Here is a 54,118-nt window from a genome sequence, read left to right as displayed (position 1 = left end):
TCATGGCCCAGGATGTGCTGCCGGTCCAGCGGCACGTCGTACTGCTCGGCGAGGTACTTCACCAGCTCGGCGGTCTGCCGGTAGGTGGCGTCGGTGTACCACTGCGCGCCCTGCGCGGTGAAGCCCGCGTGCTCGATCGAGACCGAGTGCAGGTTGTAGTGGTAGTTGCCGACGGCGTACGCGATGTCCTCGACCGGCATCAGCTGCGTGGTGCTGCCGTCCGTGTCCATCAGGTAGTGGGCGGACGCGACCGCGCCGGGGGCCGACAGGGTCGCCAGCGCACTGGCGAAGGTGCCCTCGGCGGTGTGGATGACGATCCGGTCGATCTGGATGCCGTTGGCGGGCCGGTCGGACACCTGGCCGTTGCTGCCCGTGACGGAGACCGGCGCGTAGGTGCAGTCCATCGTGGCCGGGCACTCGGCGCCGTCGGTGGCGGTCGCGCTCGTCAGCTTGAGCTCGCCCAGCTGGGACAACTCGGGCCGCGCGTCCTGGTCCGCGGCCAGCCGCAGCGTTCCCTGGGCGGTCTGCTGCTGGGCGCCGGACGCGATGGCCCCGAAGACGTCGTCGACGTACCGGGTGGCGGCCTTCTTGTCCGTGACCTGGCTGTACCGGGCCACTGCGGCGGTCCACTCGGACGGGTTGGCCGACAGGCCGCCGGTGAGGGACTTCTGATAGGACGCCAGCAGAGCGGCCGTGCCCTCCAGGTTGGCCCGGCGGTCGCTCTTCAGCCGGGCCGCGGGTATGCCCGTCAGCTCCGACGCCGTCCGCAGGGTGTGCATGCCGGGCCGGTTCACCAGGGCGGACAGGTCCGAGCGGCCACCGGCACCGGCCGCGCCGTCGACGAGCATGCTCGTCGTCACGTCGGTGAGGTTGCCGAGGCCGTAGCCGCCCTTGTCGCTGTAGCCCGGGTGGGCCTGCCAGCCGGACTCCTCGCGCGTGACCCCCATGAGCACGGACACGGGGACGTCGTACTTCGCCGCGGCGGCCGCGAAGTCGGCCTGCGCGCCGGGCGACTGGGCGGTGCCGGTCTGCGCCTGCGCCGCCGACGGCAGGAGCGCCAGCGCCCCGGCCGCCACGACGCTTCCGGCGACGGCAGATGCCAGCCACCGTGTGGACTTCCGTCTGTAGAAGGTCATGCTGTTCCGTTCTCCGTCGTCCGGCGCCGGGCCGTATCTCAGGGACTGGCCAACTTCCCTGAAACTACAGGACGTTGAGAACGCGTCCGCACGGTGCTCCGTATGGGTGGTTACGGTGGGGTTGTTGGCGAATTCGACGTGCCCTGACCCTGCGCACCGTGACCGACGTCGACTTCCTCCGCTTCGGGTCGATGCCGGGTCCGATCCGCCAGGGATGACAGGTTCTGGTCAATAACTGTCCAAATCCCGGATACTCCCCGCCACCGGTGATCGGGTGCTGTGCGACGGCTGTGCAACTGCCCGTTTGGGAGGATCTGGTGTCAGCATCAACCCGTAAGAGACGGTGGCTCACGATCTGGGCCATCACCGCGTCCGCCGCGCTCGTCGCGATACCCGCGGGCGCCGCGCCCGGGGGGAGCGGCAGCCCCTTCGGAGCCCGTGCGCTCGCCCGGCTCGCCGCCGACCGGGAGCATTCGGTGGGTGCCCTCACCCCCAAGGCGAAGGCGGACGACGACGACGGCAACGAGGCCGACGAGATCGCCGAGGGTGCGGACCAGTACGCCGAGGCCCGCACCTCGCCCGGCATCGTCGCCCCCGGCGCGTACGGCGCCGCCTGGACAAGTCTGACGAACCTGCCTGCCACCGGCGGGAGCTGGCGCAACATCACCGATCTTCCGTACGACTCCGACGACTCCCGCTACCGCGACATCGACTCCAACTCCAGCGGCGGCTCGGGCGATGTCACCGGCCGCATGGCCGCGATCGCCGCGGACGACGACGGGTACGTGTACGCGGGCAGCGCGGGCGGCGGAGTCTGGCGGTCCAAGCGGGGCGGTGGGAACTGGAAACCCATCAGTGACAAGCTGCCCTCGCAGTCCACCGGCGCGCTCGCGCTCGACGGCGCGGGGCGGCTGTGGCTGGGCACCGGCGAGGCGAACACCAACGCGGACGCCTACCTCGGCAGCGGCGTGTACGTGCTCTCCGACCCCCACCACGGCAGCTTCTCCACCCGCAGCAGGGTCGGCGGTGACGAGCTGGAGTCCACCACCATCCGCCAACTCCGGTTCGCCGGCGGCAAGGTGTGGGCGGCGACCAGTGAGGGTGTGTGGAGCCACTCCACCAAGAGGCTCACCGGTGCCTGGAAGCTGGAGTTCGCACCCAACCCCGACTATCTGCCGGGCGGTTCGAAGGCGCACGACGACTCGGCCGCGTACAAGAACATCACCAACGACATCGCCTTCGACCCCAAGGACCCCTCGAAGGTGGTCCTCGCGGTCGGCTGGCGCAGCGGTGACGACTACAACGGCTTCTACACCAAGAGCTCCAAGGGCACCTGGACGCGGATCACCAGCGGCTTCGGCGACCTGCCGACCGACGCGGACAACGTCGGCACGGTGACCTTCGCCCGCGCCGCCGACGGCTCGCGCTACTACGCCATCGACGAGTCGCCCGAGCAGATGGCGTCCAACCCGGACAGCGGTCTGGAGGGCATCTACAGCGCCGCCTCGCCGTTCGGGCCGTGGACGAAGGTCGCCGACTACAAGCAGCTGGCCGCGGACGGCTCGGCGCTGACCTCCAGCGGCTACATGCCCGGCGTGCAGGCCTGGTACAACCAGTTCCTGACCGTCGACCCGGCGAACCCGAAGCACGTGTACGCGGGCCTGGAGGAGGTCTACGAGTCCAGGGACGGCGGCGCCACCTGGTCGACCGTCGGCCCGTACTGGAACTTCGGCTTCTCCTGCTGGAGCATCGACCCGGCCAAGCAGACCGGTGACTGCAACCAGACCACCCACTCCGACCAGCACGGCGTCGCCATCGGCCGCTACCACGGCAAGAGCTTCGTGTACGTCGGCAACGACGGCGGCGTCTACAAGCGGCCGGTCGACGGCGCCCAGGACACCTCCGGCCACGCCACCGACTGGACCTCCCTCAACGACGGCACCATCGACACCCTGCAGTACTACTCGGTGGGCGTCGGCAAGGACCTCGACCACGGCGGGGTCTCCGTCACCGGCGGCCTCCAGGACAACGGCCAGTCCGTCCTGCGCAGCAACGACACCGTCATGGGCTCCGACTTCGGCGGCGACGGCGGTGACACGCTCACCGATCCCGCGAACGGCTGCGACACAGCCGAGGAGTACGTCTACCTGTCCGTCCAGGTGACCCAGAACTGCGCGGTCAACGACGGCAGTTGGGTCACCGACGCGAGCAAGGCGACCTCGTACAACGTCGCCCCGGCCGACAACGCCACCAGCGAGGCCCGCTTCATCGCCCCGCTCGCCACGGACGCGAAGGACAGCAACACCTGGATCGCCGGCGGCCGGCACGTCTGGGTGCAGACCCACGGCTACGCCATCCGCAGCGGCTCCGAGTGGAAGAGCGTGTACGACCTCGGCGCCGGCCGCACCGCGACCGCCGTCGCGGCCTCGGGCGGCAAGGTGTACGCGGCCTGGTGCGGGCCCTGCAACAACCAGGGCTTCGCCCGCGGTATCTCGGTGGGCAACGCGGACGGCACCGGCTGGCACGACATCAGCCTGCCCGCCGACGGGACGGTTCCGAACCGCTACCTCAGCGGCTTCGCCATCGACCCGAAGAACGCCGACCACGTCTTCCTCGCCGTCAACGGCTTCTCCCGGCACTGGACCGAGGGCCCCGGCGCCGGCGTCGGCCACGTCTTCGAGTCCACCGACGGCGGCACCACCTGGAAGGACATCTCGGCGAACCTTCCCGACGTGCCGACCAACGCCGCGCTCGTCCTGTCGAACGGCGGCCTCGCCGTCGCCACCGACCTCGGCGTCGTCTACCGCGCGCCCGGCCGCACGCGGTGGCAGCGCGTCGGCTCGCTCCCGGCCGTCGCCGTGCTCCAGCTGAAGCCGAGCCCCGACGGCCGCACCCTGTACGCCGCCACCCACGGCCGCGGCATCTACACGATCAAGGTGCGCGATCTGCGCTGACACACCCCGCGCGAGAACGCTGAGGGGCGGCCCCGGCACTCCGGGGCCGCCCCTCACGCAGGTCGGCACCACGGTCACCAGCCGTGATCACGGAGGGCCGAGCGGTCCGCCGTAGCGGTGGGCCGTAGCGGTGGGCCGTAGCGGTCCGCCGTTTAGCGGCACGGGCACGGGAAACCCGAGACCAGGCACGTCACCGCGCTGCCGATCGGGCGGACGAAGGCCCGCAGGCCGCGGTCGATCGAGAACCGAGAGGAGTCCGTGTCATGACGACTCCTGATCCTGAGCCGGGCCGAACCCCTGGACTCGAACCAGGTGGCGGGGTGCCGCCTGGCGACACTCCCCCCGCGGAGGGGAGCACCTCCGGCATCTCCCATCCCGAGCCGCCCGAGCTGCGCAAGGGATGGGCGGCGATGCCACTCGTCCTCATCATGGCCGTGGTACTGCTGGTGGCGATCGGCCTCATCGCGATGGTGGTCGCCCTGATCGGTTGACGCACCCCGACCGCCCGCCTCAGCCGCCGTGCGGCAGCGCCACCGCGCCGTCGGCGGAGTCGGTCAGGGCCGAGCCGAACCGTCCGTCGGCGCCGGTCAGTTCGAGGACGCGCTGCACCTGGGGCCGTGCACCGCGCAGGTCCATCGCTCCGCCGCCCGCGACGACGCGCTGTCGCAGCCGCATCAGCATCCCGAGACCGCCGGCGTCCATGAACCACACCTGCGTCAGGTCGGCCGTGAGGTCCCGGCCGCCGAGCGCCAGCGGACCGGTGACCGCCACGGCCCGCGAGCAGGCGGGGAAGTCCAGTTCTCCGCTCAGCGCGAGCACGATTTGGGTGGGAGAGTCGCTGATCCGTACATCGAAAACCGGCATGGAGCAAACCACCGGTCGGGGTCGAAGACCGTCACGGTCGGCTCCCACTGCCGGAAGAAGGCCGTCCAGGGCGCGGCAACAGGGCGCCGCTCACAGCCGAGCGAGACCGCCCGCACCCACCACCGGCCACGTTCTCCCCTATGACCGCTCGGCAGCGCGGGATCTCCCACCGGACCAGGCTGCTTACCTGTCCAGCCTGTCACAGCCACCCGGGCGGGACCAGACCGCCGAGGCGGCCCCGGGGACCCGTCCCGCGTGATCCGCTCGCGGCCCGGTGGCATGAACCCGGGACGGGTCCCCCTGCCCCGGGGAAGCATGCGGTGCGGCACCGCCGCCGCACCGAAAGGCCCTGCTGCGCAGCCGCCCGAGCAGCTGATTCCCGGAGCCTGCCGCCGCCGGATTCCGGCCGCACCCGCAGCCGTCTCCACACCCGCCACGGGTATCCGCTTGCGAGGTGATCGTGAGCCTCGCGTGAAAAGCTGACGACGAGGCTTGTCCGGACGGGACGAGTGACGGAGGACGACGTGGACTGGGATCGGTTCGCGGAGCAGATGGCATCGATGGCGCGGGAACTTCTGGCACAGGACTCGGTGAGCACCACCCTGGCGCGGATCACCGCGTCGGCCACCGAACTGGTCGAAGGCTGTGACGCGGCTGGCATCCTCGTGCTGCACGAGGCGCGGGTGGAGACGCTCGCCCCCACCCACCAGCTGGTCTCGGACAGCGACCGGCTGCAGCAGCGGCTGGGGGAAGGGCCGTGCTTCGACACGGCTCACAGCTCGCGGGACGAGCGGGTGTTCCGGATCGCCGACCTCACCGGCGAGCAGCAGCGCTGGCCCGCCTTCGCTCCCGAGGCCCACCGGCTCGGCATCGGCAGCATGATGGGCTTCCGGCTGTACACCGAGGACGAGGACTTCGGGGCGCTGAACTTCTACTCCCACAAGCCGGGAGCGTTCACCGAGGCCAGCGAGCTGGCCGGATGGCTGCTGGCCTCGCACGCGGCGGTCGCCTTCTCCAGCGCCCGCACCCATGCCCAGCTGGAAGAGGCCCTCTCCACCCGCCACACCATCGGCGAGGCGATGGGCATCATCATGGGCAGCCACCGCGTCACCGAGGAGGAGGCGTTCCACGTGCTGCGCCGCTACTCCCAGGCGAACAACGTCAAACTCCGCGAGGTAGCCCGCCGCGTCTGCAAAGAGGGCACCCTGTCGTGACCCCGGGTGAACGGCAAGGCCGAGGGCTGTGAGTCCGTACGCCTGACGCCTGGCACCCGTCGTGGTGTGATCGGTGCCACAGGGACGAGGGCGACGGACTGCGCCCCTGGCTGTATGGCACCTGGACGCCGCGCTGTACCGGGCGGCCGCGAAGATCCCGGGCGTCTCGGTCGTCGCCCGCACCGAGGACTACACCGGCCGCCCCGGCATCGGCCTGAGTTTCCAGGACCATCCCGGCGAAGAATCACAGCGGCGGGGGGAATGCGGCCCGGCGGCCGGGGTAGGCGCGGCTTGCCGGACGACGACCGGCGCGACGACGAGTGCGAGCGAGTGGGAGGGGCATCGTGCCGATGACGACCGTTCAGACTGCCGGGCAGATGGTGGGCGTTCCGGAGATCGCGGACCCTGCCAAGGTCGCGCCCAAGGACGCGCGTGAGCTGTCGAAGCTGTTCTTCGACCAGCTGACGGTTCTGGAGGAGGGCACGCCCGAGCACCAGTACGCGCGCAACACACTGATCGAGATGAACATGTCCCTGGTCCGGTTCGCGGCCGGCCGGTTCCGCAGCCGCGAACCGGACGAGATGGAGGACATCGTCCAGGTCGGCATGATCGGGCTCATCAAGGCGATCGACCGCTTCGAACTCTCCCGCGAGGTCGAGTTCACCTCCTTCGCCGTGCCCTACATCGTCGGCGAGATCAAGCGGTTCTTCCGCGACACCACCTGGGCCGTGCACGTCCCGCGCCGGCTCCAGGAAGCCCGCGTCCAGCTCGCCCGCGCCACCGACGAACTCCGCAGCCGCCTCGGCCGTACCCCCACGGTCAAGGAACTGTCCGACCTGATGAGCCTGCCCGAGGACGAGGTGCGCGAGGCGCGCCTGGCCGCCAACGGCTACAACTCCTCCTCGCTGGACGCCACGATCAACAGCAGCGAGGACGGCGAGAGCGCCCTTCAGGACTTCATCGGCGCCGAGGACACCGCCCTGGAACTCGTGGAGGACTTCCACACCCTGGCCCCGCTGATCGCCGAACTCCCCGAACGTGACCGGCAGATCATCCACCTGCGGTTCGTGGAGGAGCTCACCCAGGCCCAGATCGGCGAACGCCTGGGGGTCTCCCAGATGCACGTCTCCCGGCTCCTCTCCCGCACCCTCGCCCGCCTGCGCGACGGCATGCTCACCTGACTTCACGGTGGGTGACAGGTCCACGCAGGCGGAGCTGGACGACGACCTGTTTGCCCGTTTCACGTGAAACGGTGCGCAACCGGCCGCACAGCCGCACGACCAGGCGCAGACCGTGTCCGCCGACGCGGCCGGCGTCGGGTGCGAGCAGTTCGGGCGGGCGGGGAGACGTGTCGCTCACGGTGATGCGCAGCAGGTCGGCGTCGGGCGACACCTCCAGCGCCAGGCCGACAGGGCCGGGTGCGTGCCGTACCGCGTTGGTGACCAGTTCACTGACGATGAGTTGGGCGTCCTGGCTGGGCCGGTGGTCGCGGTGGTGGCCGGCCCGGGCCAGCAGGGCGCGTACGGCCCTTCGGGCGTCAGCGATCGATGTGTCCGTGGTGTCCCAGGTGACGCTGTACCGAAGGGGCGCCCCCGGTTCGTGTTCGTCCGAAGCCCGGTTCTTCAGCGGGGTGACCATAGAACTCTTCCCGTTGGTCGACCTGTTCTTTCCGTCGTCGCCGTCGTGCAATTCCGCCTACCCGCCGTCTCCTTTTTCATGAGGACATCCGGCACATCGGCGCGACGAAGACACAAGTGAGAAAGGGCCTTCCCGGATGGTTTCCGGGAAGGCCCTCCGCCTGGAAAGGAGACGTGTCAGCGTTTGAAAGCGTCCTTGGCCTTCTCCTTGGCCTCGCGAGCGTCGCCCTTGGACTTCTTCGCCTGTCCCTCGGCGGCCATTCGGTCGTTGCCGATGGCCTCTCCCAGGGCCTCCTTGGCCTTTCCCTCGGCCTGCTCGGTCTTCGCCTTGGCCTTCTCACCAGCAGTCATGGAACGAGCCTCCTCAATGCTCTCGGGGCCGCTGTCGCGGTAACCCCGCTAGTGCCCACACCTTCCCTTCACAAACAAGGCACCGATCGTGAATGACGATGCAAAGGCTGGGCACACGGAGCGGCAGGAGGTCGATAACTATGGTTCCACTTCTTCTTGTACTGCTTCTCGCGGTGATCCTGTTCGGTGCCGGCTTCGCCGTCAAGATTCTGTGGTGGGTGGCCCTGGCCGTTCTTGTGCTGTGGCTGCTCGGATTCGTGGCGCGCTCCACCAGCGCCGGCGGTGGCCGGGGACGTTGGTATCGATGGTGAGCTGACTTCGTGCATACCACCCGAAGGGACCGGCCGTCGTGACGGCCGGTCCCTTCGGGTGTGCCCGTGTGCGGGCATCTGATGGAGTGGTGAGTGGGGTCTGAAAGGGTGAAGTCATGGATGTCGATCGCAGGAACAACGTCACCGTCCTCGGCAACCCGCAGGGGCCGGCGGTGGTGCTGGCTCACGGGTTCGGCTGCGATCAGAACATGTGGCGGCTGACGGTGCCGGCCCTGGCCGAGGACTACCGGGTGGTGCTCTTCGACTACGTGGGTTCGGGCCGTTCGGATCCGGCCGCGTTCTCGGAGGAGCGTTACGCCTCGCTGGGCGGCTACGCCCGGGACGCGGTCGAGGTCTGTGCGGCGCTCGACCTGCGCGACGCGGTGTTCGTGGGGCACTCGGTCAGCGCGATGATCGGGGTCCTGGCCGCAGGCATGGCTCCGGAGCGCATCGGCGCCCTGGTGATGGTCGCTCCCTCTCCGCGGTACCTCGACGACGACGGCTACCGCGGCGGGTTCCGCGCCGAGGACATCGACGAACTGCTGGAGTCGCTGGATTCGAACTATCTGGGCTGGTCGGCGGCGATGGCCCCGGTGATCATGGGGAACGCGGAACGGCCGGAGCTGGCGGCGGAGCTGACCAACAGCTTCTGCGCCACCCACCCGGACATGGCGCGGGTCTTCGCCCGGACCACGTTCCTGTCGGACTCAAGGGACGACCTGAAGACCGTGACCGTGCCGACGCTGGTGCTGGAGTGCACCCAGGACGCCATCGCCCCCCGCGAGGTCGGCGCCTTCGTCCACCAGGCGATCCCCGGCTCGACGCTGGTCACCCTCGACGCCACCGGGCACTGCCCGCACCTGTCCGCGCCGGAGGCCACCAACCAGGCGATCACCGCCTTCCTGGCGGGCCTGCGATGATGTGCCGCACCGGGCAGCAGCCCGACCCGCAGGACGCGGGCGACGAGGACACCGCGAACGCCGCCTTCGCCGCACTGCTGGAGGACAGCGCCGAGGAACTCTACGAGAACGCGCCGTGCGGGTATCTGTCCACGCTGATGGACGGCACCATCGCCAAGATCAACTCGACGCTGCTGGGCTGGCTCGGCCTGGACCGGGCCTCGGTGGTGGGCCGGATGCGGTTCACCGACCTGCTGACCGTGGGCGGCAAGCTGTACCACGAGACGCACTTCGCGCCGCTGCTGCGGATGCGGGGCGAGATCGGCGGCATCGCCCTGGAGATCAGGCAGGCCGACGGCGCGCGGATGCCGGTGCTGGTCTCCTCTGCGGTCAAACACGGCCGGGGCGGCGAACCGCTGCTGATCCGGACCACCGTCTTCGACGCCCGGGACCGCCGCGCCTACGAAGAGGAGCTCCTGCGCGCCCGCCGGGCAGCGGAGGAGGCACGCGCACAGGCCGAGGCCGACCGCGCCCGGCTGCAGGACGCCCTCGCCGTCCTCCAGCAGTCGCTGCTGCCCGACTCCCTGCCGCCGGTGCCCGGGATGGAGGCGGCCGCCCACTACCGCACCGCCTCCCCGGACCGGCTCGGCGGCGACTTCTACGACCTCTTCCCCGTCGACGGCAAGCGCTTCGCCTTCTTCCTCGGCGACGTGTGCGGCAAAGGCCCGCAGGCCGCGGCCCTCACCTCACTGACCCGCTACACCCTGCGCGCCGCCGCCCTGCACGACCCCGACCCGGTCTCCGCCCTGTCCACCCTCAACAAGGTGCTCCACGAGCGTTACACCGGCGGCGACCCGCGCTACTGCACCACCATCTTCGGGATCGCCGAGCACGACCCCGTCACCGGACAGGCCGGCATCACGCTCGCCGCCGGCGGCCACCCCCCGGCCCTCGTCCTGCGCGCGGACGGCACGGCCGACTTCCTGCACACCCCCGGCGGTCTCCTCGTCGGCATCCTGCCCGCCGCGCCCTTCACCACCGTCGCCACCACCCTCGGTCCCGGCGACACCCTCCTGCTGTACAGCGACGGCGTCACCGAGGCCCGTACCGGTGCCGACCGCACCACCCTGTACGGCGACGACCAGCTCCGCGCCTTCGCCGCCGAGCACGCCGGCCGGCCCCCGCGCGCCGTCATCCAGGCCCTGACCGGCCTGCTGGACAGCTTCGGCGACGGACTCGACGACGACACCGCCCTGCTCGCCCTCGGCGTCCCCGCCGCCGGGTCTACGACGAAGAACACGAAATGAGCCCGCTGCAGATCACCACCCGCTCCGCGACGACCGGCCCCGTTCTGAAGGTCCTCGGCGAACTCGACCACACCACCGCGGCACAGCTGCGCGACGTGGTCACCGCCCTCGCCCTCCAGCCGCGTCAACGCCTCGTGCTGGACCTGGCCGGCATGGAGTTCTGCGACTCCAGTGGCATCACCGCCCTGATCGTCGCCCGCAACCACGCCCACGCGGCCGAGGCCGACATCGCGCTCGCCGCCGTCCCGGCCCACACCCTGCGCGTGCTGCGAATCGTCGGCCTCGACCAGATCTTCCCCATCCTTCCCGACAGCCACGCCGCCACCCAGCTCTGACGCCGCCCACCGGCCGACCCGGCCTCAGCAGCCCGGCTTCTCCGGTTGGGGCGGGACGCGGTCGCTCGGGGCGCCGGCCGCCGTCAGACGTCGCGCCAGCGCGCGCTGGCCCAGGAGAAGGCCCCGAAGGACATGAGGCCGACCGCTATCAGCGCCAGCAGCCAGGGGCCCGCAGGGGTGTCGGCGAACGTGCGCAGGGTGTCGTCCATCCCCTTGGCCTTGCCGGGCCTGTGGCGGACGGCCGCGGCGATGGCGAAGCAGCCCGCGGTGGCGAAGACGACGCCCCGGGCCGTACCGCCGAACATGCCGAAGAAGGACACGACTTTGCGCGTCCTCTGCGACATGGCGGACATCCTGAGGTGCTTCTCGAACCTGCGCAGGAGGGCCCGGACGGCGATCCATATGCCGGCGGCGGCCACCGCGGCGCCCGCCACGCCGACGATCCACTGTCCGCCTGGCCAGGCCAGCGCCTTCGCCGTGACGTCCTGGGAGTTCTTGTCGGAACTGCCACTGCCGCTGCCCTTGTCCCCGGCCGCGTAGGAGAGCACGGAGTACGCGACGAATCCGTAGAAGCAGAAACGGCCCGCGGCCATCGCCCTTCTGCCCGGCTTCCCGCCGTCGGGGCCCGCCTGCCCGAAGACAGCCTCGGACAGCCGCCACAGAGCCATCCCGGCCAGGGCGATGCCGAGCAACCACAGCAGTACGGTCCCGAAGGGCTTCTGAGCGATTTCGGCGACCGCGCCGCCCCGGTCGGCCTGTCTGCCCCCGCCGGTGAACGCGATCCGCAGTGAGAGAACGCCGATCAGTGCGTAGATGACCCCGCGGCCGACGAAGCCCGCACGGGCCGCCGCCGCGACCGCTCTGCCGTTCGCCGCACGGTGAACCTGCCCCAGTCCGCCTGTCGTTGCCGATGCCGATCCAGTAGCCATGTCCTACCGGATGCCCCCGAAGGGCGATGCCATCCTGGCCGCCGGCCGGCGTCTTGCCGGGACGCGCTGCCGGCAGGGAGCGGCGCTCGACCTCCCCAGGTGCCGCGCCGCTCCCCCACCAGCGCGCGTCGACTACCCGCGGAATTCCGCCCTACACCTGTCCGATGCCGGCCGCCGGGCCACCGCGCGTGCCGGCATCGTTCCCTGCCGGCCGCGGCGGCAGCCTTCAACTGCGGCTAGCGGTGGCCGTGGTAGCGATCGTGATCCGCGTGCCGGCCGTCGTACGAGCCGGGGTGCCCGATCCGGTCACGGTCCCAGCCGTGGTGCCCACGCCAGTCGCGGTCACGGTCGCGGTCGCGGTCGCGGTCATGGTCCCAGCCGTGGTGCCAACCCCGGTCGCGGTAGCGGTCGTGGTCACCGAAGCGGCCGTCGTGGTCGTCGCCCCGGTGGCTGTGCGAGTAGCGCCTCCCGTGGTCGCGGTCATGGCCGGGGCCGGCGGCCAGGGCGGGAATGGCGGCCGCGCCGACGAGTGCGCCGGAGGCCACACAGGTGGCGATCAGGCGGGCCATCGTACGAGAAACAGACATGAATCTGTCACCTCACGTTCGTGCGGACCGGCCCTGGTCGGGGCCGGGCGAGCAGTCCGAGATTCCCGGCTCGATGCCGAGGCCCCACACTGTCGCTCTCCACGGCGGCACCGGACCGCGGGAATTATTCACGTTACAAAATGCAGATATATCCGTAACGCTCCCTTGTATGGGCCATGGATGCCGGGAAGGGGCCTGCACCTCGACCTGTCCCCGCCTCGCCTCCTCCGAACGGCCCAACGGCTTCGGTAACGACGGAGGAGCCGCTGTCCGGGGGACCGACCAGCACCTGCCCGTGCGCCGTCACCGGGCTGGGGTCGTGGGCCGCGTCCGCGGAGACCCCCGGGAGAGCCCCTACCTGGTGGTGCCGCGCCGGACGGGGTCAGGTTCCGGTCGGCGGCCCAGGACGCCAGGAGCCGCGGTCCGTCGTGGGACGGGGAGCCGGGCGGGGCGGTCCAGACGATGATGTGCTGGTCGGGGTCGGTGGTGCAGGCCAGGGTGTGCCAGTCGAGGGTGAGGTCGCCGACGACGGGATGGCGCAGCCGCTTGGTCCCAGCCGTCCGCGGGGCGACGTCGTGGGCGGCCCACCACTGCCGGCGCGCGTCGGGACGAACGGGAGGGCCCGGTCCGGGTTTCACCCGTCATGGGTGAGGCGACGGCCACGGCGATGCCGAACTCTCGGCGTGCAGGTCACGGCGGCCACCCTGGGTCTGCCGGCCACGTCTCTCAGGCCCGAGCGGCTCGCCGGCCGGCACGCCCAGCGGACGCTCATCATGACCGGCTTCGCCGTCACCATCGCCGGCGTGAACAGCCACTGATGTTCGCCCGTACCCCTTGGCGTCCGCCCAGCCGGCCCGGCCGCGGGCAGGAAGCACCCAAAAACGGAGAGGCAACGTGCCACAGCAGCCACGAGCGCAGCACACCGCCCGCCTGATGCGCGGCGCCGCCGTCGGCGCGAGCCTGGCGTTCGTCCCGTTGACCACGGCCTGCGGCGGTGGCGGCGACGACGCGGACGCGGAGCGCAAGCGGTCGAAGGTCTCCGTGTCGGACGCCCCCGCGAACGGTGTGGTGGCCCCGGCCAGGGTCGAGGTGATCGCCGCCCTGGTCGGCTGCGAGCCGAAGATCCGCATCAACGCGGCGGAGCTGCGCCAGGGCATCTGTCACACGAAGCAGGCCGACTACCTCGTCACCACCTTCCCCAGCGACGAACTCAAGGAGACGTGGCTGGACTCCGCCTCCGGGTACGGCGGCAAGTACCTGGTCGGCACCCGGTGGATCGTCAGCGCGCAGCCGCAGATGCTCGACGGGTTCCGCGACAAGCTCGGCGGCACCATCCGGCAACTGCGCGGCACGGGCCCGGTGGCGGAGCCCACCGCGTCGTAGCGCCTACCTGCGACGACGGCCGCACGCACAGGCGCCCGGCGACATCAGGTCGCCGGGCGCCTTCGGCAGGCCTGACTCACCGACACGGGCTGGGCTTCCCCTTCGCCGGCGGAGAGCCTCTTCCGAACGAGCGGGCGGGCACGCGCACTCGTGCAGGACCGGTGATCCTGCCGAGGCGGCTGGGCGCCCCGTGTGCGTGCGGAATGGCGTGCTATGACGTCGGTCACAGCGTTCCGCCAATCAACCAGTGCGCTTAGTAGACGCGACGTGGCGGACATCTAGGTATTTGTCCGTCTTGGGTCGGATGCGGACCCCGGCGCGCGTCCCGGAGTTCCGCCGGGCCGGCCCACGCGCCCGCTGCCCTGCGGAGCAAGGTTTCTGACGTCGTGACAGCTTTTTCTCCCGCCGCCGGCCGCGGACCGGAGACTCGCGCGCCGTTCCGGCGCGGTCCTGGGAGCTACGAGGCGGCGTAGTGGAAGGGACCCTTTGCGCTCCCTGTGGAGCCGTTCTAAGAATGTCGACCCACAGGACGTCGCCGCAGTTCGGAACGGGTGTCGCCGCGGAGTCGACCGCGCACCGGGCGCTCGGCGTCACCCAGTGAGTAGGAGCCCCCACATGAAGTCCCCCCGAACGTCCCCGAGACTCCTCGCTCTCGGCCTGGGTCTGGCCTCCGGCCTGCTGGGCACGGCGGTGCCGGCGAGCGCCCAGTCGGCCACCGCCCCGACCGCTTCCGCCGGCGCCTCCGTGGCGCGGTACGACGGGTCGGCCGATGAGGCCGCGAACACCAAGGCGTTCTTCGAGGCCGTGCTCAGGTCGGTCGCCGAGAAGCGCGCCGCCCAGCCCGGCGCGCAGGCGGTGACCGTCTACTACAACGACTCCCAGGCACCGAGCTTCCGCTCGCAGATATCGAGCGCGGCCTCGATCTGGAACAGCTCCGAGTCCAACGTCAAGCTCCAGGAGGCTTCGGGCGGTGGTGCCGACTTCTCCTACTACGAGGGCAACGACGCGCGCGGCTCCTACGCCTCCACCGACGGCCACGGAAGCGGCTACATCTTCCTTGACTACTCCCAGAGCCGGCGGTACGACGCGGTCCGCGTCGTCACCCACGAGACCGGGCACGTGCTGGGCCTGCCGGACGACTACGGCGGGCCGTGCAGTGAGCTGATGTCGGGCGGCACCGCGGGCACGTCCTGCACCAACCGCTACCCGGACGCCGCCGAACGCTCCCGTGTCGACCAGCTGTGGGCCACCGGACTCGCGCAGGCCCCGGGCACGGTGAACCAGCCCTCCGGCCGGCTGAGCACCGTACCGCAGGTACCGACCCTGACACCGGGCCAGACCACGGGGAGTCTGCTCCAGATCACACCCTGGAACTGATCGCGTCACGCCTGGTCCGGGCTCCGGGAGAAGGCCGTGTCGCCGGCCATCGCCACGATCGCGTCCTTGATGAGCAGCACGCTCGGCGGACAGTCCTGCGCCTTGTCACCGGGGTCCGCCAGCGCGGAGGTGCGCCAGACCTCCGCTCCGGTGCGGCTGTCCAGGGCCAGCAGACGGCCGAAGCGGTTGGAGAAGTAGACCCGCCGGTAGGTCGCTGACACCACGGGCGCCGACAGGCTCTCCACGTCCGTCACCTGCTGCCAGAGCTGTCTGCCGCTGTCCGCCGACACCGCGGTGACCGACCCGTCGGACCGGACGAAGTAGACGACGCCGTCCACGAGAGTGGCCGCGCCGCTCAGCGGACGGGCCAGCGGTATCCGTCTGACCTGCCCGGTCTCCGGAACCACCCGCAGCAGCGCGTTGTACGGCCGTTCGTACCCGGATTCGTACACGTCCTTCGCGGTCTGGGGGGCGAGGAAGAGGGGTTGCCCGCCGACAGCGCCGAGCGCTTCCGCCTTCCTCGGCAGCGTGGCGGTCTCGGTCAGGCTGCCGGGTTTGAGCTTCATCAGCTCGACCGGGGCCTGCCCGGGCTCGGTGCCCTTGGAGCACAGGGCGTACGGGGCGCCGCCCAGTGCCGACGGAGTGCAGTACTCGTCCAACGAGGGCGCCCGCCACAGTTCCTTGCCGGACGGGCCGTAGGCCACGAACGACGAGTAGTCGGGAGACAGGGTGAGCAGTCCGCCGTCGTACAGGACCGCCTCCTCCGACGGGTTGATGTCGCGTTGCCACCGCCGGTGCCCGGTACCGGTGTCGAGGGCGACCACGCGCCTGGTCCTGTCGTCCGGTTCCTCGTAGACGTAGACCAGCCCGTCGCGGACACCGATCGGCTGGGCTCCCTGGGGGCGGGTGCCGGTCCGCCACAGGGTGCGGCCGGAGGCCGCGTCGATCCGGGCGGCCGTGAAGCCCGTGCCGCCGCAGAACAGGGCGGTTCCCTCTGCCACGCATCCGGGGCTGTCGTAGTCGAGAGGGACGCCCTTCACGTCGTACCGCAGCTGCTTCCGCCACGGCCGCCAGCCGTCCGGCAGGGACGCGGCACGGGCGGTGGCCCTGGCGGTGGCGCCGGAGGCGGTGGTGTCCGGATCGGACACGAAGGCCGCCACCCCGACACCCAGCCCCGTGACGGCCAGCACAGCGCCGAGGCCGGTGAGCAGCATCCGGGCTCGGCGCCGCCGACCGGTGCCGGTGCCGGTGCCGGTGCCGGTGCCGGTGCCGGTGCCGGTGCCGGTGCCGGTGCCGGGCGGGTCACCCGCGGAGGTCGTGGCCGCGGAGGAGGTGGCCGCGTTCCGGGAAGCGGGGCGGCGCCGCGGTGTCGGTGACTGCCCGGTTTTCGCGGGCTGCCCGGTTTTCAGGGGCTGCCCGGTTTTCAGGGGCCCGGGGGCGTCGGATTCCGGCAGCGCCTGGAGCATGCGCTGTATGTCCGTCAGTTCCGGCCGTGCGGCCGGGTCCTTGTCAAGACAGCGCTCGACGACGCCCAGAAGGGCCTCGGGGACCCCACCGAGGTCCGGGGTCCCGAACACCACCTGATAGCCGGTTATGTACGGGCTGTCGGCGTCGAACGGTCCCGTGCCGACGGCCGCGAACACCAGCAGTGACCCCAGCGAGAAGACGTCCGAGGCCGGGGTGACGTCGCGGGGAGAGGCCAGTTGTTCCGGCGACATGAAGGGCGGAGTGCCGATCATCCGCCCGGTCGTGGTGAGGCTCTGGTGGTCGGATGCGCGCGATATGCCGAAGTCGATGACGCGCGGTCCGTCCTCGGTCATCAGGACGTTGCCCGGTTTGAGGTCCCGGTGCACCAGGCCCGCCCGGTGGATGTCGCGCAGTGCCTCGGTGAGCCCCAGCCCCAGCGCGCGCAGTTCCCGCTGACTCAGCGGACCGTCCTTCTCCACGGCCTCGGCGAGGTTGAGCCCCGGCACGTAGAGCGTCGCCATCCATGGCCGGTCGGCGTCCGGGTCGGCGTCCACGACAGGCGCGGTGAAGGCGCCGCTCACTCTGCGCGCTGCCGCGATCTCCTGCCGGAAGCGCGTCCGGAACTCCTCCTCCTGGGCATACGGCCCGTGCACGAGCTTGACCGCGACCTGCCGTCCCGAGGCGGAGACGCCCAGATAGACGACTCCCATGCCGCCGGTCCCTAGCCGGCCGAGAAGGGTGTACCCACCTATGAACTCCGGGTCCCCGGTGCTCAGGGGAGTCATCGCCGATCACCCTTCCCAGCGCCTGCCTGCCTCACGGGGATCACAGTACGTCCAGCCAGGGGCTCGACTCCCGGCGATCCGAGCCGACCTCGAAGCGCGCCGAGCCCGCCATCCCATCCGGCGTTCCAGGAAGGCCACGTTTCTGCAGCTCAGAGCCGGTGCGAGCATTCCAGCATCCCGAAACTCCCGAGGTGAATGGCGAATGGAACGCCGCCTGGCACAGGCTTGGGTCATCCGAACGCGGCGCTTCGCCGGCCACGGTGATCGGACCCGTTCAACTCCATGTCCACGGCCCGCGTTTCAGCGCGCCCACCACCGGAAGATCACCTTCCGGATAATCAGAAAGCAGTCCGCTCATGCGTATCGCCCCTCGCTTCGCCTCCCGCGCCGCCGCCTCCTCCATGGTCGTCGCCGCCGCCCTCGCGCTCGTCGGCCTCCAGGCCACCGAGCAGACCGCCTCCGCCGCCACCAAGAAGGCCCCCTCGGTCGTCACCTGCACCACGGCGAACGCCAAGCTGACCGTCACCAGGGCGTCCCGCCCGATCAACCACCTGCTGCTCAAGGCCACCAACACCGGCAGCAAGCCCTGCTACGCGTACATCGCCCCCTACCTGAGGGCCGGCGCCGACGCCCAGGCCCCGCTGCCGTGGGCCGAGGAGACCACGCCGCAGGCCGTGGTGACGCTCAGGCCCGGCCGGTCCGCGTACGCGGGCATCACGACCTCCACCCCCGAAGGCGAAGGGGGCGCCAAGGTGAAGACCCTGGGCGTGTTCTTCGCCGACCGGAAGGGCAACGCCACCAACAAGGAGAAGACCCTGAAGCTGCCGAAGGGCGGCATCTTCTTCAACAGCGCCGCCACCGTCACGTACTGGCAGGACAACGCGAAGGACGCCCTCTCCTGGTAGCCGTCCCGCCGAGCACAAGGCGACCGCCGTGCGGGAACTGGAAGACGCCGGCCGCGAGGTCCTGGTCGTCGGCGACGGGGTCGACGACTCCCCGGCGCTCGCCGCCCACACCGGCATCGCCATGGGCCGGGCGGGCTCCGACCTGGCGCTGGAGACCGCCGACGCCGTCATCGTGCGCGACGAACTCCGCACGGTCCCCGCCGTGATCGCGCTGTCCCGGCGCGCCCGCGAGCTGGTCGTGCAGAACTTGGTGATCGCGGGCGTCTTCATCGCCGGCCTGGCCGCCTGGGACCTGGTCGGCACCCTGCCACTGCCACTCGGCGTGGCCGGCCACGGGGGGTCCACGGTCATCGTCGGCCTCAACGGATAGCGCCTGCGGCGCGAGGCGGCCTGGCAGCGGGCCGCCGAACGAGCCACGGAGCAGGAACCGGAGGTCGGCGGCGAAGTCCCTCGGGTACATCGGGACGTCGTCCGGGGTGACCACCCGGCCGGTGTCGACGAGGTGGAGCGGCACCATGCCCACCGGGTGCGGTCCGGTGGGCGGGGGCAGGGTGAGTCGCGCCGGGCCGGAGGCGGCCGGAGCCGCCCACCCGCGGGATGCGACGCCCAGCGGCACAGCACTCCCGAGCCCGGCGATCAGCGCTGCCCCGAGCATGCGACGGCGCGTCATGGGTGTTCGGCTGTTGGACGCCGTGACGGTCATGAAGCCTCCCGAGTCTGGGTTTCTGGGTCGGAACCGGGCTCTCAGCCCGTGCCGCCGGGTGTGGGGCGGCACGGTCATGGCCTCGCGTCAGGTCTTCGACGTGGCTCCTCCTGAACGGGGCGTCCGGGGCCGTGGCGGGGAGTTGACGTGTCAGCCGTTGCGGGCGGCCTCCGGGCCGGTGATGCGTTCGAGGAGGGGGAGAGTGGAGGCGATGATGCCCAGCGAGGCGACGAGGCCGAGGGCGACGAACGCGTAGTAGGCCACGCCCGGCGACACCAGGTCGTAGTGCATCTGCGATTTCAGGAACAGGGCCGAGGCGGCGAAGGCCGTACCGATCGAGATCGCGGCCACTGCCAGCAGCGGCAGTGTGCTCTCCAGGCCGATCACCCGCTGCAGCAACCGCAGGGGCGCGCCCGTGAGCCGCAGCAACGCGAAGGGGCGTCGGCGATCCGACAGGCCGGCGACCACGCTCACCGCCAGGCTGCAGCCTGCTATCGGCAGGGTGGTCAGCAGCACCACGTCGGCCAGCTGCCGCCAGCCGGCCAGCTCCTGCTGCAGGTCGGTGCCCCAGTCGCCCACGGTGCGGGCCTGTTGGTGCGGGTAGGCGGTGGTGAGCAGGGTCCGTACGCGTTCCATGGCGGCTGTCGACCCGTCGGTGGCCACGTAGACCAGTTGTACGGGCAGCTTGGCGACGGCTGCGGTGCTGATCGCGGCGGCGGGCCACGGCAGGTTCGGGTGCGACTGCAGGCTGTCGAAGGCGTAGAAGTCGACGGCCGTGACGCTCGCGCCGGCCGGGCAGTGGCCCACCATGGGAGTCTGCGCCAGGTCGGAGCAGGTCACCAGGGCCGGCGCCGCAGGGGGCGGATCGCCCGGGTGGACTCGCCGGTGCACCACCTCGCCGACGCCGCCGGGGTTGGCGTGGACGACCGCCGCGCCCCGCACGCCCGGGATCGCGCGCACCTCGGCGAGCAGCCGTTTCGGGATGGTTCCGGCCAGCGGCGCTGCGCCGTCGCCGCCGGCCTCCACCACGGTCCGGGTCTGCCGGTCGCCGCCCAGCGTGCCGCGGTGGTCGTTGATGGTGCCGATGATGCTGACTGTCGCGGTGGTCACGAAAAGGGCCAGGACGAGGCCGCTGACCGCGCGGAAGCCGGCCCTCGGGTCGTCGGCGAGCCGCCGCACCGCGATCAGGGCGGCCGGGCGCCGGGTGCGCCGGGCCACCGCCCGGGCGACGATCATGGTCAGCCACGGTCCGGCGATCACCAGGCCCAGCATCACCACCAGGAAGCCGGGAAGGTAGGCCGCCGTCTGGCCGTTCCCGGTCGCCGGGCGGCGGCCGACGAAGACGAAGTACGCCAGTTCGGCCAGGCCCGCCAGCAGTGGGATCAGCCGCCAGGCGCGCGGCGGGCGCGGGGTCACCCGGCGGGTCACGCCGAGCGGGGAGACGGTGACCCGGCGCAGCGCGAGGCGCGCCGCGATCGCCGCCGCCACCGGCACGCCGACGAGGACGCCGAGGATCTGCGGGGCGCTGAGCGTCAGATCCGAGAGGAAGAACCGCTGCTGCCCGGTGAGCGGAATGGTGGCGACCAGCGGGCGCAGCGCGGCGTAGAGCCCGAAGCCGACCGCCGTCCCGAGGGCCGCCGCCAGCGCGGACTCCACCGCCGAGATCACCGACACCTGCCGGGGAGTGGCGCCGACCAGCCGCATCGCCGCGTAGCGCTGTTCGCGCGCGGCGGCGGACAGCCGGGTGGCGGTGGCGATGAAGATCAGCACCGGGAAGATCAGGGCCCCGGCCACCACGGAGGAGATGAGCGTCAGTGCGTCGCCGCGCACGGCGTTGTCCCAGCACTGGTTGTCGCAGGCGGCCGGCCGGGTGCCGGCGATGGTGGTGACCGCTCTCGCCCCTGGTGCGCTCTTGACCTGGGCGGGGGTACGGCCGATGACAGCGATCAGCGAGTCCGGGGAGGCCAGGGCGGCGTCGCCGATCGTGCCGGCGAGCCGCCCGGGGAAGCGGTCGCCCAACTGGTCGGCCGGGGTGTCGCGGATCAGCTCGGCCAGCGCGGGTGAGGCGTAGTACTCGCCCGGCGCGGGCAGGCGCGTGAGGCCGGGCGGGACGGGCGAGTTCGGGCCGGTCGCGGCGACGTCGACCTCGGTGAGGGACCTGCCGTCGTAGTAGTCGCCGTGCGGCCACCACCACAGCGGGGCCGCCGACGCCCGCTCGGTACGGCTCGCGGCGCCGGTGTCGAGCCACACCTGCCGCTGGTTCGTCCGCTCGACGGCGTTCATGCTGGCGAAGGTCGACAGCAGCAGTCCGACCCCGACGGCCACCGCGGCGGCGATCATGAGCAGCCTGGCGACCGCCTCCCGGCCGCCGCTGACCGCGAGGCGGAGCGCGAAGCCGGTCACGAGGCGATCCGTCCGGTGGTGAGCAGGCTGGCCTTGCCGTCCCGCACGATGGCCTCCCGGTCGGCATGCGCGGCGACCCGGGGCTCGTGGGTCACCAGGACGACGGTCGTGCCCGCCTCCTGGGCCGCGTCCACCATCAGGTCCATCACCTGCTCGCCGGTCAGCGAGTCCAGCGCCCCGGTCGGCTCGTCGGCGAACAGCACCTTGGGCCGGGCCACCAGACCCCGGGCCAGCGCCACCCGCTGCGCCTGCCCACCCGACAACTCCCCGGAGCGGCGCCGCTCCAGGCCGTCCAGGCCCAGCCGGGCGAACCAGGGACGGGCCTCGGCGAGCGCGGCCGCCCGGCGCACGCCGGAGAACAGCAGCGGCAGGGCCACGTTCTCCTCGGCGGTCAACTCCGGGACGAGCTGGCCGAACTGGAAGACAAAGCCGAAGGTGTCGCGGCGCAGGGCACTGCGCTCGGCCTCGTTCAGGGTGTCGATGCGGCGTCCGTCGAAGTGCACCTCGCCCGAGTCGGGGGTGAGGATGCCGGCCAGGCAGTGCAGCAGGGTGGACTTGCCCGAGCCGCTCGGACCCATCACGGCGAACACCTCGCCGGCCTCGACGGCCAGGCTGGCGCCGCGCAGGGCGGGGGTCTCGCCGAAGGAGAGGGTGAGGTCGCGAGCCTCGATGAGGGCGGTCATGTGCGCACCGCCGCCGCCAGCGTGTCCATCCGGGCCGCGGTCAGCTCGATCCACCGCAGGTCGGCCTCCAGGTGGAACAGGCCGTGGTCGGCGAGCAGGGCGTCGATGATCGGGCCGGTGCGGCGCAGCTGGGTCAGCTCGTGCATCCGTTGCAGGTGGGCGGCCCGCTGGGTGTCGAGATACTGCTGGGCGTCGCGGCCGAGCATCAGGGCCAGCACGACTTTGGTGAACAGCACGGTCTGCAGGTTGGGCTCGGGGGCCACCGGCTCGGTGAGCCAGGTCTCGAACTCCGTCGCCCCCGCCTCGGTGATCACGTAGCGCTTGCGCTCGGGGCCGACGCCGGGCTCCGCCTCGCCGGCGATGACCTTCCCGTCCCGCGCCAACCGGCCAAGGGTTGTGTAGACCTGCCCGTACGGCAGCGGCTTGCCGCGGTTGAAGAAGGCGTCGTAGTCGCGCTTGAGGTCGTAGCCGTGGCTCGGCTCCCGCTCCAGCAGCCCCAACAGGGTGAGAGGAACACTCATGCGAGGACCATACACCGCGGATATACTCCGAGTGTATATCCGCTGAGAGTGCGTTCCGGTCGGCTCCCGGTGGAAGGGTGGTCAGCCACCGGGCTGCCAAGCGCCGGACGGAAGGCCGCCCGCCCCCTTTCAGGCCGAAGCCGACAGCACGCGGTTTCGCCCACCCCCGGCCCGCGAACCCGGCCGGAACGGGCGGCGCACGGTGCCGGGCGACCCGGATCCGCGCAGGCCGACGACGTGATCACGACGTGCGCGCTCCCGCGCATCGTGGTCGGCCTCGCGGGCAGCCGTCGGTGACGGAGCGCGGTCGCTGTCGCCTCGGCCCGGGTGCGGCGAGGCGCCGGAGGGGTGAACGGTCTGCCGCGCCGGGTCAGTCCCGGTGCCGGCGGCGCAGCGCGCGCCGCACGACGAAGGCGGCGATCAGGACACCGAGGGCGACGAGTGCGTAGAGCTGATAGCGGGCGATCTCGTCATAGATGGCCGTGATGTGGGCGCCGGCCGCATAGGCCACACTCGCCCACAGGCCGACCCAGAGCGCGGCACCGATGGCATTGAAGACGAGGAAGCGGCGCCAGGGCATACCGCTGGTGCCCGCGATGATGCCGTTGACCTGGCGCAGTCCCTCGACGAAGCGGGCGACGACCACGATCTTGCCGCCGTGTCGGGTGAAGAACTCCTCGGCCGCCCGGAAGCGGTCCGGGGTCAGGAACACGTACCGGCCCCAGCGGTGTACGACGGCCCGTCCACCGGTGTGGCCGATCAGATAGCCGATGTTGTCCCCGATCACGGCGGCGGCGAACGCGATGACCGCCACGGCCACGATGTTCAGCTGTCCCGCCCCCGCGTAGATTCCGGCGGCGATCAGGATGGTCTCTCCCGGCGCGGGGACGCCGAAGTCCTCCACAAGGACCACGGCGCCGACGGCCCAGTAGCCGTAGTGGGTGAGCAGCGGGGACAGGTGAGCCAGCGGGCCCGGCAGAGGCGGCGCCATGCCTCCACCGTACGCGGCCGGAAATTCCGCTTCTTACCTCGCGCCGAGAACCTGTCCTGTCTTCCGGCCATCTCAGAGAGGGGCGCATGACGCAGGGGAACCGAGCGAGGCGACAAGAACCGAAAGTGAGAAAGCGTGTCGGCCATCAGCCAGCGGGTGCACCTGCTGCTGCTCACCGCCTGGACGACCCTCTGGTTCGCCGTGGTCCAGCCGCACGGCGGGTTCTCCTGGCACTACCTGCGTACCGGTGGCGAGTTGCTCTACGCGGGCTCGGGCAGGGCGGACGGCGGTCTGAATCTGTACGCCCACCACCCCGAACTCCAGATGGGTCCCGTCAGTTTCCTGGCGGCGGGCCTGTTCAACCCTCTCCCCGAGTCCGTCGGGCAGTTGCTGGCCGCCGCTGTGATGTCCCTGCTCGGTCTGCTGATCCTGGTGGTGGTCGGACGCAGCGCCGCCTGGCACCTCCTGGGCACGGGCACCAATCACCGGCGACTGCGCCAGCGGGTGCTGATCGCGGGCCTGGCCTTCATCCCGATGTGGATCGAGGTCGCCGTCCGCTTCGGCCATCTCGACGACGTGCTGGCACTCTTCTTCACGACCCTTGCCGTGTGTGCTCTCACCCGCGGCAACCCCGCCGCGACGGGCGTCTTCCTGGCCCTGGCCATGGACTCCAAACCGACCGCGCTGGCCTTCCTGCCGCTGCTGCTCGCCCTGCCGAGAGGACAGTGGCTGCGCGCGGGGCTGTGGTGCGCGGCTCTGGTCGCGCTCGCCTGGCTGCCGTTCCTCCTCAACGCCCCGCAGTCGTTGACCGCAGCCGAGTTCACCATCCCCAACCAGCCCGCGTCCGCGCTGCACTGGCTCGGCGTCGACGATCCGCGCACCCCTCCCTGGGACCGGCCGGCGCAGGCCACGGCGGGGCTGGCGCTGGGTTGCCTCGCGGTCCTGCGAGGCCGCTGGCCCGCCGTCGTCCTCCTCGGCGCCAACGCCCGGATCGCCTTGGACCCCAGCGTCTACACGTACTACACCGCCTCCGTCCTGCTGGGCACGCTGCTGTGGGATGTGATCGGACAGCGGCGCCTGGTGCCCTGGTGGAGCTGGATCGGCCTGATCACCCTGTACGGCACGGTCTTCGTCGTTCCCGATGACGCGGCCCGCGGCCTGATCCGCCTGGGCTTCGTCATCGTCTCCACCGCGTATGTCCTGCTCTGGCCGGTACGAGACCGGCGCCGGCGGCACTCCCCGTCCCGGGGCAGGCGGGTGGGAACCGATCAGGCACTGGGCACGGCGAGGTGAACCACGCCCGGCGCGCAGCCCGCCGCTGTCGGCCGGGCAGGCGGCAAGGGGCAACGGCCTCATCGGTGGCGATCTCGTACAGCCAGGCACGCGCGGAGCTGCCCGCTTGCCCCGCAGGCCGCGACAGCACGGCAGGCCCGGCGGAAGTCCGCCCGCGACACCCCCTGCGCGGCGACCGGTCCTGAGGCAATGGAAGGGGCAAGCATCTGCCGTGCGATGCCCTTCCGGTGATGAAGTTCTTCCTTCAAGGGCCTCGCCGGCAGCAGCGCATCCGCAGTGCCATGATCCGGCCCGCACATCGGCCGTACCGTCCCGCCGACTCCAGCTGACAGGTGACTGGATCTGAACGGCTGTGCGGGCTGACCCGCGACGTCCTTCACGGCCCAGGGGAGCACGTTCATGAGCCGCAGGCGACATCGTCGCCTGCCTGGCGGGCTACGTCGGCTGACCGAACCCGACAGCGGTCGGCCGAGCCGGCGAAACCTGCCCCTGGTGCCCCTCACACCCGTTCCCCTCAACCACGGCGTCCCATTCAGCCGTTCCAGAGACTCTGTGTTCTACCTGGTCAGAGTGCGTTTCGGCGTTCCAGCGTCCCCAACACCCGGCCGGGCGTGGCGGTTGGGACGAATCACGTCGCAGTCTTCGGTCATCCGATCACCGCCGCCACCCGAAGACCGAAGGGGCACCGCACCATGTCGAAGTTCCGCACCTCCCGCACCCGTCTCGTCGCCGCCGCCGCGACCACCGTCCTCGCCGCGCTCTCCCTGACCGCGTGCAACGACGGAACGGGTGCCAACGACGAGGGTGCGGCGGCCGCCACCTCCACGAGCCCGTCGTCCGACGCGGCCTCCGGCACGGGGGCGGACTCCAACTCCACGGGCTCGACGGGTTCGACAAGCTCCACGGGCTCCACGGGCTCCACGGGCTCCTCCGGCGGGAAGTCCACCGGGTCCACCACCAGCGGTTCGAAGCCCGTCACCGGTGCCGCCGCGTCGAAGGCGCCCGGCTCGGCCGGCAAGCCGGTCACCTGCGAGGGGTCCAACACCAGGACGGTCGCGGCCCCGCTGAACCGCCCCGTGAACCACATGCTGCTCACGGTCACCAACACCGGCAGCAAGACCTGCTTCCTCTACGGCTACCCGAGCGTCCAGTTCACCGACGCCCAGTCCGAGCCCCCGGTCATCGAGGACTCGCAGCCGCAGGCCGTCGTCACGCTGGAGCCGGGCCAGTCCGGATACGCGGCCATCAGCCTGTCCGCCACGGACGGCAGCAGCGCGGACGGCCGCACCGCGAAGTCCCTGACCGTCTACTTCTACGGCCGCTCCATGAGCGGGAACGTCGGCGCCGCCGCCCACCCGTCGCTGCCTGCCGAGGGCGCCTACATCGACGACTCGATCAAGGTCACGTACTGGCAGCAGTCGATGAGCGACGCCACCAACTGGTGACACCTCAGCGCCCGTACGACGACCAGCACCTCACCGACCCGGAAGGCAGGCAACCCGGCATGCGCAACAGCACCCGCAGGATCTCCCGCTTCGTCACCGCCTACTTCGGCGCGGCCTTCCAGGTCGTCGTCATGGGCAGCACAGGCCGCCTCGCGGCGGAGGCAGGAGTCATCCGCCGCGACCACACGACCTGAACCCTCCCCCGCCGACGGTGAGTTGCTTACAGGTCGCAGCGGGCGCCCCTGGTCCGCTTCGCCACCGCCAGCCACGGCCACGACGCCTGCGCGGCCGCCCCGTGGGTGGAGAAGTACAAGCCGGCCTCGGGCCGGACCGCATACCACCCGAACGAGGCCGGCATGAAGGCCGCGGCCTCCTTGGTGGAGTCCGCACTGAGGTGAAGTTCGTGCCCGGCACCGACGCCCCGCGCCGGGACGTACAGCATCAAGTCGGCGGCCGGCCGCAGGACTGGAAACCCCCGACGCAGAAGCCGTGCTCGGCCGGGGTGGGCTCCGCCGCGAGGGAAGCCGGCCATGGGCTACAACGCCATCTACCCGGCCGAGGCCGTCGAAGCCCACCGTGCGTTCATCGGCCGCCGTGCGTTCATCGCCCGCCGGCGCTCGCTGCGCCCCAGCGAGGAACACCGCACTCCCACCGCGCAGGAGTGGGATGCCTTCCTCGGGCACTTCGAGCGCCCCAAGCTGTCCGTCCCTCCCCGGGCCGCAGGCTGTTCCGGGGCCCGGGCGAGAACTCCTGTCAGCCCTGGCAGCCGCACCCCGAGGCCGTCTTGGCCTCGGTGACGGTCAGGGCTGGGTCCTGCGGGGTCTCGGCCGGGGTGCAGCACGCGTTGACCCCACAGCATGCGCTCTCCGGCTGCCCGGCGGCGGAAGGGGACGTGACGGCCTGGGGCTTGGTGGCGCGGACGAGCGCGGAGTGCATGCCGTCGGCGACTGCATGCGTCGGGGTGATCTCGACATCGGTGAACCCGGCGGCCCGAAGGCCCGCACGGTACTCCGTGAAGGACAGCGCGCCGGCGATGCAGCCGACGTAGTCGCCACGCTCGGCCCGCTGGTCCGGTGTGAGGGCGTCGTCGGCGACGACGTCGGAGACGCCGATCCGGCCGCCGGGCTTCAGAACGCGGAAGGTCTCGGTGAACACCGCTGGCTTGTCGGTGGACAGGTTGATCACGCAGTTGGAGATCACCACGTCGATCGTGTTCGCGGGCAGCGGGATCGCCTCGATGGTGCCCTTGAGGAACTCGATGTTCGTCGCGCCCGCCTTCGCCGCGTTGGCCAGGGCCAGCGCGAGCATCTCCTCGGTCATGTCCAGCCCGTACGCCTTGCCGGTCGGCCCCACGCGGCGGGCGGAGAGCAGGACGTCGATGCCGCCGCCGGAGCCGACGTCGAGGACGCGTTCGCCTTCGCGGAGTTCGGCCACGGCGGTGGGATTGCCGCAGCCGAGCGAGGCGGCCACCGCTTCGGCGGGCAGGGCGTCGCGCTGGTCGGCGGCGTACAGCGTGGAGCCGAAGCTCTCGTCGGCCTCGACCGGCTGGGGCCCGCAGCAGGAGGTGGCGCCCTCCGCGACCTTCACGGCCGCCGCCGCGTACCGCCGGCGGACGGTTTCGCGCAGGTCGGTGGTGTGCTCGCTCATGTCTCACTCCCAGGTGACGGGCCACGGCAGGGGCCCGGAACGGCCTGTATTGACGTTCATTGATGCAACCTTGCGCCTTGAATCGAAAAACGTCAACATAGAGGCATGTCGAAACAAGAGCTTGAGGTGATCGGCCAGGACGCCGCGTGCTGTCCGGGCCTGTCCGCCGCGCCGCTGGACGAGGACCAGGCGGCCGACCTGGCGAAGGTCTTCAAGGCCCTGGGCGACCCGGTGCGGCTGCGGCTGATGTCGATGATCGCCTCGCGCGGCGAGGGCGGCGAGGTCTGCGTGTGCGAGCTGACCCCGGCCTTCGAGCTGTCCCAGCCGACGATCTCCCACCATCTCAAGCTCCTGCGGCAGGCCGGCCTCATCGACTGCGAGCGCCGCGGCACCTGGGTGTACTACTGGGTGCTGCCCGGCGTCCTGGACCGGCTCGCCGCGTTTCTGACCACCGCGCAGCCCGCCGGGGCCACCGCGTGACCGCGTCCCTCGGCCGCCGGGTCGCCGCCGAGGCGATCGGGACCGGGCTGCTCGTGGCGGTGGTGGTCGGCTCCGGAATCCAGGCCGCCGAGCTGTCGCGAGACGTCGGCGTGCAGTTGCTCGCCAACTCCCTCGCCACCGTCTTCGGCCTGGGCGTGCTCATCCTGCTGCTCGGGCCGGTCTCCGGCGCGCACTTCAACCCCGCCGTCACCCTCGCGGCCTGGGTCGCCGGCCGCCGCGGGGGTGACGGCCCGAGCCCGCGGGAGGTCCTCGCGTATGTGCTCGCACAGGCGGGCGGGGCGATCGGCGGCGCAGTCCTGGCCAACGCCATGTTCGCCGAGCCCCTGGTGAAGTTCTCCGCCCACGACCGGTCCGCCGGGCACCTGTGGCTGGGCGAGGTCGTCGCCACCGCCGGGCTGGTCCTGCTCGTCTTCGGCCTGGAGCGGATCGGACGCACCACTCTGGCCCCGGCCGCCATAGCCTGCTACATCGGGGCCGCCTACTGGTTCACCTCCTCCACCTCCTTCGCGAACCCCGCGGTGACCGTCGGCCGCGCCTTCACCGACACCTTCGCCGGCATCGCCCCCGCATCCCTCGCCCCGTTCATCGCGGCCCAACTGCTCGGCGCCGTACTCGGAGTGGGGACGGTGACGCTCCTGTACGGACGCCCGGCCCGCACCGCAGACGCCGTCGTACCCCACAGCGAACCCGAACTCGCCTCCTCCTGATCACCGACCCCATCCGCGAGGACACCCACCATGAGCACTGCCATCCCGCGTCCATCCGTGCTGTTCGTCTGCGTCCACAACGCCGGCCGCTCCCAGATGGCCGCCGCCTTCCTCACCCACCTCGCCGGCGACGCGGTCGAAGTCCGCTCGGCCGGGTCGGCTCCCGCCGCCACCGTGAACCCGGCCGTCGTGGAAGCCATGAAGGAGTCCGGGATCGACATCTCGGCCGAGATCCCCAAGGTCCTCACCACCGCGGCGGTCCAAGCCTCCGACGTGGTCATCACCATGGGCTGCGGGGACACCTGCCCCGTCTTCCCCGGCAAGCGGTACCTCGACTGGCAGCTCGAAGACCCGGCCGGCCAGGGCGTCGACGCCGTGCGGCCGATCCGCAACGAGATCGAACAGCGTGTACGCGGTCTCCTCGCCGAGCTCGGCATCCCCATCGCCGTGTGACCCCGCGAGGCTCCACGACGCGCCAGTTCAGAGAAGTCACGAGCCCGAACGTCAGCAACCCCGCTCCAGATCGCTCGCGCCGTCGCTCGTCCCTGCCCTTTCTGCTTCATGCCCGGTGCTGCGTCTGTTCGGCGAGCTTGCGGGCGTGCGCTGCGGCGTCCTTGGCCCGGCGCCGGGCTTCCGGGACGGTCCTCCGGCGACTCGCGGCCGGGAGCTGGGAGCTGAGCCGGTCGTCTCTCGCCCGCCCTGAGCCCGAGGACTTGTCCACGGCTGCCGATCGGGTGCCTTCCAGCGGCGATCAACCGGGTGAGTGGCCAGAGACGGCCGGAAACCGACGGAGAGACGGTGGCATGGAGTTCCCTCGCGAGGCAGGCGCCGAGGGGCAGTGCGGTGGCAGGCGCTGGGGCACCTCGCGTCCCGCCTGGCGGAACCGGACGATGCCGGCGGAACGGGCGCCGTAGACTCTGCCCCCGCCTGCGGCCTGGAGGCCAAGCGGGTGCCGTCACCAGGAAGGGACCAGTACGGTGAGTGCAACGGCGCAAAGCGACGCCCCGATATACGAGCGGCTCATACGCGAACGGGGCGATGTAGCCGCCGATGCGCGCAGGACGGCAGAGGCGACCTGGCGAGAGGTCGGCCGGGCCATGGACTTCCGCCTCCCGCACACGATCGCCACGCGCGACTTCAGCCTTCCGTCGGCCGCCATGTGATCCCGACGATCGCTGGACTGCCCTGCCCGCAAGGGCGGTTTCCCCCACCGATCGTCGGCCGGCCCGTCCCTCCTGACGGACGACGTCGGCCTTGTGGCGAACCGGCGCCCCCGGAGGCTGCCGCCGGCTGCTTCCGGCGGGAAGCCGAACCCGGCGCCCGCTTCACCATCCGGCAAGGCCCGCCCGGACCTACAGTTGGACGACCCGGCCCGGCAGGGCATCGACGCCGTACGCCCCACCCGCGACGAGATCGAGATCCGCGTCCGCGGCCTGCTCGCCGACCTCGGTGCGCAGGCCAGGGCCGCCTGACGCACCCCACCACGTGGCGACGTACGTGACGGGCCGGAGGGGGATCCTGTCCGGCCCGCTGCCGGGAACACCGCGCACCGGCGGGTTACTTCTGTATGACGTCGGTGCAGTAGAGATCCTTGTCCGGCAGGTGGCCGGTGGCCAGGAAGCCGACGGTGGCCTTGTCGGCGCAGGCGGAGCCTTCGTCGTAGACGTAGTGCCCGCCGTTGTCGACGCCGACGAAGACGGAGCCGTCGCCGAGGGTCCTGTGCAGTCCGACTCCGCTTTCCCACGGGGTGGCGTTGTCCCTGCGGTTCTGCAGGATCAGGGTGTTGCGCGGGCCGCCCTTCACGACCTTGACAGCCGCCTCAGCCGGCTTGTTCCAGAAGGCGCACGCCCAGATGTTGGCGGGCATGCCCGCGGTGAGCGGCCACTTCTCACGGTCCGCGGTGGTGCGGGTGGCGTAGCCGTCGACGTCGTGCGGCCATTCGGCGTCGCCGCAGGTGAGAGCCATGAACATGGTGGCCTGGTTGTCCGCGGGGATGCCCGGGGACGTCGGTGTGTCGGCGAACACCTCCTTGAGAACCGCGGTGTCGGCGGCCGTGGTGCTGTCGTGGGACAGGTCGTCGGCGGCCTTCCAGAACTTGGCGAGCACGGGAAGCGTGTCGTTGTGCAGAAGCAGTGCGTAGGTCATGTTCCGCAGCAGCGCCCCGTCCAGCGACACCGCTGCGCCGGGAATCGCCGCGGGCGTGCGGTCGAGCCGGTCGGCGAGGGTGAGGTAGGTGTGGGTCACCTGCGCGACGCTCGTGCCCAGCTTGAGGGTGCTGTCCTGTGCCGCGGCGACGCGGGCGGCGTCGGGGAACCGGTCGGCCATGCCCTTGCCCCAGGTGTCCGCGACCTGGTCGGCCCAGACCTTGGTGGGGTCGACGTTGCCTTCCAGGATCATCCGGTCGGTGTGGTCCTGGAAGAGAGACCGGTAGACGGCGCCGAGGTAGGTGCCGTAGGACTGACCCCAGTAGGAGATCTTCTTCTCACCGAGCGCCTGGCGGATGCCGTCCATGTCGCGGGCGGTGTTGGCCGTGTTGTAGTACCGCAGGTTCTTGCCCACCGTGTCCGCGCACTGCCTGGCGTCGGCTTTGGCGAGGGCCACGTTCTTCGTGATCGAGCCGTCCGCGGCGGGATAGGGGAAGAGCCCGGACACGCTGGGGTCGTCCAGACCGCAACTTTGCGGGGTGCTGTGTTCGACGCCGCGCGGGTCGAAGCCGATCAGGTCGTAGCGGTCCAGCACGGTCTTCGGCAGGGTGGACGCCATGGTTTCGGGCATGTCGAGACCGCCCAGGGCGGGCCCGCCGGGGTTCAGCAGCAGGACGCCACGCCGCTTCCCGGGTTTGGCGGTGGACAGCCGGGAGACCGCCACATCGATCTCCGTGCCGCCCGGGTGCTGGTAGTCCAGGGGGACTTTCAATGTGCCGCAGGTCAGGTGGGGGCTACGGGTCTGTCCCTTGGCCAAGGCCGGGCACCTTCCCCAGGTGATCTTGGCGTCCCCCGCGGTCTCGCCGGCGCTCTTACCGGCGACCTGGTCCGGTTGCGCGCCCTGGGCATCGGCACCGCACGCGACCAGCGCGGTCCCTGCCACCGTGGAGACCAGCAGGGCCGCGGCGAGCCGGCGGCCGCCGGGGAAACCGTACTTCGCGGAACTGCGCGTCGTGGTCATGGCGTTGTCCTCACCTACTCGGCTGGCCGGACCTGCCTGGTCAGGCCGTTGCGTTGACGGTTCGAGTCAACAAGAGGCCACCGGTCGCGCGCGTCACCGCGGAGAGGACACATCAGGTAGCTCGCTCGGGGGATGCCCGGCCGAACCTGAGCAGGGGTGAGCGGCCCCAGTGGTTCGGGGGGCGAGCTGTGGGCGCGGACCGAGCCGTTGCCGCCGGTTGCGCCACCCCGCACGGATCACCCGGGGCGGCGGCGCCCGGACGTCCGGGCAGGAGGCGATCGCGGCCGTGGCGCGCTCGCCGGACCCGGCCGGCATCACAGTGCCGTCAGGCGCGGTCGCCGTCCCCCGTCAACCCCGCCCGATACGCCAGGACCACCGCCTGGACACGGTCGCGGAGGTCCAGCTTGGTGAGGATGCGAGAGACGTAGGTCTTCACGGTCTCGTGGCTGATGACCAGCTCGGCGGCTATTTCGGCGTTCGACAGGCCCTCGCTGATGAGGAGGAGGACCTCGTGTTCGCGAGGGGTGAGGACCTTGAGGCGCTCGCGCTCGGGAGAGGCGGGGGCGGCGGAGGGGCGTACGCGTTCGGCGAAGCGGCCGATCAGGGTGCGGGTCACGGCGGGGGCCAGGAGGGACTCGCCACGAGCGACGACGCGTACCGCGTTGATCAGTTCGGGCGGTGGGGCGTCCTTCAGCAGGAAGCCGCTGGCGCCGGCGCGGAGGGCCTCGTACACGTACTCGTCGACGTTGAAGGTGGTGACGACAAGGATCCTGGCGGGGCTGAGGGAGTCGGGGCCCGCCAGGCGGCGGGTGGCCTCGATTCCGTCGAGCAGGGGCATGCGGATGTCCATGACGACGACGTCCGGCTTCAGCTCCTGCGCGCTCCGGATCGCCGCTCGGCCGTCCACGGCCTCCCCCACGACCACCATGTCGGGCTGGGCGGAGAGGATCGTGACGAAGCCGGCGCGCACGAGGGCCTGGTCCTCGCAGACCAGCACCCTGATCGCAGCGGGCGGAACACTCACGCGGCACCTCCCGAGGGGATCCGTGCGTGTACGCGGAAACCGCCCTGCGGGCGGGGCCCTGCCGCGAACTCGCCTCCCAGCATCTCCACCCGTTCCCGCAGCCCGGTCAGGCCCCGGCCGCCCGAGGTGTACGGGCCGCCACCCGGCAGGGCGGCGGACACGGGAGCGCCGTCGGCCGTCCCAGCGGTGGTGACCTCCACATCCGTCCAGCCGGGGGTGTGGGCAAGCCGGACCAGCGTCGGCCGGCCCTCGGCATACTTCACGGCGTTCGTCAGGGATTCCTGCACGACGCGATACGCCGTGAGCTGGGCACCTACGGCCATGGCCGACTGCTCTCCGTCCTCGACCAGCTCGACCGGCTGGCCGCCCGCTCGTGTCTGCTCCACCAGATCAGGCACCCGGCCCGGCAGCGGTGTCCGCTCCCGGGGCGCCGAATCACCGGTCGCCTCCAGCACACCGAGCAGGAACCGGAGCTCGGCCAGCGCGCGACGCCCGGTGCCGTTGATGGCGTCGAGGGCCTCGTGCAGGCGGTCCGGCGACTCGGTGAGGTACTGTGCCGCGCCGGCCTGCACCACCATCGCGGTCACATGGTGGGTCACCACGTCGTGCAACTCCCGGGCCAGTCGGCTGCGTTCCGCCACGATGGCCACCTGCGCGGACAGGCGCCGTCGCTCGGCCTCCTGCTCCCGCCGCCCGCGGACCAGGACCCCCAGACCCCACACCACCGCCAGGACCATGTAATAGAGCAGGTAGTCGGTCAGGCTCTCGGGCGAGTCCAGCGCGTACAGCGCGACGCCGAAGACCACGTACCCGCCTGTCGCCGCCAGCGGTACGACATGCCGGAAGCGGTCCTGGTGGGCACCCACGGAGTACAGCGCGATGTACAGCCCCAGGCTGCCGAAGGTCGGCGGCCGGCCCAGGCACTCGTACACCGCGAACGAGGTCCCCGTCACCGCGAGGCAGGCAGCCGGCCACCGGGTGCGCACCGCAAGCGGCAGGGTCTGCCCCAGGGTCAGCAGCACGCCCGCGGCGGTGGCGCCATGGACGGGAAGACCGCCGAACTGCGCCCCGATCCGCGACAGCGGCGCCACGAACGACAGCACCGTGAAGACAAGCGCGAACTCGCGGTCCCTGGCGGCGGCGGGGCGCGACCCCCACCAGAGCGTCAGCACGCGGAGCCGAGCGGCTGCGGCGACGACCGGGTTCACCCATGGGAAGAGGTTCCTGCCCTGCGCACGCGCCGTTGGCGCGGGGGAGGCCGAGCCCGCTGGTTCACGCCCTGCCTGGTCTTCCGTCATCGTCATCCACGATCCCGTAGGTCCGGCGCTGAGCGGCACGAGGACCCAGCCGCGGTCCGCGGACCGTCCACCCGTTCGGTACGACTTGTCCGGCATCTGCACCACACGGTACCGCGGCCGGTGATCGACGCATCCGCCCGCCGCGTTCTCCCTCCCCCGGAGCCGGAAGAGCCCCCGGAACTGCGGCTGTGCCGGTTCCTCCCTCTCGCCCGGGCAATGTGCCGCCTCTACCTGGACACCCCTGAATCCGGTCCTTCTCCGCCGAGCTGGAAGGAGTCGCCGCGAGCCTTCCTCTGCGGCTGATGCGTGACCGGGTCCGCAAGGAGCGTCGGCCGACCAGATGGCCGTGCAGGAGCACACGAAGCAGCGGCAGAGCCGGCCCGCTTCGTCGGTCGGGTGCGGCCCGGAGGTGGGATTCCTCCGGGCCATCGGACCATCAGGGGGCAACGGCCTCAGCCGATGGCGTACGCGCGGTACACCGTCTCCACCGAGCGGTCCCCGGCGGAGTCCGTCACCTCCGAGCGCAGGGCGACGGCGCCGGATGCCGGGTTGTGGACGGACGCCTGCCAGGCCGATCCGGAGCGCTTGACGGTCGCCGCCTTCCAGGTCCTGCCGCCGTCGGCGGACGACCAGACCCGGACGGACTTGGCGGTCACCTTGGTGAGCTTGATGTCGGGGCCCTGGGAGGCCCGCCCGGCGCTCACGTCGACCGTCGTGGTGCTGTCCGGCGCGGCCTGGTTGTGGCTGTTCAGCCCGGTGGGCAGGAAGCGGGTCAGGAAGACGGGCGCGACCAGCGCCTTGGCCGGGTCGGCCACCTTGAAGTGCCAGTCGAGGGTGGCGCGCGGCGAGAGCATGCCGGCGGGAAAGGTGATGCCCGGACGGTAACGATGGGCGTCGACGGTCAGCCGGTACCAGCCGGCCGAGCGGATCCCGGCGGAGAACTCGGCGGGCCCGGTGCGCCAGTCGGTCAGCGTCTGCTTCTTGACGGTGGTGCCGCCCTTGGACAGGACCACCGTCTCCTTCGTTATGTCCCCCCAGTCGCCGCCGATGTCGAGGTCGCCGATCAGGGCGTCCGCAGAGAGGGTGACGGACTTCTGCCCGAGCAACGGCAGATTGCCCATAGGGCCCCATACGGCCCGGCCGAAGGACTGGGTGAGGCTCTGCCCCGCCTTCAGCGTCCGGAGCTTCGGGAAACCGCCGCCGACGTCGTCGCCGTTGCTGCCGAAGATGTCGTCGCGCGGCTGCCAGGTCCCGGGAGCCACATGGACGGTGGCGCCGTACGGGGCGTCCTCGTCGCGCACGCCGGCCATCAGGTCGGTCGTGCAGTCGTCGACCTTCGGCTCTGCCTGGAGTGCGGTGTAGACCTGACTGCCCATCTCCGTTCCGCTGCGCACCGAGAAGTGGACCGTGGCCAGCCCCGACCGCTTGAACGACCCGCCGGGCGCGGCCGGGATGCCCGTGGTGTTCTTCACGGCGACATAGCTGTCGTTGCCCGACCACTGCGCGAGATACCCGAACTGCAGCAGCTTGGAGGCGTTCGGGATGGCGTAGAGGGATCCCTCGTCGTTCCAGCCGCCCGCGCTGAAGGCGGAGGGCATGTCCATGCTGGCGGCGCACACCTGCGCGCTGATCCGCGGCGGGTCGGTCACGTCGGCGGGCGTGTCGAGCGACACCTTGACGGCCTTGCCCTTACGCGCGTCGAGCGTCACCGACTTGCTGCCCGACACCTTCACGACCTGTGCGCCGATGGTGTCGGTGCCCAGACCGTCGGCGGCGCTCTCGTAGATGTCGGTCATCGCGAGGTAGCGCCCCGACGGCAGGCTGATCCGCTTGCCGGACTTGACGCTGTACGTCTGACCGGACGGCACGGCGACGACGGTGACCGTCGTCGAGACCTTGCCGCCGTGCCGCCCCAGTGTGGTGACGGTCAGTGAGGCCGACGCCGCCTGCGCGGACGCGGCCGACGCGACCAGCGGTACCAGCGCGGCCACACCGACGAAAGCGAGCGATCTCCGTCGTGCCATCGACAACTCCCCCTCGAACCCCCGAAGTCGGCCAATCATAGGCGCGCCACGGACATGACAGATCAAGCAAGGAGCTGCTCCTGATCAAGCTCTGACAAAGAGAGACCGGGTGGTGTTTAAGCCGAGCAGGAGCAAGCCCGGCAAGGCATGCCTGTTTCGTGGCCGAAAGCGGTCGGCAGCCGGTGCGCGGAGTCAGTTCACGGTGAAGGAGTAGTCATAGGTGGCCAGTTGGATGCCGGTACGGGACGTCGCGTAGACCTGGAGGTCGCAGGAGCCGTCCGAGTCCGGGGTCCAGTCGATGCGCGCGGCGCCGTCGGCTCCCGCGGCGACCGTGACCTCCGGTCCCCCGTTGAAGGAGTACGTGTAGCTCACGACCCCCCGCGCCTTCGGCGTGAACGTGAAGGCGCCGGGGACACCCACACCGCCGCCAAAACCGTTCTCGGGGTAGACGTCGGAAGCGACGGTGGGAGTCGTGTCGTAGTCGATGTCCCAGAACGCCGGATCACTGAGCCAGCCGTTCGCGCTCTTGCTGGTCACGTCGAGACGCTCGCCGGTGAGGCCGTCGAGCATGATCATGAGAAGCCCGTGCACTCCGCGACAGGTCTTCCCCGAGCGGTCGCCGGGCGGCGGCTCTGCCGACGTGCCGAAGTATCAGGCGACGCGGGTCAGAGGGGGACACTCCCAGGTCGCGTCGATCACCTCCGGGCGGGGCCGGTACATGCGAAGGGCCACGAACCAGGTGCCTTCCTTCGCGGTGGGCAGCCAGTTGGCTTCCCTGCCCTGGTCGGGCGGCTCGTTCTGCAGGTGGATGGTCAGTCCGCCGTCCTCGTCCCACCGCAGGTCGGCGCTGCGGTCGCCCACCGAGTAGCGGTCGGCAGGGTTCGGGAGGAGGTTCATGTCCTCTCCGTAGGCGGTCAGGGACCAGAAGGCGTCGACCGGTGGCAGGGCGCCGCCGGGGAAGCGCAGTTCGTACCGGCCCTCGGCGGTGAGCTTGTTGCCGTCCGCGTCGTCGAAGTTGAGCAGGTAGACCGCTTCGGCGGGGTCGTTGGCGGCGACGCCGATCAGCGACTGGTCGGCGGCGCGTTTGAGGAAGTCGTCGCCGAAGCGTCCCATCTGCGGGGGAGGGTAGCGCCAGCCGTGGACGAGGTGCGCCCAGTCGCCGCTCAGGATCTGCTGTCTGAGCAGGGGCACGCCGACGGCGGCGGCCCGGATCAGACTTCGTTTCACCGAGTCCGGCTGAGCCTCGACGTCGAGTCCGGGGCCCACCCCGATCTGGGCGAACTGCTGGAGGAGCACGTGGTGATGGGACGGCGGCGGGTTCTCGGCCAGCATCGCGTTCAGCGTCTTCCACGGGCCCAGGGGATCCTCCTCCGCCAGGACCGGCGTCAGGACGTCACGGCTTTCGGGGACCTTCGCGTCCGGCTTGCCGAACAGGCTGAGCGGGGTGAGCCGGTACTGCTCCTGGAGTTCCCGGACGCGTGGCACGTCGTCGGGGCCGTTGACGAGGGTGCGGCCGAGGACGAGAACCCAGGGGCTGGGGGCCTTCTTCAGGCGCCGCACCGCAGCGGGAAGCTCTCCCTGCCATTCCGGGCCGACCAGGGCGAAGCTGCCCGCGCCGGGGCCGGTGGTGCGCTGGCCGACGTAGTCGAAGTTGTCGGACGTGATCCCCACCAGCTCGAAGGTGAAGTACCGGTCACCCATGTCGGGATGGGAGAGGACGACCGGCTCGCCGCCGACGTTCACCCAGGCCGCCGAGTACAGGGTGTCGTTGTTGGGGCAGCCGCCGTCGCGGTAGGTCGCGTCCAGCAGCCGCTCGGCGTGCCAGAAGTGGTTGACGGGCGCGTACGGCGTCGTCGAGGGGTTCCGCGGCTGCGTCACCCAGTCGTGCCGCAGTCTGGCGTTGTAGATGTACGGAAACCCGTAGACGAACGCCTGCTGCCCCAGCGTGTAGGCGTACTCGCCGCGCCAGTCGTCCATGCGCCCGGTCAGGAGCGGCTTCACCGCATGCCCCAGCACGGGCACGATGTCCGGCAGCCGGCGTGCGCGCTCGACCGTGGACTTCGGGTGGAGGACCACATGGCCGGCGGCCCGTGCCATCGTGACCGCCGCGCCGGCCACATCCTCGGGTATCCGCCGCCAGGCGCGGCTCTGTGAGGGTTCGGACATGTCAACACCACTTCACTCGACAGTGCCGAGGGCGGGGTTTCCGGACCTCGGCCGCGTGGTCAGTCCCCCCAGCGGCCATCCTCCCCCGCGTCTGCGGCCGGCGCAGCCGGAGAGCCCCCGACCCGTCCCCTGGGCGAGCGGGCCCCGGCGGCTGTCTGGGCACGGCGGCGTCGGTGGCGTGCTGCGGCGGCGCGCGCCGGCCGGTGCCGTCTGGTTGTCGGCGGTTACGGAGCCGTGCGGCAACGCCCGGTCGCGTTCGCACATGTGCGGGACTGCCGGGTGCGGCTCGGAACACACCGGTTGTCGCCGGCAGCCTCGCGGCGACAACCGGGGGGCGGGTCGTACCGAGCCTCTCGCGGCTTACGGCTCATTGCCGAACCGTCGGCCTCACGGGACGCGGTTCGCGCCTCCGGCCCGCCAGGATCCGGGTACCACATCCTTCGGTGTCCGAACCCGCAGCGGCCACGTCATCAGCTTCCCGGTCGAGGGCCTCACCAGCGGGGCGCGTCCTGTTCGTCCTGCGCGTACCGGGGCGGCGCGACCGGGGGCGCGTCGTGGCAGGTGAAGCCGAGCCGGGTCAGTGCCCGGCGCATCTCGGCCGCTGTGAAGTCCCGGCGGTTCTGCCTGGTGATCACTTCTCCGACCTGCATCACCGGGTAGAGGCGACGGCCGATGGTCACGGACACGCCGGTGACGGGTTCGGGCGTGATGCCGCTCATGGACTGTTCGACCTCTCCCTTGGTCAGATCGAAGGGGAAGCGGGCGATGACACAGCGCATGAATGCCTCCACAGGGGTGGGGAAGAAGAACGCCGGAGCGATCGGCCGTACGACGTCGGTCAGGGGGTGAGAGCGAGCACGCCCAGGGCGTAGCCGTGCTCGTCGATCACGGGGGACACGTCCAGGGTCCGGCCCCGCATGGCGGCTTGCGCATCGCCGAGTCGGGTCATGGACGGGGTGAACGGTCCGCGGTCGAGCGGGATGTCCCGCAGCCGCGTCCGATCGATGTACCACGAGCCGCCGCGGTGCGCGGCGAGCTGGGCCCGGGTGACCAGTCCCGTGCACCGCCCGTCCTCGTCCTGGAGGAGCAGGTGCGGGACGCGTGCACCGATGAGCACGGACAGGGCCACGTCGACCGCCATGTGGTCGTCCACCTGCGGCCCGGGAGCGTGCATGGCGTCGCGGGCGGTCAGACCGGTGCCGTGGGCGTTGTCGGCCTGCTGCGTTCGGGGCGGAAACGGCGTCAAGGGCTTCTCCTCGTCGTCGGGGCGGGCAGGACGGCTGACAGCCCGCCCCGACCGCAGGGAGCGCATCCCCGGGTTCGGGCTACGGGTGGTTCCCCCGAGCAGGCCGGCGGCCCCGGGCGGCCACGCTGCCCCGGTGATGCCGTCCTGCGGATCCTTTGCCCTCGCGTCGTCCGTCGACCGGTTCGGCGAGGGCCACGGGCACGCCGGAAGGGGGCCGGGCGCCGGTGATGCGCTGCAGCTCGGCCTCGCCCGGCCGGATTCGGACGGTACGCGGAGCGATGCCGGCGTCGGACATCAAGCGGTCGACCGCGCGACGCTGGTGCGGAAGGACCAGGGTGACGACCGTGCCCGACTCCCCGGCGCGTGCCGTACGGCCGCCGCGGTGGAGGTAGTCCTTGTGGTCGCCGGGAGGGTCGACGTTCACGACGAGGTCCAGGCCGGCGACGTGGATCCCTCGGGCGGCGACGTTGGTGGCGACCAGGACCGTGACGTGGCCGTCCTTGAACCGGGCGAGTGTCCGGTCGCGCTGCGGCTGTGACTTGCCGCCGTGCAGGGCCGCCGCAGGCACCCCGACGGACAGCAGGTGTGTGACGAGCCGGTCCACCGCGTGCTTCGTGTCCAGGAACATCAGCACGCGTCCGTCGCGGGCGGCGATCTCGGTCGCGGCGGTGTCCTTGTCGGCGTCGCGTACGTGCAGCAGATGGTGCTCCATCGTGGTGACCGCTCCCGCGGACGGGTCGACCGAGTGCACGACGGGGTCGTGGAGGTAACGGCGCACCAGGAGGTCGATGTTGCGGTCCAGGGTGGCGGAGAACAGCAACCGCTGCCCGCTGGAAGGGACCTGGTCGAGCAGGGCGGTCACCTGGGGCATGAACCCCATGTCGGCCATCTGGTCGGCCTCGTCCAGAACGGTGACGGCGACCTGGTCCAGGCGGCAGGCTCCTCGCTCGATCAGGTCCTTGAGGCGTCCGGGCGTGGCGACGACGACCTCCGCGCCGCCGCGCAGCACACTCGCCTGACGGCCGATCGACACGCCGCCCACCACGGTGGCGAGCCGCAGGCGCAGGGCACGGGCGTACGGCGCGAGCGCGTCCCTGACCTGCTGGGCCAGTTCACGGGTCGGCACGAGGACCAGGGCGAGCGGCTGCCGGGGCTGGGCCCGCTGCCCGTCCAGCCGGGCCAGCACCGGCAGGCCGAAGGCGAGGGTCTTGCCCGAGCCCGTACGACCGCGGCCCAGGACGTCACGGCCCGCCAGCGCGTTCGGCAGCGTGGCCGCCTGGATCGGGAAGGGCACGGTCACGCCCTCGGCGCCGAGAGCGGCCGACAACGGTGCGGGCATGGCCAGTTCGGCGAATGTCCGAGCCGTCGGCAGCGGCTCGGTGAGGGTGACCGGCAGGGCGAACTCCTGTCGGCGCGGGGTGGGGCGGGCGCCTGGGCCGGTCGTTCGTCCGGTGCCCGGACGGGGACCCTGGACGCTTGTCCCCTGTACACGGAAGCGGCTGCCGGAAACACCGTCGGTACGACGGGTGCGGTTCATGGAGGAACCTTCCTCGATGCGGCGTATCGAGGAATTCCGTCCGGCATTGATGGCCGCACGCGGATTCGCAAGAATGCCGAAGAAAAAAGCGCGAAGAGTCGGTCTTCCCTGTGCTGAAGCCGGAGTTTCCCGCGGTCCGGAGAATTCGAAAAGCGGGCAGAACACATGGACTGGGGCCCGCACCCCAAGAGTGCGGGCCCCAGTCCGTCATGCGCGAGCCACTGGCTCGCGACGATTCGCGTCGGTGTTAGGCGGCGACGATGTTCTCGGCCTGCGGGCCCTTCTGGCCCTGCGTGACGTCGAAGCTGACCTTCTGGCCTTCCCGAAGCTCGCGGAAGCCGCCGTTGCTGATGATGTTCGAGTAGTGGGCGAAGACGTCCGCGCCGCCGCCCTCCTGCTCGATGAAGCCGAAGCCCTTTTCCGCGTTGAACCACTTCACGGTGCCAGATGCCATATTGAATCTCCCTTGGGGCAGTGCCGGACTCCGCGCTCTACGGAGTCGGGTCGCCGCGGTGATCACCTCTCCGGAAAAGATCCCGGAGAGCTCTGCAAAGAGAAATCCCTGGCAACCAAAACTGCAACTGCTATCAGGTTAACACAGGCCTGATGAAAAAGGGCGGGCGCCTTGGCGGAGCGTCCGGTAATTCTCATCCCGCTCCGGTGTGTATTTCTGTGGTGACGAGACCAGGTATCCGCGTCGCGCTCGTTGCGCGGACGGCGACGCGCAACTGGCGGCGGGAATACCGGCAGTGGCCCCCGTCCGAGCGCAAGGGGGTGATCAGCCCGGCTTCGCCGGCGGTCCGGAGGAAGGCGGGGGTGGTGCCGAGAACGTCGGCGGCCCGCCTCGGCAAGGGACCCGGCCGGGCCTGGCACCGTTCTCCGAAGGATCCGGCGCCGTCCGCGTCGAGCGGCAACCCTGACTCCGGCAGGCATGGAGATGTGGGCTTGCCGGCACAGATTTCCTCTCTCCTCCGGCAGCGCTCAGCTCGTGGAGCGGCACGGTTCCGGTGTCAGGCCGGCGGCGGAGAGAAGCGATGCGGCGACCCGTTCGGTCGCCTGCGGCGGCAGGACCAGCAGGTCCCTGCGCCCATGGCCGGGTGCCATCAGGACGATGGTGTCCGGCAGTGCCGTGGCGGCCCCGCGCAGCCGGACGACCCGGTCGCAGACGAGCATGCTGCCCGACGCTCCGGGCCACACCGTGCCGTTCACCAGGACACGGACGATCCGGCCCCAGCCCCGCGGCAGACCGCAGAGCAACTGCGTGAGTTCTGCCGTGGGACCGGATGTGTGCGGCCACCACGCCCCGTCGATACGGCGGGGCAGGGCGCTCTCGGGCGCCAGGTACAGACGGAGGAGGGGCGGGGCCGGCAGGCGGCGTAGGCGGTCGTTCGTCATGAACGTGTCCTGTCGAGTGGTTCGGCGCGGTACGTCGTCCTCGGCCGCCGGGAGCGCGTCGGCGCGGTTCGCCGGTGCGGTCACCGGGGCTGTCCCGGCCGCTCCGATGTGCCGTTGCCGGCAGTTCGTCCCTCCCAGGCGTCCTGGGCGCTGGCGTACGCGGGAAAGCGGTCGAGAAGACCGCTGCAGCGGAGGACCAGGTCCGTCGTGTGGTGGTCGTGGACGATGCGTGTCCAGCCGCCCCGGGCACGGCAGTCGGCCCACGCCGCGCACAGCGGCGTCAGGATGCTGCAGTCGGTGAAAGTCACCCTGCTCAGGTTCACGATGAGGAAGAGCCGTCCGTGCCGAGCCGCACGGGCCTCGGCCAGAGCGCGGGCCAGCGGCACCACGGTCTGCGTGTCCAGTTCTCCGTACCCGTGGACGATGCGGCACTCCTCGAAGAGCGCGGGCGCCTCACCCCGAGCGGTCAACGGTCCGCGGGGAGCGCGGACTTGCGGTCGTCTGTCACTCCCGGCCGTAAGCGCACCCGGGGTGACACACCTCATTCCGCCTCCCCTGCCGCGCTCCCGAGGCGACCGCTCTCGGCGAGCGCCAGCATCCGCGAGGCGGTCAGCGGGTTCTCGGGGTCGGCCGCGGCGGCCAGCAGCCGGCCCGCCGTTCCGGCGGGCTCCTCGGGCGGGACGACCATGAGCACCCAGCGCCCCACGGTGCCGCAGTCCAGCGTGATGACGTGTGCCTCGCTTCCCGGTCCGGCCGGCTCCACCGCGATCACGCGGCCGGGCGCCATGACCGTGTACGGGGTGTCGGGCCATTCGTCGGGGGCCACGGCAACCCGTACCTCGGCACCCGGGTCCGGCTCCAGCATGCCTATGAGAGCGGGAAGTTCGAGTTCCAGCGCGTCGCAGTGCGGCCACCAGGCCCCGTCCAGCGGCCCGTGGCTGACGTCCGGCGTGAGGGACAGGCGGGGCGGGGGCATGCGGTACGTGTGTTCATCGGCCGTGGACACGCTTTCGGCCGGTGTTCCGGCGGGTCCCATCGCGCGGTCCGTTCCGGGAGTCGCCGGGCGACTGCCCGTTCGTCACTCGCCGGGAACGGCACCGCCGGTCGCGTTGCGCGAAAAGCTCTCGGTACGGTCAGGCTACCTCTGATCGGGGTGGAGCGGGCGAGGCGTCGGACGGTCGTGTCCGCTCTGCCCTCTCGCACGACTTCTGCTCCTCCGGCTCATCCACCACCGAACGCCGGCCGTCGCTCTGCGCGGGGGGTGTGTGCCCGACGGCTCCGCGAAGGGACCTCGGCCCGCATCCCGGTCGCCCTCGTGTTCCCGAGGTTTCGAGGCGGTCGCCGTTCCCCGAGGTCGACGGCCTGATGACGGGTGCGACGGCGGATCCGCGGGGTTGACGGACCCCGGGGGGCCATCGGGGAGCGAGGCGGCCGGCGGTGCTCATCGCCGACTCCGCTGCCTTCTGGCCCCCCGCGACCCGGTCCGGCGCAGCGTTCAGTACTGCTCGGTCTCCATGAAACCCGTGCTCCCGCTGTCGTCCGCGTCGAAGGCGGCGGCGGTGGGGTCGAATCCGGGCGGGCTGTCCTTGAGGGCCAGGCCCATGCCGGCCAGCTTCGCCTTGACCTCGTCGATGGACTTCGCACCGAAGTTGCGGATGTCCAGGAGGTCCGCCTCGGAACGCGCCAGGAGTTCGCCCACCGAGTGGACGCCCTCGCGCTTGAGGCAGTTGTAGGAACGGACGGTGAGCTCGAGCTCCTCGATCGGCAGCGCGAGGTCGGCGGCCAGGGCGGCGTCCGTGGGGGACGGGCCCATGTCGATGCCCTCGGCGTCGATGTTGAGCTCACGCGCCAGACCGAACAGCTCGACCAGGGTCTTGCCGGCCGACGCCATGGCGTCACGCGGACGCATGGCCTGCTTGGTCTCGACGTCGACGATCAGCTTGTCGAAGTCGGTGCGCTGCTCGACACGGGTCGCCTCGACCTTGTACGTGACCTTGAGCACCGGCGAGTAGATGGAGTCGACCGGGATACGGCCGATCTCCTGGCCCACCTGCTTGTTCTGCACGGCGGAGACGTAACCGCGGCCACGCTCGACCGTCAGCTCCATCTCCAGCTTGCCCTTGCCGTTGAGCGTGGCGAGGACGAGGTCGGGGTTGTGCACCTCGACACCGGCCGGCGGCGCGATGTCGGCGGCGGTGACCAGACCCGGGCCCTGCTTGCGCAGGTACATCACCACCGGCTCGTCGTGCTCCGAGGAGACGACCAGCTGCTTGATGTTGAGGATCAGGTCGGTGATGTCCTCCTTGACGCCCGGCACGGTGGTGAACTCGTGCAGGACGCCGTCGATCCGGATCGACGTGACAGCCGCGCCGGGGATCGAGGACAGGAGGGTACGGCGGAGCGAGTTGCCGAGGGTGTAGCCGAAGCCCGGCTCCAGCGGTTCGATCACGAACCGGGAGCGGAACTCGTCGACGACCTCTTCGGTCAACGAGGGACGCTGAGCGATCAGCACGAGGTATTGCCTCCAGTGTCTGGCGCCCGCAATCTGACGCCGTGGTCCCCGAAGGGTACGGGGGTTGCGGCCGCCTACGAAGCCGAACCGCCCTACCCCGCCCTTCTGCCTGCCGACCGGTCGGCAGGCTCAGCTCTTGCCGGAGTGGGATCCGACGGCGAGCGAGGCGGCCACCGGCGCAGTTCGCGGGCACATACTGGAGGCGATGACAAAGCCACCTGCAGTGTCGTCATGGCTGCACCTCTCCGGGACGTGCCCGGCGGGCGCGGAGGCGGTGGCGGGGCTTCGCGGCTCGTACGGTCCGGTCACACCTCGTCCTGTCCGGTCACACCTCGTCCGCGTGCGCCTGGTCCTCGAATGACGGTTCGCTGGTTGTCAGCCAGGAGCGTGCCGGCTCCGCGATGTGCGCGGTGTCGATGGTGAGATGGAGGCGGGTCGCTCCTTCGCGGCCGGCGGGGTAGCTGCGCTGCTCGGCCGAGGCGAAGCAGCGGCGGAGCACTTCGGCGACGCGACGGGCGACCTCCGGCGTCGCTGCGACGATGCGGACCTCGGCGTGGCCCGCGGAGGGCAATGGCTCATGGTCCATGGCGTACCTCCTGGCACGGCGGCGCCGGCAACGAGCGCGGTTGCCGCTTCGCACGTGCGGGTACGACCGCAGCGGCGCGCTCACGCGCACGTCCCCCTTTCCGGAAGCGTATGCCCGCTGCCGTGGTCCCCGCGCCCGAACCGGGCAAGCCGTCAGGATGACGGGTCCCCTCCCCCGTCATGTTTCCGCGTTCGTGCAAGAGGACCGTCGGCCTCCGGGTCCGGCATGCTCGACGGTGCCGCATTCCAGGGTGCCCTGGGCCACCTCGATGACGGCGGCGCGCCGAGCGGCGGGTTCCTCGGTGACACGGGTGACGGTGCCGTGGCCCGGTTCCAGCGAGCCGACGTTCGCGCCTGCCGCCGTTCGGTTCCGACCGGTCACCGGGAGGGCCTCCCATCGGTCGCCTCGGGTCTACAGCGCGCGGTGGGGTCGGTGACGGGCGACGCGCAAGCGGGCCTCGGCGGGCATGGCCGGGGAGCCGGTGGACTGGTGGGCGGTGCGCAGCGGGCCTTGGTAGAGGGCGTTGAGGGCGGCGTCGGGTGTTCCCCGAGGGGCGAGGGTCAGGGCGATGTGGGCGCGCGGGTGGGCGGGGCGACCCGTGATGCGGACGTTCGCCTCCTGGACGCCGGGCAGGGCGCCGGCCTCGGTGGCGATCGCGTCGCTGAGTGCGCGGTCGCGGAGTTCGACGCTCTCCTGCGGGGGCGTACCGCCGACGGGTACCCCGCCGGGGTGCCGTCGGCGCAGTTGGGCCAGCAGCCACCACAAGGCCAGGACGGTGATCAGGGTGAGGCCGGCGATGACCGCGGGCCACCACCACCAGCCCTGGCTGCTCCAGCGGGCCCGGTCCGCGGAGCTGAGCAGCACGTCGTCCGGGGTGGTCAGGGGCCAGCCGGCGGGTGGCGCCAGGTCTTGGCGCCGGTAGAGGTCCAGCCCGGCGGCGACGGTCAGCAGGCCTCCGCCGAGCAGTACCAGTCCGGTGAGGGCCAGCAGAATGCGGTTGAGTACGGATCGCGGCGTCATGGTGTGGGCTCCGGCTGGGTGTCGGTCAGACGGTGCGTTGCCGCACTCGTACAACGATTCGTGGGGGACGGGAGAGGCCGAGCCTGCCGCGTTCTTCGCTGAGGACGGTAACGAGGTCGTCCTTCACCTGCTGCGGATCGCGGAAGCGGACGTCCACGCGGGCTTTGATGCGGTGGCGGCGCACCCGGACACGTGCTCTGCTCACGCCCGAGACCCGCATGGCGGCGTCGCGGAGCAGGGCGGCGGCGCCGTCGCGGTCCAGTGAGGCCCGCAGCTGGGACGGGGGACAGTCGGCCGGGGAGCGCAACGGCAGTCGGCGGCGTAGGCCGGGTGTGAGCGCCAGGGCGATCAGCCAGACGCCGAGGGCGGCCGTCACGGCGGCTCCGGTGAGCATCCACACATCGCCCACCGGACGGGTGGCGAGTTCGTCGGCCAGCTGCCTTCGCCAAGCTGCTGCCTGGCGTCCCGCTCGTACGGCGACGACATCGACCAGCGCCGCGCCTGCCGCCGCGAGAATCACCGCGGCGACGAGCGCGGCCGGAAGGCGGCGCGCGGACCACGGGCGGTGGGTGGTGTGCCCCCGTTTGTGGCCGGCCGCTGCGGTGCCCGGCGGGAGCGCGCCGCGTTCGGGCGGTGGGGGCTCGGTCGGCTCCTTCGGCGGCCCCGGGTCACGGTGCGCGAACCGTTCGGGGCTTGGGACGGGAGGGCTCGGGTCGGGTGTCATTCCGGTCCTCCTTCATGTGCGGCATGCCGGGCGGCCGAGCGCGGCGGCTCACCGGACGCGTCCCCGGTTCGCGCCGGGGACGGTCACCAGCCGACGGACGGTGAGGGAGACTTCTCCCACGTGCAGGCCGGTCAGCTGAGCCACCCGCTCGGCGACGTCGCGCTGAATCCGCTCGCAGACGTGGGGGATGTCGGTGGGATAGGGCAGGTCCAGGGTCAGGTGCAGGCGCACCGATCCGGTGTGGGTGGCGGCAGAGGCGCTGGGCGCTGCCGATCCGCTCCGGTCGGACGGTAGGGCGGCCCGCCGGGACTGAGCCGTACGCGCGGCCTGAGCTGCTATACGGGCGACCACCTTGTCGGGAATGACGGTGGCGCCTCGCTCGGCCGGGGGCGGCAGCCCTACGGCCCGCGCCGGTGGGCCGGGCCCGGCGTCGGGAGGGCCGACGGAGCCGGGCCGGGCATTCACCGCTGCCTCCGTGCACGGAGGTCGAGGTCGCCCTGCAGGACGAGGCCGACGACCAGACCCGCCGCGCCCAGGACGAGAACCAGCAGGAAGGCCCAGAAACCGCCGAAGTAACCGGCGAAGCCCAGGGCCATGCCGGCCCCGAGGCCCGTAGTCGCTGTGTTCATCACTCACTCACCCATCTCGCGAGCGCCATCCGAATGACACCGTTCGCGCCAGTACGCGGCGGCGGATCATGGTGGGTCACCTCACGCGGCCGTCCTCCGGTTCCTCCTCCTCGTCGGGGAGGTGGACGTCGTCGACGGCGATGTTCACCTCGACGACCTCCAGTCCGGTCATCCGCTCCACGGCGCTGATCACGTCGGTGCGCACGTCGCCGGCGACATCGACGATCGACACGCCGTACTCGACGACGACGTCCAGGTCCACGGCGGCCTGGCTCTCCCCCACCTCCACCTTCACCCCGCGGGTGACGCCGCCGCCCGCGCCGGGGACACGTTCCCGCATGGCGCCGATGGCGCGGGCCATCCCCGCGCCGAGGTTGTGGATGCCCGGTACCTCGCGGGCGGCCATGCCCGCGATCTTGGCCACCACACTGTCCGCGATGGTGGTCTTCCCCCTTGTCCCTGCCAAAGCCCCGGCGCCGCCGGTACGGCCCTTCAGGGCGGTCTCGCCTCCACCGGGCCGAGTGTCTCCGCCGGCGCTGGTGCTGATGTCCGTCATGACGGTCGCCTCGATCGGTCGGTCACTCGGGCACCGGTGTGATGCCCGCCGGAAGGTTGGACATATCGGACATTCGGTTTCTCACGCGAATCCCATGTGAGGTGCATCACATTCATGGAGGCGGGTACGCGCTCGTAGTGAGCCGTGAGCAGGAGTGGCATGAGCGAATGGAAGGGTTCTTCACTACTGGGACGCGACCTGCCGGACGGGCTGCTTGCCGTGCGGGCCGCCGAGGGGGACGAGGACTCCTTCGCTGTTCTGGTCCAGCGGCACAGCCGTCCCCTCCTCGCCCTGGCCTGCCACCTGCTCGGCAACGCCCAGGACGCCGAGGAGGCCGTTCAGGACGCCTTCGTCAGTGCCTGGCGGCGACTGCCGGAATACCGCCACGGCGCGGAGTTCCGCACGTGGATGTACCGGATCACGGTCAACCGTTGCCTGAACACACGCCGCCGCCGTCTGCCGCCCCTCCCGCTGGACGCCGTCGCCGAACCCGCGACGGGCGACGGGCGGAGCTCGCCCGCCCGAGCCGCTGAGCAGGACGCGGCCGCGGCCGCCCTGGCGTGCGCGCTCGGCGAGCTGGACGCCGAACAGCGTGTCTGCTGGATCCTGCGGGAGCTGCAGGGCCTGTCCTACAAGGAGATCGCGCACGTGACGCGTGCCAGTGAGCAGACGGTGCGCGGCAGACTGTTCAGGGCACGCCGGTCGCTGAAGGAGGCGATGGCCCCATGGCGCTAGACGACCCGCACGCGCAGCCTCCCGAACCGCCCGGAGACGCTGAGCCTCCCGACGACCCGGCCCTCGATGAGGCGGCCCCGCTCGCGCTCGCAGGGGACGAGGTACTGACCTGCGGCCGCCTGCTCAGCCAGGTCTGGGAACAGGCACAGGACGCCACACCGGCTGCGGATCCGCACACCGTGTCATGTCCGCAGTGCCGCGAGGCCGTCGAGGGACTGGCCACGTTGAACGCGGCGACGTCGGCGCTGCGTGCCAAGGACCCTCCCGGCCTGCAGGCGCTCGCCGACCGCGTCATGCGCATCGTCAGGGCCGAGGTCCGGCTCGGACGGTTGCTGCCACTGGCCGAAACGGAGCTGGATCTGCAGATCGCCGAGAGCGCCGCGGCGAAGGTGCTGCGACAGGCTGCGGACACGGTCCCCGGTGCGAGAGCCGCAGCCTGTCGGATCGTATGCGCAGGTGAGGGCAGCGGCGTGGAGGTGACCATGACCCTGGCCGTCGACCTCGACCGTCCGCTGCCCGAGAGGGTCGATCAGGTTCGCCGAGCGATCGTCCACGCCGCCGGACACGCCCTGGGGTTGGCCGTGACGGCCGTCGACATCATCGTGGTCGACGTACTGGAGCCGTCCCTGCCCCTCGGCCCTGTGGGCTCCGGGCACAGCACAGGCGGTGGTACGTGATGGCGGCCACCAGCACGCCCCCTCCCCTCGGCATCGCGGCCGAGGCCGCCCTCGCGGTTCCCGGCGTGGCCGGCCTGCAACCCCGCCTCGCCCACCGCCTCGCGGCAGCCGCCTTGCCCAGGCGACCAGGGACGACAGCCGCACGCACCCCGCCCGAGGCAGGCGTTCGCACCGACCGGGCGCCGGACGGCTCGGGGTGGCACGTCGAGGTGCGCTGCATCCTGACCGAAGGACACAGAGCATTGGACACCGCCCGGAACGTCCACGACCAGGTACAGGCCGCTGTCGTCTCCCACCTCGCCGCACACGGCGCCACGGAAGCGGTCACCGTCACCGTCACGGTCACCCGCATCGTCGCTCGGCACCACACGGTATGAGCCCCACACCCGGCGGCCCGGCGACGAGGCCCGACATGTGACAGGCATTTTTCAGGTCCCGGAGCCGTCGGCGTCGGGGGCGCTCACGCGAGTGGTATGCGTAGCGCTCGCTGCGAGTGCGGCCCGTCCGGGCCGCCGGCTCACGCGGATTCCCGGCGACACGGGGCCCACGGGAAAGCGCTCGGCGCCGCTGCCTCCGCCGACCGGCCCAGTGGACCTTGGCGAGCGCACGGCCCTACCGGCGGCGTGCGTCCCCACCCACGCGAATGGCCTGCGCGCTTGCTCGGCACTCCGGTGTCCGACGTCGTCGACGCGCAGAGAACAGACACCGGTTGGTGCGGCGGATCTGGTGGGGGGCCTCTTCGCGGCGATGCGGGTCGGTGTGCACTCCGAGGGCGTTCCGGATACGGCTCGCGTCCGCGTGTTTCAGCCGGATCCGGGACTGCTCGCCGATTCGCTGGCAGCGCGGCGGTACTCGGAGTTGATGCGCTGCGCTTCCTCAAGCTGGTCCTCAAGGATGACGATGCGGCACGCGGCCTCGATCGGGGTCCCCTTGTCGACGAGTTCGCGGGCACGAGCAGCGATCCGCAGCTGGTACCGGGAGTAGCGGCGGTGGCCTCCCTCCGAGCGGAGCGGGGTGATCAGACGAGCCTCGCCGAGGGCCCGGAGGAAGGCTGGGGTGGTGCCGAGCATCTCGGCGGCCCGGCCCATCGTGTACGCGGGATAGTCGTCGTCGTCCAGACGATCATTGAGGGGGTTGTCCGATGTCATGTCACCTCGCTGTGCAACGCGTCGAGGGGCCCTGGTGCCGTACGGCACCAGGGCCCCGAAGGGAATTCAACACCATCTGTCGGCCCTACTGCTGTGCCGACCTGTTTTCCGCCAACCGGCCCGGCAGGGCGGAGCGGGGGATCGCAGCTGCGTGACCGGGGACCACCATCCATTCCGGGGTCTTGCGGTACCCGGTCCGAGTGCCTCTCGGGCCGGGCGATCCTGATGGCGTCTGCTCCTCCGTTCCTCTCCGAACCAACCATTACCTGGTACTCAGTCACCCGCCAGTTCGTGTCTGGCAGGTCTCGTTGGACCGTGTCTACGAGAGGAAGCGTACCCATGCCGGGAACCAAAATCTACTCTTACAGAAGTAGCTTTACTCCTTCTGGCGGAGGGGTAGTCTTGCCGCGGTCTGCCCTCACCGGTTGGCCGGGGTCCGTCTCCTGTCGCCCGCGCAGCCGCTTCACGCCCCGCGGGCGGTTCGGAGACGGGGGGCCGAATAAACTCTGATGTCATGTCGAACCCTGATGAGCTGCTCGTCGCCATCTCTGCCGCAGTGGAGTCCGAGCCAAGCAATCAGATGTCACTGACCGTGGTCGTCGGCGGTGCCGTCATCACCGGCCGGCTGGCTCCTGAGGCCGTATGGCGGGAGCGGGTGGCGGAGGTCCTGAAGGACTCGGACCGTCTCGGCCCGTTCTCGGATGTCTTCGCCCGCGGCTCGCGAGGGAACGGGCCCGGTAGCGACGCCGCACCCACGCATCTGCACTTTCATCTCGCCCGGATCCTGCAGGGAAACGTGGGCATCCCGGAGACGGGCGGCATGTACCGAGTCGCGATCAAGGACGTCAGCGCTTGGACCGTAGGCGATCTCAGCTACTTCGACCAGTGAGCCGCTGTCTCCGGCCGGTCGCCCGGCCGGCGGTCTCCGAGCGGACGGGCGACACAGCGGTGGGGCCGCCGGGCAGTGCCGAGCGACCTGGAGCAGCGCGGCGCGTCATGGTCCGGGACTTCGCCGACGGTGAGGTCACTGCGGTCCTGCCGCGTAATGCCCTGGCCCACCTGGTCGACAGGGCAGCGGCGGCGGCCGACGGTCACGGACCCACCCGTGGACGAGTTCGGACCCGACGCTCTTCATCGCGGCCGGCAATCCCGCCCTGGGCAGGATGCACGGATACCGGGCGGCGACACGGCGCATGATGCCCCGCAGGGGAGAAGCCGCGGGAGAGCGCGCCGCCCGGGGGTGAGGCGGATCAGCGCGAGAGGGTGAGGATGCCCGGAACCCGGCCGTACTCACCAACGCCACCGGGGCGGTCACGGGGCGAGGACAGCGATCCGTCGAGGACGTCCCGCAGCCGGATCCGGTCCGTGTACGTGGCGCTGTCGCGAAGAACGGCGAGCCGGACCAGGGTGATCAGACCCGTGCTCTGGTCGTCCGCGTCGCACACGGTCAGGTACTGGACACGAGCACCCGCCATGACGGCCAGAGCCACCTCGACGGTCATGTCGTCACCAACCCGAGGCCCCTGCCCTTCGATGTCGTCGACCACGGTCACCGGGGCGGGGTCCGGCATGCGGTACTGCGTCCGCACTGGCGTCAAGGGTGTCTCCTTCGGAGCGGGCTGGTGGTCGGCTCGGCGGCCCTTGCGGCCCCGGCAGCTCACTACGGCTGCCGGGACGGCGCCGGCCTAAGCAGCCGAGTCGTTGGCGGGCCGCCGCTGCGGCCTGCGGCGCACCCCCGCGCCGACGGGTCGGCCCTGGCCGGTGCGGGCCCGGCGGTCCCGGGACGGCGAAGACGCACGGCGGGGGCGTTCCACGACAGGCGCGGTGATGACCACCGGGACGCCGGAGGGCGCCTGGGCACCCGTGATGCGGCTCAGCTCCGCCTCCCCCGAGCGGACCGGGGTGATGTGCGGGGTGATGCCGGCCGAGGCCATCAGCCGGGCCATGCCGCGGCGCTGGCCGGGGGTCACCAGGGTGACGACGCTGCCGGACTCCCCGGCGCGGGCCGTGCGGCCGCCGCGGTGCAGGTAGTCCTTCTGGTCGCTGGGCGGATCCACGTTGACGACCAGGTCGAGGCTGTCGACGTGGATGCCGCGGGCCGCGACGTTGGTGGCCACCAGGACGGTGACGTGACCGTCCTTGAACTGTGCCAGGGTCCGGGTGCGCTGCGGCTGGGACCGGCCGCCATGCAGGGCCGCGGCGCGGACACCGCTGTTCAGCAGGTGCTCGGTCAGCCGGTCCACCGCGTGCTTGGTGTCCAGGAACATGATGACGCGGCCCTCCCGGGCCGCGATCTCAGTGGTCGTGCGGTGCTTGTCCGCGTCGTGCACGTGGAGTACGT

The 54,118-nt window shown here is 71.3% G+C and carries 58 protein-coding genes and 3 pseudogenes (2 of these 61 only partly in view); 23 read left to right on the top strand and 38 right to left on the bottom strand.

Annotation, left to right across the window (positions count from 1 at the left end; translation table 11 throughout):
• A protein-coding gene (locus OHB00_RS27520) for an N-acetylmuramoyl-L-alanine amidase (RefSeq protein WP_406438497.1) crosses the window boundary here: on the bottom strand, window positions 1-1,136 show its 5' portion. The gene continues 784 nt to the left of window position 1, outside the view; 1,136 of the gene's 1,920 nt are visible here — the first part of the coding sequence; it begins with the start codon at window positions 1,134-1,136; its stop codon lies off the left edge, out of view.
• Window positions 1,137-1,453: 317 nt separating this feature from the next.
• Here OHB00_RS27520 and OHB00_RS27515 point away from each other — a divergent pair, with 317 nt between their 5' ends.
• Together OHB00_RS27515 and OHB00_RS27510 are read left to right on the top strand one after the other, a co-directional pair.
• Window positions 1,454-4,090 carry a glycosyl hydrolase gene (locus tag OHB00_RS27515; protein WP_406438495.1) on the top strand — a complete coding sequence of 879 codons (2,637 nt, stop codon included), beginning with the start codon at window positions 1,454-1,456 and terminating at the stop codon, window positions 4,088-4,090.
• Between the two features lie 263 nt (window positions 4,091-4,353).
• Window positions 4,354-4,581: a DUF6480 family protein gene (locus OHB00_RS27510; protein ID WP_406438494.1), complete on the top strand. Its 228-nt coding sequence runs from the start codon at window positions 4,354-4,356 to the stop codon at window positions 4,579-4,581.
• 19 nt (window positions 4,582-4,600) lie between these two features.
• On the opposite strand, the gene OHB00_RS27505 is transcribed toward OHB00_RS27510, so the two are convergent.
• Entirely contained in the window at window positions 4,601-4,954 is a 354-nt protein-coding gene (locus OHB00_RS27505) for an STAS domain-containing protein (protein WP_406438492.1), read from the bottom strand.
• Window positions 4,955-5,478: 524 nt separating this feature from the next.
• On the opposite strand from OHB00_RS27505, the gene OHB00_RS27500 reads away from it, so the two are divergent.
• Both OHB00_RS27500 and OHB00_RS27495 read left to right on the top strand, forming a co-directional pair.
• The gene (locus OHB00_RS27500) at window positions 5,479-6,168 is read left to right on the top strand and encodes a GAF and ANTAR domain-containing protein (RefSeq protein ID WP_406438490.1); all 690 of its coding nucleotides are present in this window, start codon (window positions 5,479-5,481) and stop codon (window positions 6,166-6,168) included.
• Between the two features lie 350 nt (window positions 6,169-6,518).
• Window positions 6,519-7,349, top strand: coding sequence for an RNA polymerase sigma factor SigF (locus OHB00_RS27495; RefSeq protein ID WP_406438488.1), 831 nt, complete (start codon window positions 6,519-6,521; stop codon window positions 7,347-7,349).
• Here OHB00_RS27495 and OHB00_RS27490 read toward each other — a convergent pair.
• Together OHB00_RS27490 and OHB00_RS27485 are read right to left on the bottom strand one after the other, a co-directional pair.
• Entirely contained in the window at window positions 7,342-7,806 is a 465-nt protein-coding gene (locus OHB00_RS27490) for an ATP-binding protein (RefSeq protein ID WP_406438486.1), read from the bottom strand. The genes OHB00_RS27495 and OHB00_RS27490 overlap by 8 nt on opposite strands.
• Window positions 7,807-7,982: 176 nt before the next feature.
• Entirely contained in the window at window positions 7,983-8,156 is a 174-nt protein-coding gene (locus OHB00_RS27485) for a CsbD family protein (protein WP_406438484.1), read from the bottom strand.
• Between the two features lie 140 nt (window positions 8,157-8,296).
• On the opposite strand from OHB00_RS27485, the gene OHB00_RS27480 reads away from it, so the two are divergent.
• From OHB00_RS27480 to OHB00_RS27465, 4 genes are all read left to right on the top strand, one after another.
• Complete coding sequence (locus OHB00_RS27480) at window positions 8,297-8,467, top strand: hydrophobic protein (protein ID WP_365792148.1); 171 nt, start codon at window positions 8,297-8,299, stop codon at window positions 8,465-8,467.
• Window positions 8,468-8,583: 116 nt separating this feature from the next.
• Window positions 8,584-9,387 (top strand): alpha/beta fold hydrolase, encoded by an 804-nt coding sequence (locus tag OHB00_RS27475; protein ID WP_406438482.1) that lies wholly within the window; start codon window positions 8,584-8,586, stop codon window positions 9,385-9,387.
• Complete coding sequence (locus OHB00_RS27470) at window positions 9,387-10,673, top strand: PP2C family protein-serine/threonine phosphatase (protein ID WP_406446001.1); 1,287 nt, start codon at window positions 9,387-9,389, stop codon at window positions 10,671-10,673. The genes OHB00_RS27475 and OHB00_RS27470 overlap by 1 nt, the downstream gene beginning before the upstream one ends.
• The gene (locus OHB00_RS27465) at window positions 10,670-11,008 is read left to right on the top strand and encodes an STAS domain-containing protein (RefSeq protein ID WP_406438480.1); all 339 of its coding nucleotides are present in this window, start codon (window positions 10,670-10,672) and stop codon (window positions 11,006-11,008) included. The genes OHB00_RS27470 and OHB00_RS27465 overlap by 4 nt, the downstream gene beginning before the upstream one ends.
• Before the next feature lie 83 nt (window positions 11,009-11,091).
• Here OHB00_RS27465 and OHB00_RS27460 read toward each other — a convergent pair whose 3' ends face one another.
• From OHB00_RS27460 to OHB00_RS27450, 3 genes and pseudogenes are all read right to left on the bottom strand, one after another.
• Window positions 11,092-11,937 (bottom strand): DUF1206 domain-containing protein, encoded by an 846-nt coding sequence (locus OHB00_RS27460; protein WP_406438478.1) that lies wholly within the window; start codon window positions 11,935-11,937, stop codon window positions 11,092-11,094.
• 236 nt (window positions 11,938-12,173) lie between these two features.
• On the bottom strand, window positions 12,174-12,524 hold the full coding sequence (locus tag OHB00_RS27455; protein WP_406438476.1) for a hypothetical protein: 351 nt from the start codon (window positions 12,522-12,524) through the stop codon (window positions 12,174-12,176).
• Between the two features lie 374 nt (window positions 12,525-12,898).
• A pseudogene (locus OHB00_RS27450) lies at window positions 12,899-13,117 on the bottom strand (transcriptional regulator); the annotation flags it as partial.
• A 90-nt stretch (window positions 13,118-13,207) separates the two neighbouring features.
• On the opposite strand from OHB00_RS27450, the gene OHB00_RS27445 reads away from it, so the two are divergent.
• From OHB00_RS27445 to snpA, 3 genes are all read left to right on the top strand, one after another.
• On the top strand, window positions 13,208-13,342 hold the full coding sequence (locus OHB00_RS27445; RefSeq protein WP_406438474.1) for a hypothetical protein: 135 nt from the start codon (window positions 13,208-13,210) through the stop codon (window positions 13,340-13,342).
• Between the two features lie 76 nt (window positions 13,343-13,418).
• A complete protein-coding gene (locus OHB00_RS27440; protein ID WP_406438472.1) occupies window positions 13,419-13,907 on the top strand; it encodes a hypothetical protein in 489 nt (162 codons plus the stop codon).
• A gap of 615 nt (window positions 13,908-14,522) precedes the next feature.
• Window positions 14,523-15,284: a snapalysin gene (gene snpA / locus OHB00_RS27435; protein WP_406438470.1), complete on the top strand. Its 762-nt coding sequence runs from the start codon at window positions 14,523-14,525 to the stop codon at window positions 15,282-15,284.
• 5 nt (window positions 15,285-15,289) lie between these two features.
• On the opposite strand, the gene OHB00_RS27430 is transcribed toward snpA, so the two are convergent.
• Window positions 15,290-17,536: a protein kinase domain-containing protein gene (locus tag OHB00_RS27430; RefSeq protein WP_406438468.1), complete on the bottom strand. Its 2,247-nt coding sequence runs from the start codon at window positions 17,534-17,536 to the stop codon at window positions 15,290-15,292.
• 356 nt (window positions 17,537-17,892) lie between these two features.
• Here OHB00_RS27430 and OHB00_RS27425 point away from each other — a divergent pair, with 356 nt between their 5' ends.
• Entirely contained in the window at window positions 17,893-18,441 is a 549-nt protein-coding gene (locus tag OHB00_RS27425) for a DUF4232 domain-containing protein (protein ID WP_406438466.1), read from the top strand.
• Window positions 18,442-18,451: 10 nt separating this feature from the next.
• Window positions 18,452-18,811 (top strand): annotated as a pseudogene (locus tag OHB00_RS27420) (heavy metal translocating P-type ATPase); the annotation flags it as partial.
• Window positions 18,812-19,294: 483 nt separating this feature from the next.
• On the opposite strand, the gene OHB00_RS27415 reads toward OHB00_RS27420, so the two are convergent.
• The 4 genes from OHB00_RS27415 to OHB00_RS27400 form a co-directional block, all read right to left on the bottom strand.
• On the bottom strand, window positions 19,295-21,547 hold the full coding sequence (locus OHB00_RS27415) for an FtsX-like permease family protein (RefSeq protein WP_406438465.1): 2,253 nt from the start codon (window positions 21,545-21,547) through the stop codon (window positions 19,295-19,297).
• Window positions 21,544-22,230 (bottom strand): ABC transporter ATP-binding protein, encoded by a 687-nt coding sequence (locus OHB00_RS27410; RefSeq protein WP_406438463.1) that lies wholly within the window; start codon window positions 22,228-22,230, stop codon window positions 21,544-21,546. Before OHB00_RS27410 ends, OHB00_RS27415 begins: the two co-directional genes overlap by 4 nt.
• On the bottom strand, window positions 22,227-22,751 hold the full coding sequence (locus tag OHB00_RS27405; RefSeq protein WP_406438461.1) for a PadR family transcriptional regulator: 525 nt from the start codon (window positions 22,749-22,751) through the stop codon (window positions 22,227-22,229). The genes OHB00_RS27410 and OHB00_RS27405 overlap by 4 nt, the downstream gene beginning before the upstream one ends.
• A 370-nt stretch (window positions 22,752-23,121) precedes the next feature.
• Window positions 23,122-23,742 (bottom strand): DedA family protein, encoded by a 621-nt coding sequence (locus OHB00_RS27400; protein WP_406438459.1) that lies wholly within the window; start codon window positions 23,740-23,742, stop codon window positions 23,122-23,124.
• A 135-nt stretch (window positions 23,743-23,877) separates the two neighbouring features.
• Here OHB00_RS27400 and OHB00_RS27395 point away from each other — a divergent pair, with 135 nt between their 5' ends.
• The 3 genes from OHB00_RS27395 (at window position 23,878) to OHB00_RS27385 (ending at window position 26,674) form a co-directional block, all read left to right on the top strand.
• Window positions 23,878-25,035: a hypothetical protein gene (locus OHB00_RS27395; protein WP_406438458.1), complete on the top strand. Its 1,158-nt coding sequence runs from the start codon at window positions 23,878-23,880 to the stop codon at window positions 25,033-25,035.
• Window positions 25,036-25,727: 692 nt separating this feature from the next.
• Window positions 25,728-26,480: a DUF4232 domain-containing protein gene (locus tag OHB00_RS27390; protein WP_406438456.1), complete on the top strand. Its 753-nt coding sequence runs from the start codon at window positions 25,728-25,730 to the stop codon at window positions 26,478-26,480.
• On the top strand, window positions 26,477-26,674 hold the full coding sequence (locus tag OHB00_RS27385) for a hypothetical protein (RefSeq protein ID WP_406438454.1): 198 nt from the start codon (window positions 26,477-26,479) through the stop codon (window positions 26,672-26,674). Before OHB00_RS27390 ends, OHB00_RS27385 begins: the two co-directional genes overlap by 4 nt.
• Before the next feature lie 26 nt (window positions 26,675-26,700).
• Here the strand turns inward: OHB00_RS27385 and OHB00_RS27380 are convergent, their stop codons facing one another.
• Together OHB00_RS27380 and arsM are read right to left on the bottom strand one after the other, a co-directional pair.
• A complete protein-coding gene (locus OHB00_RS27380; protein ID WP_406438452.1) occupies window positions 26,701-26,922 on the bottom strand; it encodes a hypothetical protein in 222 nt (73 codons plus the stop codon).
• A 311-nt stretch (window positions 26,923-27,233) separates the two neighbouring features.
• Entirely contained in the window at window positions 27,234-28,127 is an 894-nt protein-coding gene (arsM, locus tag OHB00_RS27375; RefSeq protein ID WP_406438450.1) for an arsenite methyltransferase, read from the bottom strand.
• A gap of 105 nt (window positions 28,128-28,232) precedes the next feature.
• On the opposite strand from arsM, the gene OHB00_RS27370 reads away from it, so the two are divergent.
• Genes OHB00_RS27370 through OHB00_RS27360 form a run of 3 tightly spaced genes read left to right on the top strand, consistent with a single transcriptional unit; the run spans window position 28,233 to window position 29,788 of the window.
• Window positions 28,233-28,607, top strand: a complete 375-nt coding sequence (locus OHB00_RS27370; protein ID WP_406438448.1) for an ArsR/SmtB family transcription factor — start codon at window positions 28,233-28,235, stop codon at window positions 28,605-28,607.
• Window positions 28,604-29,335 (top strand): aquaporin, encoded by a 732-nt coding sequence (locus tag OHB00_RS27365; RefSeq protein WP_406438447.1) that lies wholly within the window; start codon window positions 28,604-28,606, stop codon window positions 29,333-29,335. The genes OHB00_RS27370 and OHB00_RS27365 overlap by 4 nt, the downstream gene beginning before the upstream one ends.
• A 30-nt stretch (window positions 29,336-29,365) precedes the next feature.
• Window positions 29,366-29,788 carry an arsenate reductase ArsC gene (locus OHB00_RS27360; RefSeq protein WP_406438445.1) on the top strand — a complete coding sequence of 141 codons (423 nt, stop codon included), beginning with the start codon at window positions 29,366-29,368 and terminating at the stop codon, window positions 29,786-29,788.
• 1,104 nt (window positions 29,789-30,892) lie between these two features.
• Here the strand turns inward: OHB00_RS27360 and OHB00_RS27355 are convergent.
• From OHB00_RS27355 to OHB00_RS27255, 21 genes and pseudogenes are all read right to left on the bottom strand, one after another.
• The gene (locus tag OHB00_RS27355) at window positions 30,893-32,500 is read right to left on the bottom strand and encodes an alpha/beta hydrolase (RefSeq protein ID WP_406438443.1); all 1,608 of its coding nucleotides are present in this window, start codon (window positions 32,498-32,500) and stop codon (window positions 30,893-30,895) included.
• A 325-nt stretch (window positions 32,501-32,825) separates the two neighbouring features.
• Window positions 32,826-33,524, bottom strand: coding sequence for a response regulator (locus tag OHB00_RS27350; RefSeq protein ID WP_406438441.1), 699 nt, complete (start codon window positions 33,522-33,524; stop codon window positions 32,826-32,828).
• Entirely contained in the window at window positions 33,521-34,732 is a 1,212-nt protein-coding gene (locus OHB00_RS27345; RefSeq protein ID WP_406438439.1) for a sensor histidine kinase, read from the bottom strand. The genes OHB00_RS27350 and OHB00_RS27345 overlap by 4 nt, the downstream gene beginning before the upstream one ends.
• Window positions 34,733-35,274: 542 nt before the next feature.
• On the bottom strand, window positions 35,275-36,846 hold the full coding sequence (locus tag OHB00_RS27340; RefSeq protein ID WP_406438437.1) for a hypothetical protein: 1,572 nt from the start codon (window positions 36,844-36,846) through the stop codon (window positions 35,275-35,277).
• A 192-nt stretch (window positions 36,847-37,038) separates the two neighbouring features.
• Complete coding sequence (locus tag OHB00_RS27335) at window positions 37,039-37,422, bottom strand: hypothetical protein (protein ID WP_406438435.1); 384 nt, start codon at window positions 37,420-37,422, stop codon at window positions 37,039-37,041.
• A 75-nt stretch (window positions 37,423-37,497) separates the two neighbouring features.
• Window positions 37,498-39,012 carry a DUF1254 domain-containing protein gene (locus OHB00_RS27330; protein ID WP_406438433.1) on the bottom strand — a complete coding sequence of 505 codons (1,515 nt, stop codon included), beginning with the start codon at window positions 39,010-39,012 and terminating at the stop codon, window positions 37,498-37,500.
• 491 nt (window positions 39,013-39,503) lie between these two features.
• On the bottom strand, window positions 39,504-39,791 hold the full coding sequence (locus OHB00_RS27325) for an SCO5918 family protein (protein WP_406438431.1): 288 nt from the start codon (window positions 39,789-39,791) through the stop codon (window positions 39,504-39,506).
• A gap of 59 nt (window positions 39,792-39,850) precedes the next feature.
• Entirely contained in the window at window positions 39,851-40,258 is a 408-nt protein-coding gene (locus tag OHB00_RS27320) for a hypothetical protein (protein ID WP_406438429.1), read from the bottom strand.
• A 79-nt stretch (window positions 40,259-40,337) separates the two neighbouring features.
• Window positions 40,338-41,795, bottom strand: coding sequence for a DEAD/DEAH box helicase (locus OHB00_RS27315; RefSeq protein WP_406438428.1), 1,458 nt, complete (start codon window positions 41,793-41,795; stop codon window positions 40,338-40,340).
• 247 nt (window positions 41,796-42,042) lie between these two features.
• Window positions 42,043-42,249 carry a cold-shock protein gene (locus tag OHB00_RS27310; protein WP_123975511.1) on the bottom strand — a complete coding sequence of 69 codons (207 nt, stop codon included), beginning with the start codon at window positions 42,247-42,249 and terminating at the stop codon, window positions 42,043-42,045.
• Between the two features lie 253 nt (window positions 42,250-42,502).
• Window positions 42,503-42,646 (bottom strand): annotated as a pseudogene (locus tag OHB00_RS27305) (MerR family transcriptional regulator); the annotation flags it as partial.
• Between the two features lie 130 nt (window positions 42,647-42,776).
• The gene (locus OHB00_RS27300; RefSeq protein ID WP_406438426.1) at window positions 42,777-43,190 is read right to left on the bottom strand and encodes a DUF5994 family protein; all 414 of its coding nucleotides are present in this window, start codon (window positions 43,188-43,190) and stop codon (window positions 42,777-42,779) included.
• 80 nt (window positions 43,191-43,270) lie between these two features.
• Window positions 43,271-43,660 carry an STAS domain-containing protein gene (locus OHB00_RS27295; RefSeq protein ID WP_406438424.1) on the bottom strand — a complete coding sequence of 130 codons (390 nt, stop codon included), beginning with the start codon at window positions 43,658-43,660 and terminating at the stop codon, window positions 43,271-43,273.
• Between the two features lie 71 nt (window positions 43,661-43,731).
• On the bottom strand, window positions 43,732-44,166 hold the full coding sequence (locus OHB00_RS27290) for a DUF5994 family protein (protein ID WP_406438423.1): 435 nt from the start codon (window positions 44,164-44,166) through the stop codon (window positions 43,732-43,734).
• Between the two features lie 519 nt (window positions 44,167-44,685).
• On the bottom strand, window positions 44,686-45,702 hold the full coding sequence (locus OHB00_RS27285) for a DNA-directed RNA polymerase subunit alpha (protein WP_406438421.1): 1,017 nt from the start codon (window positions 45,700-45,702) through the stop codon (window positions 44,686-44,688).
• A 325-nt stretch (window positions 45,703-46,027) separates the two neighbouring features.
• Complete coding sequence (locus tag OHB00_RS27280; protein WP_406438419.1) at window positions 46,028-46,288, bottom strand: hypothetical protein; 261 nt, start codon at window positions 46,286-46,288, stop codon at window positions 46,028-46,030.
• Between the two features lie 411 nt (window positions 46,289-46,699).
• On the bottom strand, window positions 46,700-47,308 hold the full coding sequence (locus OHB00_RS27275) for an alkaline shock response membrane anchor protein AmaP (protein ID WP_406438417.1): 609 nt from the start codon (window positions 47,306-47,308) through the stop codon (window positions 46,700-46,702).
• A gap of 25 nt (window positions 47,309-47,333) precedes the next feature.
• The gene (locus OHB00_RS27270; RefSeq protein WP_406438415.1) at window positions 47,334-48,032 is read right to left on the bottom strand and encodes a DUF6286 domain-containing protein; all 699 of its coding nucleotides are present in this window, start codon (window positions 48,030-48,032) and stop codon (window positions 47,334-47,336) included.
• Between the two features lie 48 nt (window positions 48,033-48,080).
• Window positions 48,081-48,497, bottom strand: coding sequence for an Asp23/Gls24 family envelope stress response protein (locus tag OHB00_RS27265; RefSeq protein WP_406438414.1), 417 nt, complete (start codon window positions 48,495-48,497; stop codon window positions 48,081-48,083).
• Window positions 48,494-48,661, bottom strand: a complete 168-nt coding sequence (locus tag OHB00_RS27260) for a hypothetical protein (RefSeq protein ID WP_406438412.1) — start codon at window positions 48,659-48,661, stop codon at window positions 48,494-48,496. Before OHB00_RS27260 ends, OHB00_RS27265 begins: the two co-directional genes overlap by 4 nt.
• 76 nt (window positions 48,662-48,737) lie before the next feature.
• Window positions 48,738-49,217, bottom strand: coding sequence for an Asp23/Gls24 family envelope stress response protein (locus OHB00_RS27255; RefSeq protein ID WP_406438410.1), 480 nt, complete (start codon window positions 49,215-49,217; stop codon window positions 48,738-48,740).
• Window positions 49,218-49,376: 159 nt separating this feature from the next.
• Between OHB00_RS27255 and OHB00_RS27250 the strand changes: the two genes are divergently transcribed.
• Genes OHB00_RS27250 through OHB00_RS27240 form a run of 3 tightly spaced genes read left to right on the top strand, consistent with a single transcriptional unit; the run spans window position 49,377 to window position 51,006 of the window.
• On the top strand, window positions 49,377-49,952 hold the full coding sequence (locus tag OHB00_RS27250) for an RNA polymerase sigma factor (RefSeq protein WP_406438408.1): 576 nt from the start codon (window positions 49,377-49,379) through the stop codon (window positions 49,950-49,952).
• Complete coding sequence (locus OHB00_RS27245) at window positions 49,943-50,629, top strand: hypothetical protein (RefSeq protein ID WP_406438406.1); 687 nt, start codon at window positions 49,943-49,945, stop codon at window positions 50,627-50,629. The genes OHB00_RS27250 and OHB00_RS27245 overlap by 10 nt, the downstream gene beginning before the upstream one ends.
• The gene (locus tag OHB00_RS27240) at window positions 50,629-51,006 is read left to right on the top strand and encodes a hypothetical protein (RefSeq protein WP_406438404.1); all 378 of its coding nucleotides are present in this window, start codon (window positions 50,629-50,631) and stop codon (window positions 51,004-51,006) included. Before OHB00_RS27245 ends, OHB00_RS27240 begins: the two co-directional genes overlap by 1 nt.
• Window positions 51,007-51,432: 426 nt before the next feature.
• Here OHB00_RS27240 and OHB00_RS27235 read toward each other — a convergent pair whose 3' ends face one another.
• Window positions 51,433-51,777 (bottom strand): helix-turn-helix domain-containing protein, encoded by a 345-nt coding sequence (locus OHB00_RS27235; RefSeq protein ID WP_406438402.1) that lies wholly within the window; start codon window positions 51,775-51,777, stop codon window positions 51,433-51,435.
• 514 nt (window positions 51,778-52,291) lie between these two features.
• Here OHB00_RS27235 and OHB00_RS27230 point away from each other — a divergent pair.
• Window positions 52,292-52,666 (top strand): hypothetical protein, encoded by a 375-nt coding sequence (locus OHB00_RS27230; protein ID WP_406438400.1) that lies wholly within the window; start codon window positions 52,292-52,294, stop codon window positions 52,664-52,666.
• A gap of 361 nt (window positions 52,667-53,027) precedes the next feature.
• Here the strand turns inward: OHB00_RS27230 and OHB00_RS27225 are convergent, their stop codons facing one another.
• A complete protein-coding gene (locus OHB00_RS27225; protein ID WP_406438398.1) occupies window positions 53,028-53,375 on the bottom strand; it encodes a CBS domain-containing protein in 348 nt (115 codons plus the stop codon).
• Between the two features lie 87 nt (window positions 53,376-53,462).
• A protein-coding gene (locus OHB00_RS27220; protein WP_406438396.1) for a DEAD/DEAH box helicase crosses the window boundary here: on the bottom strand, window positions 53,463-54,118 show its end. Its footprint extends 835 nt past the window's final position; only the last 656 of its 1,491 coding nucleotides appear in the window; its start codon lies beyond the right edge, outside the window; the stop codon is at window positions 53,463-53,465.

The sequence above is a fragment of the Streptomyces sp. NBC_00631 genome (assembly GCF_045206895.1).
Taxonomy (GTDB): Bacteria; Actinomycetota; Actinomycetes; order Streptomycetales; family Streptomycetaceae; genus Streptomyces.
The sequence above is the reverse complement of the archived record's forward strand: the minus strand, read 5'-3'. Positions and strand labels throughout refer to the sequence as shown.

Excerpts from the sequence above, each read along its gene's own strand:
- OHB00_RS27510 (WP_406438494.1), top strand. The coding sequence starts at position 4,354 with ATGACGACTCCTGATCCTGAGCCGGGCCGAACCCCTGGACTCGAACCA.
- OHB00_RS27505 (WP_406438492.1), bottom strand. The coding sequence starts at position 4,954 with ATGCCGGTTTTCGATGTACGGATCAGCGACTCTCCCACCCAAATCGTG.
- OHB00_RS27495 (WP_406438488.1), top strand. The coding sequence starts at position 6,519 with ATGACGACCGTTCAGACTGCCGGGCAGATGGTGGGCGTTCCGGAGATC.
- OHB00_RS27490 (WP_406438486.1), bottom strand. The coding sequence starts at position 7,806 with ATGGTCACCCCGCTGAAGAACCGGGCTTCGGACGAACACGAACCGGGG.
- OHB00_RS27485 (WP_406438484.1), bottom strand. The coding sequence starts at position 8,156 with ATGACTGCTGGTGAGAAGGCCAAGGCGAAGACCGAGCAGGCCGAGGGA.
- OHB00_RS27480 (WP_365792148.1), top strand. The coding sequence starts at position 8,297 with ATGGTTCCACTTCTTCTTGTACTGCTTCTCGCGGTGATCCTGTTCGGT.
- OHB00_RS27475 (WP_406438482.1), top strand. The coding sequence starts at position 8,584 with ATGGATGTCGATCGCAGGAACAACGTCACCGTCCTCGGCAACCCGCAG.
- OHB00_RS27470 (WP_406446001.1), top strand. The coding sequence starts at position 9,387 with ATGTGCCGCACCGGGCAGCAGCCCGACCCGCAGGACGCGGGCGACGAG.
- OHB00_RS27465 (WP_406438480.1), top strand. The coding sequence starts at position 10,670 with ATGAGCCCGCTGCAGATCACCACCCGCTCCGCGACGACCGGCCCCGTT.
- OHB00_RS27460 (WP_406438478.1), bottom strand. The coding sequence starts at position 11,937 with ATGGCTACTGGATCGGCATCGGCAACGACAGGCGGACTGGGGCAGGTT.
- OHB00_RS27455 (WP_406438476.1), bottom strand. The coding sequence starts at position 12,524 with ATGTCTGTTTCTCGTACGATGGCCCGCCTGATCGCCACCTGTGTGGCC.
- snpA (WP_406438470.1), top strand. The coding sequence starts at position 14,523 with ATGAAGTCCCCCCGAACGTCCCCGAGACTCCTCGCTCTCGGCCTGGGT.
- OHB00_RS27430 (WP_406438468.1), bottom strand. The coding sequence starts at position 17,536 with ATGACTCCCCTGAGCACCGGGGACCCGGAGTTCATAGGTGGGTACACC.
- OHB00_RS27425 (WP_406438466.1), top strand. The coding sequence starts at position 17,893 with ATGCGTATCGCCCCTCGCTTCGCCTCCCGCGCCGCCGCCTCCTCCATG.
- OHB00_RS27410 (WP_406438463.1), bottom strand. The coding sequence starts at position 22,230 with ATGACCGCCCTCATCGAGGCTCGCGACCTCACCCTCTCCTTCGGCGAG.
- OHB00_RS27405 (WP_406438461.1), bottom strand. The coding sequence starts at position 22,751 with ATGAGTGTTCCTCTCACCCTGTTGGGGCTGCTGGAGCGGGAGCCGAGC.
- OHB00_RS27400 (WP_406438459.1), bottom strand. The coding sequence starts at position 23,742 with ATGGCGCCGCCTCTGCCGGGCCCGCTGGCTCACCTGTCCCCGCTGCTC.
- OHB00_RS27390 (WP_406438456.1), top strand. The coding sequence starts at position 25,728 with ATGTCGAAGTTCCGCACCTCCCGCACCCGTCTCGTCGCCGCCGCCGCG.
- OHB00_RS27380 (WP_406438452.1), bottom strand. The coding sequence starts at position 26,922 with ATGCTGTACGTCCCGGCGCGGGGCGTCGGTGCCGGGCACGAACTTCAC.
- arsM (WP_406438450.1), bottom strand. The coding sequence starts at position 28,127 with ATGAGCGAGCACACCACCGACCTGCGCGAAACCGTCCGCCGGCGGTAC.
- OHB00_RS27370 (WP_406438448.1), top strand. The coding sequence starts at position 28,233 with ATGTCGAAACAAGAGCTTGAGGTGATCGGCCAGGACGCCGCGTGCTGT.
- OHB00_RS27360 (WP_406438445.1), top strand. The coding sequence starts at position 29,366 with ATGAGCACTGCCATCCCGCGTCCATCCGTGCTGTTCGTCTGCGTCCAC.
- OHB00_RS27355 (WP_406438443.1), bottom strand. The coding sequence starts at position 32,500 with ATGACCACGACGCGCAGTTCCGCGAAGTACGGTTTCCCCGGCGGCCGC.
- OHB00_RS27340 (WP_406438437.1), bottom strand. The coding sequence starts at position 36,846 with ATGGCACGACGGAGATCGCTCGCTTTCGTCGGTGTGGCCGCGCTGGTA.
- OHB00_RS27335 (WP_406438435.1), bottom strand. The coding sequence starts at position 37,422 with ATGATCATGCTCGACGGCCTCACCGGCGAGCGTCTCGACGTGACCAGC.
- OHB00_RS27330 (WP_406438433.1), bottom strand. The coding sequence starts at position 39,012 with ATGTCCGAACCCTCACAGAGCCGCGCCTGGCGGCGGATACCCGAGGAT.
- OHB00_RS27325 (WP_406438431.1), bottom strand. The coding sequence starts at position 39,791 with ATGCGCTGTGTCATCGCCCGCTTCCCCTTCGATCTGACCAAGGGAGAG.
- OHB00_RS27315 (WP_406438428.1), bottom strand. The coding sequence starts at position 41,795 with ATGAACCGCACCCGTCGTACCGACGGTGTTTCCGGCAGCCGCTTCCGT.
- OHB00_RS27310 (WP_123975511.1), bottom strand. The coding sequence starts at position 42,249 with ATGGCATCTGGCACCGTGAAGTGGTTCAACGCGGAAAAGGGCTTCGGC.
- OHB00_RS27300 (WP_406438426.1), bottom strand. The coding sequence starts at position 43,190 with ATGACGAACGACCGCCTACGCCGCCTGCCGGCCCCGCCCCTCCTCCGT.
- OHB00_RS27290 (WP_406438423.1), bottom strand. The coding sequence starts at position 44,166 with ATGCCCCCGCCCCGCCTGTCCCTCACGCCGGACGTCAGCCACGGGCCG.
- OHB00_RS27280 (WP_406438419.1), bottom strand. The coding sequence starts at position 46,288 with ATGGACCATGAGCCATTGCCCTCCGCGGGCCACGCCGAGGTCCGCATC.
- OHB00_RS27275 (WP_406438417.1), bottom strand. The coding sequence starts at position 47,308 with ATGACGCCGCGATCCGTACTCAACCGCATTCTGCTGGCCCTCACCGGA.
- OHB00_RS27270 (WP_406438415.1), bottom strand. The coding sequence starts at position 48,032 with ATGACACCCGACCCGAGCCCTCCCGTCCCAAGCCCCGAACGGTTCGCG.
- OHB00_RS27260 (WP_406438412.1), bottom strand. The coding sequence starts at position 48,661 with ATGAACACAGCGACTACGGGCCTCGGGGCCGGCATGGCCCTGGGCTTC.
- OHB00_RS27255 (WP_406438410.1), bottom strand. The coding sequence starts at position 49,217 with ATGACGGACATCAGCACCAGCGCCGGCGGAGACACTCGGCCCGGTGGA.
- OHB00_RS27250 (WP_406438408.1), top strand. The coding sequence starts at position 49,377 with ATGAGCGAATGGAAGGGTTCTTCACTACTGGGACGCGACCTGCCGGAC.
- OHB00_RS27245 (WP_406438406.1), top strand. The coding sequence starts at position 49,943 with ATGGCGCTAGACGACCCGCACGCGCAGCCTCCCGAACCGCCCGGAGAC.
- OHB00_RS27240 (WP_406438404.1), top strand. The coding sequence starts at position 50,629 with ATGGCGGCCACCAGCACGCCCCCTCCCCTCGGCATCGCGGCCGAGGCC.
- OHB00_RS27235 (WP_406438402.1), bottom strand. The coding sequence starts at position 51,777 with ATGACATCGGACAACCCCCTCAATGATCGTCTGGACGACGACGACTAT.
- OHB00_RS27230 (WP_406438400.1), top strand. The coding sequence starts at position 52,292 with ATGTCGAACCCTGATGAGCTGCTCGTCGCCATCTCTGCCGCAGTGGAG.